We start from the raw sequence: 57,254 nt of genomic DNA, 5'->3' as shown, positions 1-57,254 counted from the left end.
TTGCGCCCCGACAGAGCGGCTTTCACCGTCAGATCCATGCGGCGAGCAGCAAAAGCATCGGTCACTTGCGACAGACGCTTGGTCTGCTGCTCGATGGCGTAACCATCCGTACCTTTCATCAGTTCGGCCAGTTCCTGCAGCTGCAGATCGATGACCATGCGCTCTTCGGCGTCGAGCAAACGCTCGCCATCGGCCTCCAGAGCGCCCTGCACCGCTTCGATCAGGCGCTGGGCATCGACTTGCTGCTCACGCAGAACGCGGGCGACTTTGTCGTCATTGGCATGCTGGAACGAATCCTTGAGCATTTTGGCGATTTCGCCGTCGGTCAGACCGTAGGACGGTTTGACCTGAATGCTTGCCTCAACGCCTGAACCCAACTCACGAGCGGAAACGCTGAGCAGACCGTCGGCATCGACCTGGAAGGTCACGCGAATCTTCGCAGCGCCGGCGACCATCGCTGGAATGCCGCGCAATTCGAAGCGCGCCAGCGAGCGGCAGTCACTGATCAGCTCACGCTCGCCCTGCAATACGTGGATCGCCATGGCCGACTGGCCATCTTTATAAGTCGTGAAATCTTGTGCGCGAGCGACGGGGATGGTGGTGTTACGCGGAATCACCTTCTCCATCAGACCGCCCATGGTTTCCAGACCCAGGGACAGCGGAATCACGTCGAGCAGCAGCAGTTCGCCACCATCGCGCTTGTTGCCTGCCAATGTATCGGCCTGGATCGCGGCACCGATGGCCACCACTTGATCCGGGTCAATTTCAGTCAGAGGCTGACGACCGAAGGCTTCGGCAACGGCTTCGCGAACGCGCGGCACGCGAGTCGAACCGCCGACCATGACCACAGCGTGCACGTCTTCCAGCTCGATACCGGAATCGCGAACGGCGCGACGGCAGGCTTTCAGGCTGCGAGCGACCATCGGCTCGATCAGCGCATCGAAGGCTTCACGGGTCAGCTGTGCTTTCCAGTCGCCATAGGCCACTTCAACGCTGGCCGCATCGGTCAGGGCTTCTTTGGCCGCGCAAGCGGTTTGCAGCAGATTGCGTTGTGCGCCCGGATCGAGATCGGCAGACAGGCCCGCGCTCTCGATGATCCAGCCGGCAATCGCGTGATCGAAGTCATCGCCACCCAGCGCGCTGTCGCCGCCAGTGGCCAGAACTTCAAAAACACCGCCTGTCAGACGCAGAATCGAAATATCGAAAGTACCGCCGCCCAGGTCATAAATCGCGACCAGGCCTTCAGCGTGTTGATCCAGACCGTACGCCACAGCGGCAGCGGTCGGCTCATTGAGCAGGCGCAACACGTTCAGACCGGCAAGTTTCGCCGCATCCTTGGTGGCTTGGCGCTGAGCATCATCGAAGTAAGCAGGAACGGTGATCACCGCGCCAACCAGTTCGCCACCCAACGTCGCTTCAGCACGCTGACGCAGCACCTTGAGGATATCGGCGGAGACTTCGACCGGGCTTTTCGGGCCTTGCACGGTATCGATGAACGGCATGTGCGATTCGCCACCGACAAAGCGGTATGGCAGTTGCTCGCCCAATTGCTTGACGTCGGACAGACCACGACCCATCAAGCGCTTGACCGACAGCACGGTGTTCAAAGGATCGGACGCGGCGGCCAGTTTGGCCGACTCGCCGACTTCGACGTGATCGGCGTGGTAACGCACAGCGGACGGCAGGATGACCTGCCCGTTTGCGTCGGCCAACGGCTCGGAAAGACCACTGCGCAACGCAGCGACCAGCGAATTGGTAGTGCCCAAGTCGATCCCCACAGCCAGACGACGCTGGTGCGGTTGAGGACTTTGGCCGGGTTCGGCGATCTGCAGTAGGGCCATCGTGATCAGGACTTATCTGTATATCAGGCGTGCGACCGGAGCGGCACTGGGTTAATCGTCGAGGCGCTCTTCTAACTGGCGCACTTCGTAGGTGAGCTTGTCGAGGAACTGCATGCGCCGCATCAGGCGTTCGGCCTGTTCGCGTTGCGCTGCATCATCCCAACAGGCTGCGAAGCTTTCATTGAGTTCTTCCTGAGCCACTTTCAGGCGCCGCTTGAATACCGCGACACCGTCGAGGTCAGCACTGTCCTGGAGGTCTTCGAGCTCTTCGCGCCATTGCATCTGCTGCAGAAGAAACTCGGGATCATGGACCGTGACTTCCATCGGCACTTCATGCCCGCTGATGGTCAGCAGGTAGCGTGCGCGCTGGGCCGGACTCTTGAGCGTCTGATAGGCGTCGTTGAGCCGCGCAGACTGCTCCAGAGCCGACCGTTGCTCACGCTCGGAAGCGTCGGCAAAACGGTCAGGATGAACGCCGCGCGCCAACTCACGATAGCGCGTGGCCAACTGCTCGAGATCCAGACGGAAACCCGGTTGCAGCTCGAATAAAGCGAAATGACAAGGAATACCCACGACAAGCCTCAGATGTTGAAGCTTTCGCCGCAGCCACATTCACCGCGTACGTTGGGGTTGTTGAACTTGAAGCCTTCGTTCAACCCTTCCTTGACGAAATCGAGCTCGGTGCCGTCCAGGTAGGCCAGGCTTTTCGGGTCGATGATCACTTTTTCGCCGTGACTCTCGAACACCTGATCCTCTGCAACCACCTCGTCGACAAACTCCAGCACGTAGGCAAGGCCGGAACAGCCTGTGGTGCGAACACCCAGACGAATCCCTTCACCTTTGCCGCGCCCGTCGAGGGAGCGCCGCACGTGTCGAGCAGCCGCTTCTGTCATGCTGATAGCCATCGGTGACTCCTTACTCGTCGCCAAATCCAGAAAGTCAGATCAAGCCTTTCTTCTGCTTGTAATCGCGAACAGCCGCTTTGATAGCGTCTTCAGCCAGTACCGAGCAGTGAATTTTCACTGGCGGCAGGGCCAGTTCTTCGGCCAGCTGGGTGTTCTTGATGGTTTCGGCTTCGTCCAGGGTCTTGCCCTTCATCCACTCGGTGGCGAGGGAGCTGGAAGCGATGGCCGAACCGCAGCCGTAGGTCTTGAACTTGGCATCTTCGATGATGCCAGCGTCGTTGACCTTGATTTGCAGACGCATCACGTCGCCGCACGCCGGAGCGCCGACCATGCCGGTGCCGACATCAGGATCTTCCGCGTTCATCTTGCCGACGTTGCGCGGGTTTTCGTAGTGGTCGATGACCTTTTCGCTGTAAGCCATGATTCTCAATCCTCACTCATCAGGGCCGCTCTTGAGACCCTGCAACTGCGCTGCGTAAACCGCCGCGTCGCTACAGGATCTGTATCTGGCGGCTTCTATATTTAGTGTGCCGCCCACTCGATTTTCGAGATATCGACGCCGTCTTTGTACATGTCCCACAGCGGCGACAGAGCGCGCAGCTTGGTAACGGCCTCGCAGACTTTCTGCGCGGCGTAGTCGATTTCTTCTTCGGTGGTGAAACGGCCGAAGGTGAAGCGGATCGAGCTGTGTGCCAGTTCGTCGTTGCGGCCCAGGGCGCGCAGCACGTACGAAGGCTCCAGCGACGCCGAGGTGCAGGCCGAACCGGACGATACCGCCAGATCCTTGAGCGCCATGATCAGCGACTCGCCTTCAACGTAGTTGAAGCTCAGGTTCAGGTTGTGCGGAACGCGGGCGGTCAGGCTGCCGTTGACGTACAGCTCTTCCAGATGCTCGACCTGCTTGTAGAAGCGGTCGCTCAAGGCTTTGATACGGACGTTTTCAGCAGCCATGTCTTCTTTGGCTACGCGAAACGCTTCACCCATACCGACGATCTGGTGCGTCGCCAGGGTGCCGGAACGCATGCCGCGCTCGTGACCGCCGCCGTGCATGGTCGCTTCGATGCGCACACGCGGCTTGCGGCTGACGTACAGCGCGCCGATACCTTTAGGGCCGTAGGTTTTGTGGGCGGAGAACGACATCATGTCGACTTTCAGTTTCTGCAGGTCGATCTCGACTTTGCCAGTGGACTGAGCGGCGTCGACGTGGAACAGAACGCCCTTGGCGCGGAGCATTTCGCCGATCGCGGCGATGTCGTTAACGGTGCCGATTTCGTTATTCACGTGCATTACGGAGACCAAAATGGTGTCTTCGCGCAGTGCAGCTTCAATCATGGCCGGGGTGATCAGACCGTCTTCGGTCGGCTCGAGGTAAGTAACCTCGAAACCTTCACGCTCCAGTTGGCGCATGGTGTCCAGGACAGCCTTGTGCTCGATCTTGGAGGTGATCAGGTGCTTGCCCTTGGAGCCATAGAAATGTGCCGCGCCCTTGATTGCCAGGTTGTCGGACTCGGTAGCACCGGAAGTCCAGACGATTTCGCGCGGATCAGCGTTGACCAGATCGGCCACCTGACGACGGGCGTTTTCAACGGACTCTTCAGCCTTCCAGCCGAACACATGGGAACGGGACGCTGGGTTACCGAAGTTTCCGTCGACCAGCAGGCATTCACTCATTTTTTGCGCAACACGCGGATCAACCGGGGTGGTCGCAGAGTAATCAAGGTAAATCGGCAATTTCATGGACTATCTCCTAAATCAGGGCTGGCGTGCCGCTAGCTCTCTGGCTGTCATTCGACGGCGGACGCTTCAATCTTGTCCAGGCGTGGCGCCTTGCTGTTGCAACGGCGCTGGTCCTGACGCTGGGCTACTTCTTGCACCTCACGGCGAGTCACAAGATCAGCCAAGCTGATACCACTTAGAAATTCGTGAATCTGCAGGCTCAAATCGCACCACAGATGATGGGTCAGGCAGGTGTCGCCGGAATGGCAATCGCCCTGGCCCTGGCATTTGGTAGCATCGACCGATTCGTTTACTGCATCGATCACCTGGGCGACCTGGATGCCCTGCATCTCGCGGGACAACTGGTAGCCACCACCCGGGCCGCGCACACTGGAAACCAGGTTACTGCGGCGCAGCTTGGCGAACAGCTGTTCGAGGTAGGACAGGGAGATGCCTTGGCGCTCGGAGATATCGGCCAGGGACACGGGCCCGTGCTGCGCGTGCAACGCCAGGTCAAGCATGGCGGTCACGGCGTATCGGCCTTTTGTAGTCAGTCGCATGGACAGTTACCACGGAGTTCAGAATGGGGCGAGTATGCAATTCCCGAGTATTTAAGTCAACTTTAAGACCTAGTACTTTAGTCAGGTTTACCCGCAAAAGAGCGCGCGCATCATAGCAAAGGCTGGCGGCTTGCAGCCAGCAGTACCGCGTTATCGTTCTTCGCGAGCAGGCTCGCTCCCACACTGGAACGCTATTCCCTGTGGGAGCGAGCCTGCTCGCGAAGGAATCGGCGCGGTTTAGCTGGCCTGACTCTGATCCTTACCCTTCACACAGGCAAAGTCTTCTTCACGCAGCTCAGGCAGATCTTTCGCACAGTAATTGCTACCCAGATCCTTCAGCGCGCCGCACATCCCCTCCAGCCGCCCGTCCACCGCTTGCAGGTGATCGAGCAACTGACCAATGGCACGCGCCACCGGGTCGGGCATGTCTTCGCTGACGCCGTAGGCATCGAAACCGATCTTCTCGGCCATGGCCTTGCGCTTGGCATCCTGCTCTTCATCGGACTTGACGATGATGCGCCCAGGAATACCGACAACCGTGGCGCCCGGCGGTACTTCTTTGGTCACCACGGCGTTGGAACCAACCTTGGCACCAGCGCCGACGGTGAACGGGCCGAGTACCTTGGCGCCCGCGCCGACGACCACACCATCACCCAGCGTCGGGTGGCGCTTGCCCTTATTCCAGCTAGTGCCGCCGAGGGTCACGCCCTGATAAATAGTCACGTCATCGCCAATCTCGGCGGTTTCACCAATGACGATACCCATGCCATGGTCGATAAAGAAACGACGACCGACCTTGGCCCCCGGATGAATCTCGATCCCGGTCAGCCAGCGACCGAAGTTCGACACCAGCCGCGCCAGCCATTTCAGTTCGTTGCGCCAGAGCATGCCGGCCAATCGATGGATCCAGATCGCATGCATGCCGGGGTAGCAGGTCAGGACTTCAAAAGCGTTACGCGCCGCCGGGTCTCGATGGAATACGCTCTGGATATCTTCACGCAAACGCTCAAACATCATTTAGTCCTTCCGCTTAAGAAGCTCACCACGGGCCGCTTTTTGGGTTTCCGTGAGGATGCCACGCAAAATATTCATTTCCGCCCGGCTGACCGAGCTGCGTCCGTACAACCGACGCAGGCGCGCCATCAAGTGCCGTGGTTTCTCGGGATCGAGGAATTCGATGGCGACCAGTGTCTGCTCCAGATGCTCATAGAAGCGTTCCAGTTCATCCATGGTCGCCAGCTCGGCGCTTTTCACCGAAGCCACTTCTTCCTTCTCGATCTTGCTCGGCTGACCTTGGGCGGCCAGCCAGGCCATGCGCACCTCATAGCTCAACACCTGCACCGCCGCGCCGAGGTTCAGCGAGCTGAACTCAGGGTCGGACGGGATGTGCACGTGAAAGTGACATCGCTGCAGCTCTTCGTTGGTCAGACCGGAATCTTCACGACCGAATACCAGAGCGATTTCGGCGCCCTGCCCGGCTTCTTCAACCACTTTGGTGCCGCACTCGCGCGGATCCAGCAGTGGCCAAGGGATTCGACGGTCACGGGCGCTGGTGCCAAGCACCAGATTGCAGCCGACCAAGGCATCTTCCAAGGTGGCGACGACTTGCGCATTTTCAAGGATGTCACCGGCACCAGAAGCACGAGCATCGGCTTCGTGGTGCGGGAAGACCCGCGGTTCGACCAGCACCAATCGCGACAGACCCATGTTTTTCATGGCGCGCGCGGCCCCGCCGATGTTGCCGGGGTGGCTGGTATTGACCAGGACGACACGAATGTTCTGCAGCAAGGGAGGCGCTCTCGGACACAGGAAAGGGGTGCAAATCTTACAGAACAGCCTACCGTTAAGCTATGAAAGCGAACAGCGTCCTTCACCTGAAGAAAAGTTCTGATAGAATGCGCGGCTTTCTTTAACAACCTTAGGTGACACATCCATGCAGCCCATGCTGAATATCGCGCTGCGCGCCGCCCGCAGCGCCAGTGAACTGATCTTCCGCTCCATCGAGCGCCTGGATACCATCAAGGTCGACGAAAAAGACGCCAAGGATTATGTATCCGAGGTCGATCGCGCCGCTGAACAGAAAATCATCGACGCGCTGCGCAAGGCTTACCCGAATCACTCGATCCAGGGTGAAGAAACCGGCCTGCACGCCGGCACCGGCATCGAAGGCGAAGAGTACCTGTGGATCATCGATCCACTGGACGGCACCACCAACTTCCTGCGCGGCATTCCTCACTTCGCTGTCAGCATTGCCTGTAAGTACCGTGGTCGCCTGGAACACGCAGTGGTTCTGGACCCGGTTCGCCAGGAAGAATTCACCGCCAGCCGTGGTCGCGGCGCCCAACTGAACGGTCGTCGCCTGCGCGTCAGCGGTCGCACCAGCCTTGACGGCGCCCTGCTGGGTACCGGCTTCCCGTTCCGTGATGACCAGATGGATAATCTCGACAACTACCTGGGCATGTTCCGCGCTCTGGTTGGCCAGACTGCCGGCATCCGCCGCGCCGGCTCCGCCAGCCTGGACCTGGCCTATGTCGCCGCTGGTCGCTTCGACGCGTTCTGGGAGTCGGGCCTGTCCGAGTGGGACATGGCTGCAGGCGCCCTGCTGATTCAAGAAGCCGGCGGCTTGGTGAGCGACTTCACCGGCGGTCACGACTTCCTTGAAAAAGGCCACATCGTTGCCGGCAACACCAAATGCTTCAAGGCAGTACTGACGGCGATCCAGCCGCACCTGCCGGCTTCGCTGAAGCGCTAAGCTTCACGCGAAAGGAAAAAAGCACCCTTCGGGGTGCTTTTTTTATGCCTGGAATTCGATCTTCAGACCGCCAAAATCTTCATGTGGGAGCGAGCCTGCTCGCGAATGCATTCTGACAATCAACATTGATGTCGGCTGGCACACCGCATTCGCGAGCAGGCTCGCTCCCACAGGAGGGTACGGTGTGCCAGAAATGGCGGGCACAAAAAAGCACCCCGCAGGGTGCTTCTTGTTAAAACAGTCGGTCCTTACTGAGCCGGCTCATTCTGCGACAGAATCAACTTGCCTTCCTTGTCGACCGGAATCTGGTTGCCCGGATCGCGATCCATCCGCACTTTACCTTCCTTGCCATCGAGCGAATAACGTACGTCGTAACCGACGACCTTGTCGCTGATGTCGTTGACCGTGTTGCAGCGGGTTTGCGTGGTGGTGTAGGTATCACGCTCTTGCATGCCTTCCTGCACCTTGTTACCCGCATAACCGCCACCGACCGCACCGGCCACCGTGGCAATTTTCTTGCCGGTGCCGCCGCCAATCTGATTACCCAGCAAACCACCTGCCAGCGCACCCACAACGGTACCGGCAATCTGGTGCTGATCTTTTACCGGTGCCTGACGCGTCACTGTCACGTCCTTGCACACTTCACGTGGAGTCTTGATCTGTGTTTTAACCGGCTCGACGGCCAACACTTGCGCATACTCAGGGCCGCTTTTAACCAGGCTGTAGGTGGCAACAGCACCCCCGGCAGTTACACCGACAGCACCCAATACCGCACCAACCAGCAACGACTTGTTCACATGAACCTCCTGACCATCACATGCGGGACACGCCCGCGCTTCTCCCAGCCTTGGAGCATAAAAAAAGGCGCGAGTTCAACTCGCGCCTTTCTTGGGCTGACAGCCGGGAAAACGATGACCGTTATGGACGGTCGTCGATTTCCTTTTCAGTGTTGGCCGGAGGAATCAGATCCTCAGTGCTCAGGTTCAGCCAGATCAGCACCACGTTAGCGATGTAGATCGACGAGTAAGTACCCGCCAGAACACCGATGAACAGGGCAATCGAGAAACCGAACAGATTGTCGCCACCGAAGAACAGCAGTGCCGCGATCGCCAGCAAGGTGGAGATCGACGTCGCCATGGTCCGCAGCAGGGTCTGGGTGGTCGAGATATTGATGTTCTCGATCAGCGAAGCCTTGCGCAGGACACGGAAGTTCTCACGAACCCGGTCGAATACCACGATGGTGTCGTTCAACGAGTAACCGATGATCGCCAGTACCGCCGCCAGCACCGTCAGGTCGAAGGTGATCTGGAAGAACGACAGGATACCGATGGTCACGATCACGTCGTGGATCAGCGAAACGATGGCGCCGACCGCGAATTTCCACTGAAAGCGGAAAGCCAGGTAGATCAGGATGCCGCCGAGCGCCAGCAGCATGCCGAGGCCGCCCTGGTCACGCAGCTCTTCACCGACCTGCGGACCAACGAACTCGACCCGCTTGACCGTCGCCGGGTTGTCACCGCCGAGCTTCTGCAGCGCTTCCGCGACCTGATGGCCCAGTTGCGGATCTTCACCCGGCATACGCACCAGCAGATCGGTGGTTGCACCAAAGCTCTGCACGATGGCCTCGTGGTAACCCGAAGTCACCAGCTCTTCACGCACCTTGGTGACATCGGCCGGACGCTCGTAGGTCAGCTCGATGAGCGTACCGCCGGTGAAGTCCAGGCCCCAGTTCATACCCTTGGTAGCGACACTGAAAATAGCCAGCAACGTGAGAAACACTGTGACGCCGAACGCGAAGTTGCGAACGCCCATGAAGTTGATTGTACGTAACATGGCAGCCCCTTAAATCCACAACTTCTTGAAGTCACGTCCGCCAAAGATCAGGTTGACCATTGCGCGGGTCACCATGATGGCCGTGAACATCGAGGTAAAGATCCCGAGGGACATGGTCACTGCGAAACCTTTGACCGGGCCGGTGCCCATGGCAAAGAGAATCCCGCCGACCAGCAACGTGGTCAGGTTGGCGTCGAGAATCGCGGTGAATGCCCGGCCGAAGCCTTCGTTGATTGCACGCTGCACGGTCATGCCGGCGGCGATCTCTTCACGGATCCGCGAGAAGATCAGCACGTTGGCGTCGACCGCCATACCCATGGTCAGCACGATACCGGCGATACCCGGCAGGGTCAGCGTTGCACCCAGCAGCGACATCAAGGCCAGCAGCAGCACCATGTTCACCGCCAGTGCGACGGTGGCGATGATGCCGAAGAAGCGGTAGATGGCGATGATGAACAGCGACACGAACAGCATGCCCCACAGCGACGCATCGATACCTTTGGTGATGTTGTCCGCACCCAGGCTCGGGCCGATGGTGCGCTCTTCAGCGAAGTACATCGGTGCAGCCAGACCACCGGCACGCAGCAGCAGCGCCAGTTCGGACGATTCACCCTGACCGTTCAGGCCAGTGATGCGGAACTGAGCACCCAGCGGCGACTGAATGGTCGCCAGGCTGATGATCTTCTTCTCTTCCTTGAACGTTTGCACCGCAACGTCTTTCTCGACGCCATCGACCACTTGCTTGGTGTAAGTGGTGACCGGACGCTGTTCGATGAAGATCACCGCCATGCTGCGACCGACGTTCGAACGAGTAGCGCGACTCATCAGCTCACCACCATGACCATCCAGACGGATGTTCACTTCTGGTGTGCCGTGCTCGCCAAAACCAGCCTTGGCATCGGTAACCTGGTCACCGGTGATGATCAGGCCACGCTCGATCTGCGCTGGCGGACGATTGCCTTCACGGAACTCAAAGGATTCGGAGGTAGCTTTCGAAGCACCCGGCTCAGCAGCCAGACGGAACTCAAGGTTGGCCGTCTTGCCGAGAATACGCTTGGCTTCGGCAGTGTCCTGCACGCCCGGCAGCTCAACCACGATGCGGTTGGCGCCCTGGCGCTGAACGATTGGTTCGGCAACACCCAGCTCGTTGACGCGGTTACGTACCGTGGTCAAGTTCTGCTTGATGGAGTATTCACGGATTTCCGCCAGCTTGGCCGGGGTCATCGCCAGACGCAGCACCGGTTGACCATTGAGGTCGGCCGGAACAATGTCGAAATCGTTGAAGTTCTTGCGGATCAGTGCACGGGCCTGTTCGCGGGAGTCTTCATCGCTGAAGCCCAACTGAATGGCACCGCCGAGTTGCGGCAGGCTGCGATAGCGCAGCTTCTCTTTGCGCAGCAGGCTCTTGACGTCGCCTTCGTAAACTTTCAGGCGTGCATCGAGGGCTTTATCCATGTCCACTTCCAGCAGGAAGTGCACACCACCGGACAAATCCAGACCCAGTTTCATCGGGTGCGCGCCCAGGTTGCGCAGCCATTGCGGGGTGGTCTGTGCCAGGTTCAGCGCGACAACGTAGTCGTCACCCAATGCCTTGCGCACAACGTCTTTGGCCGGCAGCTGATCTTCAGCCTTGCTCAGACGGATCAGACCGCCCTTGCCGTTTGCCGCCAGCGTGGCTGCCTTGACGTTGATCCCGGATTCCTTGAGCGCAGTGCTCACACGGTCCAGATCAGCCTGATTGACTTGCAGCGCAGTGCTTGCACCGCTGACCTGAATGGCCGGGTCATCAGGATAAAGATTGGGAGCGGAATAAATCAGACCGACCGCCAGCACCGCCAGGATCAGAATGTATTTCCACAGAGGATATTTGTTCAGCATCACGCCGCCCGTTATGAACGCGGGGCGCCTTGCGCGCCCCGTCGATTGAGTAGAAGTTGTTGCTTCAGATCGCTTTCAGCGTGCCTTTTGGCAGCGTGGCGGCGATGGCGCCTTTCTGGAACTTCATTTCCACGGTGTCGGAAACTTCCAGAACCACGAAGTCATCGGCAACTTTAGTGATCTTGCCGGCGATGCCGCCAGTGGTCACAACTTCGTCACCTTTCTGCAGGCTGCTCAGCAGGTTCTTCTGCTCTTTGGCGCGCTTGGCCTGTGGACGCCAGATCATCAGGTAGAAGATGACCAGGAAGCCGACCAGGAAAATCCACTCGAAACCGCCGCCCATTGGGCCGGCAGCAGCCGGTGCAGCCGCGTCAGCCATGGCGTTAGAGATAAAAAAGCTCATTTAGCACTCCAGTTGCAAATGTTGAATCTTGGGGTCAGAAAACTCAGTCCAAAGGCGGAACGGGGAGCCCGCGTTTGGCGTAGAAGGCATCGACAAAGGCGGCCAATGTACCCTGTTGAATAGCCTCGCGCAAACCAGCCATCAGCACCTGATAATGGCGCAAGTTGTGGATGGTATTGAGCATGCTTCCCAGCATTTCGCCGCACTTGTCCAGGTGATGCAGATAAGCGCGGGAGAAGTTCTGGCAGGTATAGCAATCGCAGGTCGGATCCAGCGGCGATTCATCATGGCGATGGAACGCGTTACGGATCTTCAGCACGCCTGTATCAATGAACAGATGCCCATTGCGGGCATTACGGGTTGGCATCACGCAATCGAACATGTCCACACCGCGGCGCACACCCTCAACCAGATCTTCCGGTTTGCCAACGCCCATAAGGTAACGAGGTTTGTCAGCCGGCATCATGCCCGGCAGATAATCCAGGACTTTGATCATCTCGTGCTTCGGCTCACCGACCGACAGACCGCCGATGGCCAGACCATCGAAGCCGATCTTGTCGAGGCCTTCGAGCGAGCGCATGCGCAGATCCTGGTGCATGCCACCCTGCACGATACCGAACAGCGCCGCGGTGTTTTCACCGTGGGCATTTTTCGAGCGCTGAGCCCAGCGCAGCGACAATTCCATCGACACGCGAGCGACGTCTTCGTCAGCCGGATATGGCGTGCATTCGTCGAAGATCATCACGATGTCGGAGCCGAGATCGCGCTGCACCTGCATCGACTCTTCCGGGCCCATGAACACTTTGGCGCCGTCGACCGGGGAAGCGAAGGTCACGCCCTCCTCCTTGATCTTGCGCATCGCGCCAAGGCTGAACACCTGAAAACCGCCGGAGTCAGTGAGGATCGGGCCTTTCCACTGCATGAAATCGTGCAGGTCGCCGTGTTCCTTGATCACTTGGGTGCCAGGGCGCAGCCACAGGTGGAAGGTGTTGCCCAGAATGATTTCTGCGCCGGTGGCAACGATGTCACGCGGCAACATGCCCTTGACCGTGCCGTAGGTGCCCACCGGCATGAACGCTGGGGTCTCGACGGTGCCACGCGGGAAGGTCAGGCGACCACGCCGGGCCTTGCCATCGGTGGCCAGAAGTTCAAAGGACATGCGACATTCGCGACTCATTCTGTTTCCTCTGGGCCGGTTTCTTTAGGGGCAGTAGGTGCGGGATTACGGGTGATGAACATCGCATCACCGTAGCTGAAAAAGCGGTAACCGTTGTCGACGGCGGCCTTGTAGGCGGCCATGGTCTCGAGATAACCGGCAAATGCCGAAACCAGCATCAACAGCGTCGATTCCGGCAAATGGAAATTGGTCACCAAGGCGTCGACCACATGGAACGGCCGGCCCGGGAAGATAAAGATATCGGTGTCGCCACTGAACGGCTTGAGCACGCCATCGCGCGCGGCACTTTCCAACGAACGCACGCTGGTAGTGCCGACGGCAATCACTCGACCACCGCGCGCACGGCACGCAGCGACCGCATCGACCACGTCCTGGCCGACTTCCAGCCACTCGGTGTGCATGTGGTGATCTTCAAGCCTCTCGACGCGCACCGGCTGGAACGTCCCCGCGCCCACGTGCAGCGTGACGAAAGTGGTCTCGACGCCCTTGGCGGCAATCGCTTCCATCAGCGACTGATCGAAATGCAGCCCCGCCGTCGGCGCCGCCACCGCACCGAGTTTCTCGGCGTACACGGTCTGATAACGCTCGCGATCCGAGCCTTCGTCCGGGCGGTCTATATAAGGAGGCAACGGCATGTGCCCGACGCGATCGAGCAGCGGCAACACTTCTTCAGCGAAGCCCAGCTCGAACAACGCATCGTGACGTGCGAGCATTTCTGCCTCGCCACCGCCGTCGATAAGGATCTTCGAACCCGGCTTCGGCGACTTGCTGGAACGCACATGGGCCAGCACGCGATGCGTATCGAGCACCCGCTCAACGAGGATTTCCAGCTTGCCGCCGGACGCTTTCTGCCCGAACAGCCGCGCCGGAATCACCCGGGTATTGTTGAACACCATCAAATCGCCTGGACGCAAATGCTCAAGCAAATCAGTGAATTGACGGTGTGCGAGGGCGCCGCTCGGCCCGTCAAGGGTCAGCAGGCGACTACCGCGACGCTCGGCCAAAGGGTGGCGAGCGATCAGCGAATCAGGGAGCTCGAAAGTAAAGTCAGCAACGCGCATGATGGGGTTCGTCTAGCAGGGCCGGAAAGTCTAGCGGAAATATCGAAAATTCTCTATGTACCTGATTGACCGACGGTAATCTCATCTCTATACTTCGCCGCCATTGAGCCCTGATGGCGGAATTGGTAGACGCGGCGGATTCAAAATCCGTTTTCGAAAGGAGTGGGAGTTCGAGTCTCCCTCGGGGCACCACATAGCAGTATCTGAGAGTCTCTACCAGCCTCTCAGACCAAGAGAAACCGGCCATTTGGCCGGTTTTTTTGTGCCTGTCTGTCTACCCCTGTCCCCCCTTATCCGTTGTATCCCTGTATCCCTGCTTGTATCCTGAGAAAAATACCGAACTTTGGGATACAAGGATGAAGCGCGCAGACATCAAGCGCCGCCCTCTCGCTGACACTACACTTGCGGGATTGGAGCCGGAATCAAAGGAATACAGGGAGCTGGACGGAAACGGCCTCTACTTCAGGGTTAAACCTGATGGTGGTAAATCCTGGCAGCTCCGCTACAAACGTCCGGCGGGCAATTGGGCTTGGATGGGGCTCGGGGGTTACCCGGAAGTTAGTGGCGCGTTGGCAAGGGGCAAAGCTGCCGATCTACGCAAAGTAGTGAGTAGCGGTGCCGATCCCCTTGAACAAAAGCGATCCGCGAAAGCTGCTATCGATGCGGCCAAGACCCGAACCTTTCGAGCTGCCGCTGATGCCTGGCTGAAGGCAAAAGAGGAAAAGGGTCTCGCACCCTCCACTCTCAATAAAATCCGCACCTACCTCGACAAAGACATACTCCCGGCACTGGGAGATAAGCCTCTAGACGAAATCACCCGTACCGATTGCGCGGAACTCCAAGCATCCATCGAAGCTCGGGACGCACACAACGTGGCGGAAAAGTGTCGCACTTGGATCAATCAGATATTCGGGCGAGCCATCGGTTTGGGCCTCACGGAAAACGATCCGGGCAGTCGCCTACGAGATATTGCAGCCCAAGCCCCGAAGACTCAGCAGCATCCTCATTTGCTTGAGCCTGAGTTGGCAGAATTCCTTCAAGCACTCAAAAACACTCCCAGCAGGCTGACGGCCCGGACTGCAGCATGGCTCTGTATCTGGACCGCATCTAGACCGGGCATGGTTCGGTTAGCTGAATGGAAAGAGTTCGACCTTGATAAAGCGCTATGGACGACACCTGCCGCCAAGATGAAGATGCGAAGAGACTTTGTGTGTCCACTCCCTAAGCAAGCGCTTTCCGCTCTCAAAGAACTTCATAGCCTCACAGGTCGTAGTCGCTGGCTGTTCCCTGGTGTGGGCGCTAAGAATCCAACGATTAGCGAAAACACCATCAACAAAGTCTTCGCGACGGTTGGTTACAAAGGTCGCTTGGTTGGTCATGGTACTCGTCACACCGCCAGCACTCTGCTCAGGGAACACGGCTGGCCGAAAGAGCATGTCGAAGCGCAGCTTGCTCACAAAGAAGAGGGAATATCCGGGGTATACAACAAGGCTCAATACCTTGAGCACCGGGTGAAGATGATGCAGTGGTATGCAGATCACCTTGATGCGTTGGCAAGCGAAAAGGTGATCAAGGGACAATTTGGAAGAGCTGTATGAATGCACTTATCCATACCACCTTCAAAATCTGTGTAACAAGTGTTACTCGTGTAACGATGCCGGCCAACCCCCCGGATTCATTGGCTTTCAATCCCGTTACACTCCAGCACGCCATTCCGCACACTCGATGTAACGCACGCCGATTGTGTAACGCTACATCACGCCCCTTGCCTGCTGCGGGCAGACACTCCCTCACACTTGCCCATGGCGCAAAGCTCGCTGGCTACGCTTCCAACCCGCAGGGCGCGGGACAGCGCGTTGCACGTCGAGAGCCATTCGCATGATTGATACCCACCCGATCTTGCACTCGGCGCTAACCGCTGGCCTGATCAAATATCTCTCAGAGCAGCCACTCTACGAGTTCTGCAATGAACAGATCACTGACGTGTGCGAGCTGATCAATCAGTGCTGCATTCGCATCCAGACCGGCGACATTAGCAGCGACATGAGCAGCATGTGCATTCAGACAACGATGCATGAGGAGGCTATTTTTCAGTACGCCTCAACCGACAAAAAAAACCGTCTCGCTCATTGGGTTCGCCAATACAGCAAGTGTCATTCAGCCTCGGAACGCGAGGCATATGCAGCCTACGTCATGGCCTGCGCAGTAAAAGCGCTGAGCGCCTTAGCTGATTGGATGCGCTCCACCGAACAAGAGGCTTGGTCGCATGTTGCCGAGCCTCCGACGGATTGGCCGTGGGACCTTTATTGTCAGGTTGTGGAAAGACAGGTCGATCCTAGCGAACGTATTGAGGCATTGGACCAGTACGTGCTGTTTTTGGAGCCCATAACATCCCTACCCTGCTTGATCAGTGACGAGCTGACCCCAATCGCTTACAGGGCAATCGAGAACGCTATCCGCACTAAGGGGGGCATCATCAGCGGAATAGAGCGTAACGAAGAAATAGGCGCACGGGATACAGCAATCATTAGGCAAGGTCGACACTACGTGTCTAGCGGAATGTCACGGCGAAACGTGACCACGGCGGTTCACGCCTGGCTGGAACGGGAGGTGTCCAAACCACTCAAACAGCGCGCTGAGTGGGTGACAATGGAAACAGAAAAAGCGCTAACCCGCAAAAGCGTGGAAGGAATCCTCAAGCGCAATTTTGTGGTGTGACCGATATTTCAATTTCATTTCAAATGGAAGTGAACTGCTCACCGCCGACCAATTTCTAGACCATTGCTCTCGTTGTCCAAATCAATCGAGAGCAATACCTATGAACACCTCTGTCACCGATTTTCCCCGCAATACTCCCGCCAACGCCGCCTCACTTTTTGATGCCGCTTCAACCTTAATCCGCATGCGGGAAGTGGAAAGCATCGTGGGGATGAAGCGTTCGACCATCTACAAACTGATGCAGCGCACCGACTGCGGCTTTCCGCAGCCCGTCAAACTGAGCAACAGCAACGCACGCGGCGCCCCTGTCGCCTGGGTCCTTTCCGAAGTTCAAGCGTGGGCGCGCAGCCGCATCGAGGCACGTGATCAGGTGGCTGCATGAGCCACAAGACTGCAAACAACGCTTTGATGCACCCCTTTTCCGTGTTGCGTCGGATCGGTTTCTCGTCTCGCATCATGCAGCGTCTTGAACGCTACCGCAGCCAGCAGGACAGGCAAGGTCGCGTTGTCAGCGTGCTCAGCTGGGCCGACGGCACCTGGTGCGCCCTCTCCCTCCACTGCGAAAAGACCGGGGCCGTTGTCGTCGACGAAGGCCAGCAGGTTGACGCTTACGAAGACGCCCGCTCCATGCTCAGCGGCGGATTTCTGCCCCTTCTCTCCCTGCGCTGGGAAGCCCATGCCTGAAATGAAAACGCCTCCGGGGGCGATCCGGAGGCGTTGAGGTCAATCTACATGCACGAACAATTTATGCCGCACCTGAAAAAACCGCAAGCCATCAGCGCAGTTGCACTTTGGAAAAACGGACGTTACTCTCTGATCGTCGCTGCAAATTCAGCGACCGGGTTTGGCGACCCGAGATACTTGGCGCACAGGCGCCCCAACCGACAGCAGGCGCTTTTTTTGTGCCCGCCGTTTCGTGTTATGGCAGCTGTGCGTGGGAGACCTTCGGGTCTGCCGGGTTCCAAGTTCCCGGTTCGCCAACCTGCGCACAGCTGCCACCTTAAATCGTTTGGCGACGATCAGTGGCAGCTCCATCCTCAAACTTGGAGCGTCACCCATGCCTGCACTCAATCCGTCCAAAATTCGCGCCGCTGCACACCGTGCAATGGCTCTCGCCGCTTTACACGCCAACTCCAGCCTCGCTACACGTCTCTCCCGTTACAACGCTCACATGGCCAAAGCCCGCGCACTCGAAATCGCAGGTGGCGCCCAATGAACAACGCCCTGAGTTTCTCGCTGCCTGAAGACCTGCTTTGCGTGAATCCAAAAGCAGAAGCCGGCGTACCGATCGACGCTATCACCTGTGCCATCGACCGTGCCGACTCAGTGCTGACCCTGCTTGAAGATCACTTCGAAAACGAATCCTCGCGCCTTGCCAATCACATCATTGCCGCCGTCCTCTGGGATGTGCGCGGCACCCTCGGGCTGATCAAGACGCTCGCCATGCACGGTGACAACACCTCGACGCCTGCTGCGCAGAAAGGCGGTGCGCTATGAACCACCGCCTGAACAACTCCGTGAAGCGCCCGAGCTTTGCTGACGTAAAAGCCGCTGCTCTGAAAGACATTGATCGTGTCTTGTCGCACTGGCTGCCCAATGGCAAGCGCGTGGACGGCGGCAAGGAATATACCGCACCAAATCCAACCCGCAGCGACAAGCGCGCCGGATCGCTCAAGGTCAATTTGAGCAAGGGCACTTGGGCCGACTTCGCCACGAGCGACAAGGGCGGCGACCTGATCGATCTGGTGCGCTATCTAGAAGGCGGCACCGATGTCGAGGCTTGCAACAAGCTGGCGGACTGGCTGAACGTTGCGCCCGGCGCCGCCAAGACGAAGGCCGCACCGAGCAAGCCCAAGGCGCCGACATGGAATGCGATCCTGCCGATCCCGACAGAGGCTATGAACAAGTGTCCGGCTAAACACCGGGATCATGGTGTACCGTCCAATATATGGATCTATCGCGACGCGCAGGGTCAGCCCCTCATGGCGCTGTATCGCTTCGACCTCGGCGCCAATGAAGACGGCGAGCCGAAGAAGGTCTTTGCACCCCTGACGTGGTGTCAGCGCGCCGACAGCCAAACCAAACAATGGCGCTGGCAGGGTCTCGCGGATCCGCGCCCGCTGCTGCGCCTTGATGAACTGGCCCAGCGCGGTGATGCACCTGTAATTCTGTGCGAAGGCGAGAAAGCGGCCGATGCGGCCTGCGAGCTGTTGCCCGACTACGTGGCCACCTGCTGGCCGAACGGTTCCAACTCATGGCACAAAGCCGACCTGACGCCGCTCCAAGGCCGCGATGTTGTGTTGTGGCCGGACAACGACGATAGCGGCAAAACCTGCATGGCCACCGTTGCCGAGAAGCTACGCGATATCGGCGCCGGCTCGGTTCGGGTCGTCGCGCTGGACGTGTTCAAACGCAAGCCCACGCTGAAGAATGACCGCGCCGCGTTTGCCAAATGTGGTCAATGGGATGACGGTGATGATGCCGCCGATGCCCTCGCCAAAGGCTGGACAGCCGCCCACTTCGCCGAACTGGAAAGCAGCGGCGAGCTGTTCGGCGTGATCGAGCAGAAGGTGGTTGCTGCTCCAGTTGAATCCGAGCCAGAAGCGAAGCCTAAAGCAGCGGCAAAACGCCCTACCAAATCGAAAAACGATCTGATGCCGGGTGGCTTTCGCCTGACGTCCGAGGGCGTGTTTTATGCAGGTGATGATGGAGAGGCACGCCCGGTGTGTTCGCCTCTGGCCATTCTCGCCCGCACCCGTGACGAGAAGGGACACAACTGGGGCTTGCTGGTCGAGTTCGACGATCCCGATGGCACCAAAAAGCGCTGGAACATCCCGGCGCGCACCATGACCGGTGACTTCGGCAAGGACGTGCTCGGTCCATTGGTAGACATGGGTTTGCGCCTCGCCGGCAGTCGTTCGGGACGCAACGCACGCAACGACCTGCAGAGTTACCTCGGTGGTTTCGACAGTGCACAACGCGCGCGTCTGGTCACTCGTTTAGGCTGGCATGACAGCGCCTTTCTCCTGCCCGAGCACCAGGTTGGCACGCACAGCGAACATCTGCACTTCTATGACGCCGGTGCACAGCTTCCACCGATCAGCGAAGCGGGCACGCTCGAACAATGGCAACAGCAGATCGGCGCACTGTGCGTTGGCAATCATCGCCTAGCATTTGTCGTCGGGGTGGCGTTCGCGGGTCCGCTGCTACACATGCTCGGCCATGAGTCGGGCGGCTTCCACCTATACGGCGACAGCTCCGGCGGCAAGACCACTCACCTGCAAGTTGCCACCTCGATCTATGGCGGACCGCGCTTGGTGCGTTCGTGGCGCTCGACTGACAACGCGCTGGAGTCCATCGCTGCCGCGCATTCTGATGGACTCCTGGTACTGGATGAAATCGGCATGTGTGATCCACGCATCATTGGCGAAACGGTCTACATGCTCGGCAACGGCACCGGGAAGGCTCGCGCCAATGACCGAGGCCAAGCAGGCCGACAGGTACAAGAGTGGCGCCTGCTGTTCCTCTCCACAGGCGAGAAGACTTTGGCGCAGCACATGGCCGAAGCCAACAAGGAACTGAAAGCGGGCATGGAGGTGCGCATGCTCGCCGTTCCGGCCGATGCGAGCAAAGGCCTCGGTATGTTCGACACGCTCAACGGTTTCGAGGATGCGGCAGCGCTCTCCGATGCGCTCAAAGCCCGCGTAGCGAAATACTACGGCACCCCGCTCACTGCATTTCTGACGGCGCTGTGCGAACCCGGCAGACGCCACGGCTGGGCGGCGATCCTGCGCCGCACGCTGGAAAGCTTTATCGCTAAATCGCTTCCTGCATCCGCGAGTGGGCAGGCGCACCGTGCTGCCGCGCGTTTCGGTCTCGCGGCAGCCGCAGGCGAGCTGGCCACCGCCATGGGTATCACCGGCTGGCCGGACGGGACCGCCACCACGGCCGCTCGCGTGTGCCTGAGTGCTTGGCTAAACGAACGTGGCGGCGCCGGTAATTTCGAGGGCGATGCAATATCGGCGAGGCTGCGACAGTTCATTGAGCGCTTCGGCGAAAGCCGCTTCACCCGCTGGGAATCGACTGCAGCCAAGATCGACGAACACGGCCCGCGCACGATCGACCGCCTCGGCTTTCGCAAGACGCTGGAGCACGGCATGGGCGACACCCTGCACACCACAAATACCTACTACGTGCTGACCGAGGCTTGGCGCTCGGAGATCTTCCGGGGCATGAACCTTACCGCAGTAAACAAGGAACTCTTGCAACGCGGTGTGCTGGAGCCGAGCAGCGACGGCAAGGCATCAAGTCTGGTGCGATTGCCCGGCTTAGGCCAACAGCGCTGCTACATCGTGAAGGCTATTCCGGGAACGGATGACAGCGAGGCTCGGGCTGCCTGAGGGCATCTCAGCTGATCGAGGTAACGCCGGCTCACTCCCGGCCTCGCCAGCCAAATCAATGTAATCAAAACTCATCAAGGACCATGAACATGAAAATGAAAATGAAAATGAATGAATTGAAACAGCAACGAGCCGCTCTGGTCGCTGAGCGCGAAACTATCGAAAACAGTCTTCCTGTTCTGGAGGCCGAGTGGCGCAACGCCCCCAGCAACTACAGCCCGAACGGCAACATGATAGGAAGCCCTGAGGGGCGTGAAGCTATGGAGCGGCTATCATCTGCCAACAGCCGCTTGCGAGCTATCCCATACGAGCTTGAACGCATTGAAACAAAGATCGCGTATTTGGAACGCATGGAGCAGGTTGACGAGATCAAAACGAAGTCGATCCAAGCCATGTCCGAAACTGCTGCTGAGGTTGAAGCGTTGCAACGGACACAGTCGCACTTGAATGAGCGCCTTCTGACGATTCAGACGGATGCGGAGCAATCCCTGGAAAAAGCGCAGCAAGCAGAAAGAGACGCTGCGAGTCTGTATGCCAGAAGTCTCGCCAGTGGCGACAGCGAAGGCGAGAAAGCTGCCAACGGCGAAATTCAGAAGGCGGCCAAGCAACTCGCAACCACAGATGAGCACGTTAGAAGGCAGGAGCTCATCCTCGTGGCTTTACAGGCTGAACTTGACTCCCTTGAAACGCAAATCTCAAACACCAAGCAGCGAGCAGACGACGCCAAAAATGCGGCCCTGAGGGCTGTAGGGCTTACGTTAGACGAAGAGTGGAATGCCGTTACAGATCAACTCATAGCTATAGGCGCACGGATACTTGCCGTCAGCTATCAGAAAGGTGGGATCGGGGATGCTCTATCCAGACTCGACGTACCACGGTTCGGTCCGTTTCATTCAAGCCTTGCTCATTCCGATCTGGCATCTGCCGCACGTGAAATTTCTTTAGCCGATCTACTCGCAGCCTAACCCAAAACAGCCCGCATTCGCGGGCTGATTTATATTCGGTTGCAAGGTATCGCAACAGGCACTTAATCTTCGGGGGCCTTCCATGGATGGACAGCGATTGATGGAAGTTCCTGATGCTCCGTCAACGTTAAACTCACATCGATCCAGTCATAAAATGCAGGCGCGGCGAATAGCCCAAGAGAGCCTTTTGGTGCGTTCGGTTGCATATCCCCATTATTATGATGAGCCTTTGCGCGAGACAAAAGCGGACTCGCATCGGGAAACTTCCGCCACAGGTCACCAAGATTTGTCTCATCAAGCGTGTCTTTGGATCGCCCAACCGCCTTCCAGAATTCACCTTCGTCTTGCGGACGCTTTTTGCTTTTTTCTTTTGAAGCAAGAACGCTTTCGGGTAGGGAGATGGAAAGAGCTTTAAGTAAATTTGATTGCGTACGTTCCCAGTCAATAGACTCGACCAAAGGCAAATAAGCTACAAGCTGAAGTGGAGACGGCATCGTCTGAGCACGAGGTTTACCTTCGAGCATATTATGCGGATCCACGTCTGCAATCACCAATGCCTGATCATTCTTACTTAAAGCATCATCTCTATTGTTGTAATAAATCCCCTTAGACCATCCGTGATAAGGAGTTATCTTGGCAAGATAACCCATTGTAGTCTCTTCAGACTTCCAACTTCCCTGCCCGATAAAACAGCTCCCACCTACGAGCGTTTTACCATCTATACTATTGCAGAATACCGTTGTTGTACCCGCAGCCAAGAATCCGGACTGTCCTGCGAACCAATAGTCGGCAGAACGCGATGTGGCTGCAGGTACCGCGAGAATTGATCTTCGTGCCTCAGCCCCATTACCAGTGATTGAGAGTTTCTCGGACAATGCCTTAAGATCGCTAAAAACCTCATCAATTTCCGCTGGCCGGCCAAATCTACGCCACATTGCCTTAAGATCCTCCCCCATTTGAATGTAATTAGCCGGACTGGAGACCAAGAAAGCCTCAGAGCATATTAATTCCAAAAGATACTTGAGAGGGAGCTTTGCCTCTGTGAAAAGATGAGTAATAACATCGGCCGACGGCTCGAATCCGATAACACTTTCTAGTTTGCTTGCGAGTTCCCCTGGATTAAACAAGGGCTTCAACGGCAATGCAGAAGGTCGAAAAAACTCTTCTAATGCGATAGAGCGATATTTTTTATTTCTCGAGAACTCAAGAACATGCCCCCGTTGTAACGCATCATAGTCTTTATCGGAACCCAATTTTTTCTTCCGCAGGGAAGCAAGAAACACTTTCGACGCCGATTTAGGCAAAGGCCAGAGCAAAGTCAGTGGAGCAGACAAGTGATTTTCATCAGACTTATCACATATATTCATGTACGTCCCAGCCAAAACCGAAACACCTTTATTTATGATATACGTTTTCAACCACTCAACTGTTTCACGTCTTACGGAGTATTCAGGAAGAACAAGCAAGTCCACCCCGAAATTTTGACATGTATCCACGACACGTTTCAGAATCGAGCGACGGCGGTGTTCTGACCAACTAGGCAGAGATTCTAATTTTGTCCACATATGTGCGGTATCGTGCCTTTCTGCGGCATTCAGCAATCGCCCATATTTCGAGTCAGCATTAACCTTTAGATTCAAGGAGATACCCTCATTAACCTTTGAACCAAAAGGCCAATGCGTCGGGCAAGCCTCGACGAAAGGGTGCTGATACGTCAAATCAAAGTCAGCCTGAAGCAATGCAATACGAACCAGCCCTCTGGGCTTGCAAGCTTCACCGCGCCGAGTCCACTGCTCTGCCTGCTGTTTTCTAAATGCATTAGCGTCGCGGCCCAGACCGTGCTCAACCACGTTTCCCACTGGAATATCAGCATTGCTGGTAGGTGAATGTTGAAATTCTAATAAAGCATCCTCAACTAAACCACCTACTGCACCTTCCTCATCACCATGAACACTATTAGTTGACATGGAAGCTCGTGGCAAGGAAAAAACAGACGGCGAATTGATCCCGACAGACCCAGTTATGGAATCTGTGTGAAATTCATAATCCTCCTCTCTTATCGCTGGTACTGAGCCACTTCCATTTTCTTCCTCTACCACTTCAACCTGGAGAGAAGTATCAATACCTGGCTTAATAATAGCGATCGAAGCAAATGGCTCACCAAGCGCGGAGACAGATAAAAGCTTGCCACTCTCACGATCAAAAATTTCTGACCAAACTCGCAAAAATCGCCCATCATGAGTTACTTCTTCAATATGCTTAGAGAACCGGGGAAACTGGGAGATCATCCACGAAGTGACATCCCTGACTCCGTTTCTTGAATCGGTGAAGCGCTTTGTCTGAGGATTATAACCATAAGACTTCTCGATTACTGTTATTGACTCAAAACCAAGCTCTTCATCTATCCTTCTAACCAGCAACACAACAGACTCTAGCAACTCCAGACTGAGCAACCCCAAACAATTATCACTCAACATTTCAAATGGCCACTCGAGAAAAGAGTCGGCCTCATTATCATGATAGTCAATTGAAGCAAGTGCCTTGGCAATTATCCCTAATTGGTCACATAGGGAGTCAGATAGCCGTTCTAAATTATCTTGAACCAATCGATGTCCAAGATGCTGTACTAACCTACGACATTGTTCAATCAATAAGACCTTGCTGTTTGATTGGATAGCATTGTCAGAGGCTGATTTTTCCCCCAAGAGATGAGGCGGAGCTGAAGGAATACCCCAAGCCTCTGGAAAATCAAAATTCTCATATCGTTCAAATGCCCCATGGCTTCGTAGAGAAGCGATCAGCCCTTCAAAAGCCACGTTGATACCTGTGCTGATAACACCTGCACGCAATGCCTTCCATGATGGAATTTCAGAGACCGAGGACTCTATTGAAACAGAAAACAGCCGTTTAGAAAAACACAGTAAACCAAAGAGATCACGCCTTACACCGGTACACCCTTCATCACTTATTGCAAGCACCTGACTAACTGATAGAGGTAAGCGCCCTAGAACTTTGTTTGTTAACAGCACCAGAAATGACGCGGCATCACTGCTTTTCCAACTCTCGCGAAATGCCAGGTACATGCCTGCCGACTCAGCTTCCGAGGCGAGGACATAAAGAATCGGATCTAGAGAATCTTCTAGTTGCTCTGGAAATGTTTCTAACAAGCGAAGAGAGCGATTGACAGTGGCAGGCAATAAACCATCATCACTTCTTCTTTTGCTTATTTGGGAGTCAGCATACGCTCCTCGAAGTTTACGAAGTTGCGCTCGAAGAACGTATCGAGCAGGGTTTGTTAGTGCTACAGCGTCAAGTGTAACATCCGATTCAGCATCGCCAAATTTGGAGACATCGTCATAAAGGCCCAAATAATCTGAAATCGCAACGCCGACCCTCCAAAGACTTGCTTCATAGATAGGTACTTCAGCCGTCCGCAAAGCTCTTCCGCCATCACGTACAAAAGCTCTGTTACCGAGCTCATCTCGTGATACTCCCTCTGCGATTAGATAATACATCTGCTTATTGACATCAGTTGCAATGTAGGGCCACGCAGGAACCAGTTCTTTGCCCTCATTATTCTCAGAATAGGAAATGACCACTTGTGCAACTGATCTGAACAATTTCGCAGCAAGCTTCAAAGTCTCGGTGGACACGTTGATGTTTACTGGTAGGACCCGCTCGCGCAGATTAATATAATCTTCCGCTGGCAAATCGCTCCGAAGCCGAATCAGAGAGCCAGCTAGCGGTACAGACATCCACTCAGTATTCAGTAACCGGACTACGCTACCATTATCTGCACCGATAAAGGCCGGAGCGGCAGCCACAGCAGAAAAATCGAGAGCCTCGATTGCATCTACTAATACCGTTCCATCTTCGCTTGCACTGCTTCCTAGACATGACAAAAGACGGTACGTTTTAATACCTGGCAAAGGTGGAAGTATTAGCCGATTCACGACATTAGTTGTTGTGGTGTTCCATATGAGGTGATTACGTCGACTCAAGCACACTGGTAGCTGCTCTTTCGAAACAATGCTAACAATGGTTTGCAAAGCAATATTTATCGCCGCCGATTGACTTCCATCATTTAAAAACTTTGAACGAATATCGTCTCCCGGTAGTAATGCAATAAACACATCGGCGGCGAAACCTGAAATTGTGCCCTTCCGCACATGATCTTCAGTTGGGGCGACAAAAGGAGTTAGTGGATCTTCTGCTGATTGGTCTGCATCTGAAAGCAATGCTACTGCTTCATGCATCCACTCAAATGGTTGCCAGACTTGTACCAGTTTAGATCGTTCTACGTGTAGATGTGCTTCTGAGCTTTTATGCTGCCCCAGAAGCCGCGCTGCTTTCCAGCGCACAAGCTCCAAACGCACATCAAGTTGATGCTGAGGACCTGGTGTTGAATTAAACACATAGGCTTCGAATGCAGCGCTTAAGACTAGATCAGCAAGCCATGCAATACGACGTCGTCTTAGTGCGTTCTCTTCAGCGGAAAGTTCCGCAATATCGCGAGTCTGCTTGTCAATTAAATGCTCGAGGCCTTCGAGCGCGAACAAAACGGGTGATTCCCACTCATTTTCCTCAGGTCGAAGGCTCCAAGCTGCATCGTGCACGCAGTTATCCCAAGTTTCTATATATTGAGAAAAAACCTCAGCAGCCTCAATACTCCCAAGTTGCTCTACAGCAATTGAGTACCAAATTAATCTCGCAGCCTTGGGTAGCTCTGATGCACGAAGGTCTGGTGCCTGAAACGCAGTTTTAACAGTTTGCAAGAGTGTTGATTTAGATGCCTTGTATAGTTCTACGTTATGCAGCAACTGCAAAGCTGACTGACGATCAGTTGCTGGTGCCGCAGACCAAAAATCCCAACCTGACTCACCATCACCGACTAACGGTGGCTCCCATGCTGGTCCATAGGCAGCAAGAGCTCTTCCTTGATTAATATATGTAGCAAAATCCTCGGCGCTCATCGCCGGAATTTCGTCAGCCTTCGCAAGGAGCGTCAGTTCAAGCTTACGGGCACACCGATCAACAGCCTCCCTCAAGTGAGCCAAAGTCTCCGGATCATCTGCGAGTAGCACGATATCATCCACATATCGAGCATAACCAACGCGCTTGGAATCAACATTTAGCGCGGACATGAAGCGATAAGCTTCTTCATCGATTGGAAACAAAGCTACTGAACCAATCCAGGCAGATAATACTGGCCCCTGTGGAATCCCCATTAAAGGATTAGTCTCTTCACTAAGCCCCGTATCAGGCCTTGCGTAATTTACACCAAATAGATGCTCGTCAAGCCTATCAAGAACAAAAGCTGCTTTGGCAGGAGCATTTGGGTTTTGCGTATCAAATTTAAGTAGCTCTGCGAACTCTGGAGTATTATCAGAGACCGATGATATTGCAGATTGAAGCGGTGCTAGCAATCGATCGCGAACGACATGTCGCCGAAGACGATCATAATACCGTTTTACATCTAACCTTATCGAGTAAACATATCCAATATCTGTGGCCTGCTTGGTTAAGGAGGCCATAAAATCACGCCAACACTCAGCGTACGGACGATACATCCCTTGATCTGTTGCAGGCTGACGCCCTTCAAGTACATCCATGTCGATCTGATAGGCAAAACTGAGAGTCTGCGAAGTTAATGCCTCGCCATTTCCGTCACCTTTGATATCGAAGCCCGTAGTAACTGTTCTGCGACTCTCTCGATAGTAGCGTACCGCAGGTATTCTCCTGCTAAACGGGAAATCAGTAAAACCTTCATGATCCCAACGCTCAGTAAGAATCTCGTTTAGTAGATACTGTTGAACAATCAAGTCCTCAGGGAGAGGCATAATCTTCAACCTGAACTCTGAACCACCGAAAGAGCGAGGCACCCAGACTGCGTTATAAGGACCGATCGGCCCACTGGCTCGTATGCTTTTCAAGCGATCCGTCAACAATGTATTGAACGCTGTAGCGGCAATATCTAAACGTTCCCAACGCGGTTCGTCACACGGAAGTTCACCTCGTCTCGACCCCATGTATGCAAGTATGCGAGAGTGGTTAAGGCGTGCGCCTGCATTGTTTAGAAAATCCTCAGAATACGACTTATTAATTTCAGAGGCAGACTCACTAATGAAGCTCAGCCACTCTGCGAAAACAGGAATGTTATTTGATGAGCCAGTGTGTGAAAGCGACCGCAGAAGATACTCTTTGGAATCAGACCCTATCGATTTTTCGATCTGACTAAACGCTTGACTGAAGGCCCTAAACCTACGAGTCCGCGGCGCTGCACCCCATACATCTTCATCTAAAATATCTTCAGCAGTAGTACTAAAGGAATATGCGAGAATGGAAAGATGGGGGGGATATGTTGCGCTCTGTAATAAAATTTTCGCCGACTCACCGGAGCAAAGCTCAAGGTAGTCGTTTGGATCTTTTCTGCTTTCACTACTGACGCCAATATCTTTAAGCTGGAGATCCGTCGGCCATAGGAAGGCACACTCGACTGGAGCATTCATGAGCTTCAAGCACGCATCTGCCGCGCCCCGCAAGCCGGCCTCATCCCTATCGAAACTAACAACAACAGTTAAAGTCGTAGCCTTTGGCAGGGACTCACTTAAAGCTTGAAGAAGCCTGACCTGAGGCTCGCTAATTGAGCTTCCCATGATTGCAACAGCAGGAAACCCGAGACTTTCAAACCGAAGTGCATCAAGAAACCCCTCACACAAATAAACGACTATGTTCTTATTACCTTTCTTCGCCTCACTTCTCACAAGCTTGAAGGCGAAGTCTGCTCGATATAGCACGGTTGACTTAGGAAATTCACGCGTGAATTGGTACTTCGGCACTGTTGATCCAGCAGCACTTCTCGAAGCTCGGCCCGCCAATCCTAGCAACTGACCTTTTTCATCATGGATTGGAAATATTACTCGGTCCGCTATAAAAAAGTCACTATACCTATTTATTGACTCACTACCGGAATTCAACGGCAGGTGCATCTCTGCAGTTACTCCTGGAATCAACTTCCGGATGAGAAACGCATCCTCTAAGTCGCCAGTGTATTCGCGCCTGACAGATCGATTGGTTTCTGTCTCAAGCGCTCGGGATAAAAAATTACGTGGTGCGTACACAAAACCGGCGCGCTTTATAACAGTAGCATCAAGTCGACGCTCATTGATCCAAGCATCTAGTGCAGCTTGATCTGATCCCTTTTTGTATAAATTGTATCCAAACTGAAGCGCTGAAAGATCAACAGCAGGGGCAGTGCTATTTTTCTCAATTAGTTTATTTCGCCCCCCACTACGGGCAATCGACGTGCTAGGGGAAAGCCATTCGACTGCATCTTTGAAACCAAGATTCAGCTTTTCCTTAACTAGATCAATGGCGTCCCCATGCGCTCCGCAAGAAAAGCAATAGAAATGCTGCCTACCGCTATCTCGTCTAGCGTCTATTAATAGAGAGGGTGTTTTATCATCATGAAAAGGGCATAAAGCTTTGAATTGATTCACAGCCGTTTTCTTAAGCGTCATGCCTAGACGATTGGCTATATCTTCAATTGAGACATTCTGAAGCAGTTTTTCGTAGTCAATCCTAGGCAATTTTTCTTCCCTTCTTAAAATTATCCACAGCAAAGTACGTAATGAAGCTATCGAACTTTGACATACCTACACGGGAGAATCCTCCCGCTTCCAGCGTAGTATTCTTGACGTCTTATCTCATCGCTCTTCACCGCGTCGTTTCCGGCGTGTGTCGGCATAAATCGGAAGAAGATACCGCCTGCTCTCGGCGCCGCATCACAACGTAGCTCCCGAGCTTCGGCTTTGCAATCAAACATTAGCAGCATGGTTCATGCTTGAAATCACTTGAATCATCTCACCACGGTCGCTTCCACACTCGAAAAAGAGGATATGTAGTCGAAACCTGTGGTTCATCTAACCCTCAATTAACTCTAACGAGCAGCCTGCCAGGACTTTGCTTGAGGTAATTCAGTGTTACACAGTTAAGCTTTGTTACACGCGTAGTGAGAACACTCACAAAACCGTGTTACGCGTATTTTTCTCAATAAATACAAGACGTTAAGACTATACGTTACACCAGTTACACCTGTTACACCGTTTACTTAGAGAACGCAGCCCCCCCCACTCCCCTTTCTATAAAGCGCCTTCAGCGAACGACGCTTCTCCGTCAGCTCTGAAACGACATGGTATGTTCGAGCCCTAAAAAATAGGCTGGGGCCCCTGACTCATGCATACGGACACGGGGTCGGAAACCCGCCGGACTTTGTTAGCGGACAGGTGCCCAGCTTAGTGAACAGGTGAACCGGGTGAACACACCGTTCACCAGTGCAAATGCACAGTGTCTCGGAAAGCCGCCGGGGACCCTGAGCAAATCTGGAAGACACGGGGCATAAAACCCGCGTGATCTTGGTAGTGGCTGATTTTTGTACATTGGTTGACAGGTTGACTTGGTTGACGGCCCAAGGTGTCCATAATCATCAACACAAAAGGCCATCGTTACCGCTGCGGTAACGATGGCCTTTTTTCAGCAGAATTCTTTCGATTTCAATGCCTGAAATTTCAGTAACTTTGAAATCCTCCCACTAACACAGTCCTGCGGGTTTCCGACCCCGTGTCCTTCAGATAGTCCCAGGGTCCCCGGCGGCTTTCTGGCGACTGATTGCTTTCTGCCATGCTGCAGCTAACCTCCACCACGGCTAGCCATCGCGATTTCCGCCCGTACGGCACACATGGTTAGAACACTTGAGTCATTACCGATCCGACACACGGAAGCGAGGACTAGCATATGCCATCATTTATCGTGAATAGAAACGTTCAAGCAAATGGCGACTACGAAGTGCACAACACGTCGACTGGCTGTCAGTTCATGCCGTTGCCTGCCAATCAGGCATCGCTGGGAAGTCATACATCATGCTTTGGTGCTGTAAGCGCCGCTCGAGCGGCTAACCCCACCCTAAGGATTAATGGTTGTTACTATTGCTGCAATCCTTGCCACACCAGCTAGATTCTCGACTAACGATAGGGGATTTTTAGCCTACATCTGAGATTGTGCGATCATAGGGCCAAGCAAGCTGTATCCCTACGTGTATCCCGAACCGTGAAATCTGGCTGTAGGCCACGGATTACATGGAAGACTACAGTCTCCCTCGGGGCACCAAAATTAAGAAAGGTCTTGCTTAGCAAGGCCTTTTTTTTCGTCTGCCGGAAAGTGGCTGCTGTTGTAGGAGCTGCCCTAGGCTGCGATCTTTTGATCCACCGCTTCTTGGTCAACCGAAAACCCTAGGACCCACCCCATGGAAACGTCACTGGAAACAGTCGCCCTTTTCTCCCTCAAACTCGCTTACGAGGAAGAAGGCCTGAGCCCGATTTTGCGGGACGACATGGTCATGGGTGATTACCAGAAAGATGTTTTCGAACTATTGGTGCGGCGCGGGGATATCGAGACCATTCAGTTCAAGATGAACGAATGCCTGGGCTTAGCGATGGACGCGCTGGGCGGTGTCGAGAAACCACTGGGGCGGGAGTTGCACAAGTTGTCCGCTGACTTCAGCGAGGCGCGTTCGCTGGAGCAGCTGGATCAGCCGCTCCTCGCGCTAAAGGGTTACTTGAAAGACATCTTGTAATGGGCTTTGCCGTTACAGCAGATGCTTGGAAATGTACTTGGATATCTCCACCATCGAGGTCTTCCCGGTGAATTCGAACTTCACTTTCCCCAGTGACGAGAAGTAAATCTCCAGCTCCGAATCCAGATCGAAGGTGCCCGAGGTTTCCACGGAGTAGGCGACGATGTTCTTGTACGGCAAGGACGTGAAATCCTTCTTGCTGCCGGTAATCCCCTGAACGTTGACCGCGATGATGCGTTTGTTGGTAAACACCACGCCGTCACGCATGGCCTTGTAAGAGTCGATCACTTCTTCGCCATCCAGCAGCAGCGCGCTTACGCGTTCGGCGTACTCATCGTTCTGCTTGAGTTTGAAGAAGCCTTTGTTGTTGAAGTCGATCATCTGTCCATCCTCATCTTCAAGAAAACATCCCGGAATTTGTTTGGCTCAACGACGGGCTTTCAGCACGCGGATATCCGTCGGGAAGCCATCGGCGCCGACAAGTTTTTTCCAGCCCAGATACTGAAATTCGCCCTTCTCATCAATGTAATCGCCCTTCTCCACTGATCGGCCGCCAACCACCGCCACGCGTTTCACCTCACCACAACCGCCGTCAGAAGGCCGAACCGTATAGATCACATACGGCTTCACGTATTGCGTGGCGCGGAAGTATTGGCCGCAGATTTCGTCGACGGTGATCAACATGGTTTTCAGGCGTGCTTCGCCGTCGGTGTCTTCGTGCAGTTTCAGGAAGGAGATGTCGCCGACGTCGCTGTAGCCGAGGGCGCGGGCGCGTTGGTATTCGGGGGAGTTCTGGTGGGCGATGCGACCTTGCTCCGCAGCACCTTGCATTTTCGCGGCGAACTCGGCTTTGCCTTGGGCAATGATTGCTTCAGCCTGGCCCGCAAAGTTTTCGCATTCGGCGAATTCTCGCGAGCCCAAGTGATTGGGCGTCAGGTTGGAGCGGTGTTCATTCATGATCTGCAGGTTGCTTTCCAGGGCAAACATCACGTCGTAGGCCGTGGTCCGACCGCTTTGTACGTCGGCCATTTTTTCCAGCACGCGCTGGCAGTTGCCGGCGTAATACTTCCAGCTGTTTTCCGGGTGTTCTTGCACGGCGGCGAATGCGGGGGTTATTGCGACGGTAATTGTGATTGCGCAGAACAGGCGCAAAAAATGAGTTCTGACAGGCATAGGTAGTCCATTACAGAGAAGAGCGATGGCGCGACGCTACTATTTTGCTATCTTGCCGTCCACTGCCAGTAACGAGGTCGCCAGCGCCTCGATGGAGTCAATTTTCAGAGGGAGAAACACCTTGATGGCCGTGTTGTACTTTTTCGTCTGGGCAGCCGTTTGGGCTTGGGTCGTGCAGACCCGTGGTGCCTGGAACCTGATCCTTGCCAACCTGGCGGGTGCCGCCAGCGGCTTCATCGTCGCAATGATTTTTTCGGTGATCTGTTCGGGCCTTTTCCCGTCGCACGTTTCTCCTTCACCGGAAAATCTTGCCAGTAGCGTGTTGCAAATGATCACCACGTTCGGCGTGTTGGCGGGCGTCTGGATGTGGCTGGTCAGGCGCCCTCGGCCAGAGCATCCGTTGGCCCGGCAACTTTTCGCTGGTATCTGTGGATTGGCTGCGGGTGTGACGACGCTGGCGTTTTTCGCGCTCAATTTTCACTGAGCAGCGCTATCGCCACTGGCATTACACGTCTGTTTTGTTATCTTGCCGCCCATCGTCAGCGTTCACCTTGGGCGTGCGTTGATTTCAGGTTTTGAAGGTTTAAGGAAAGGATCAAATGGAGTTTCTGCGTTTTCTGGCGATTGTCGCGGTGTGGGGGTTCATGTGGCGCTGGGTGGTCAAGAACCGCGGTAGCTGGAATATTTTCTACGGCAACATCGTCGGCGCAGCGGGCGGCTTCATTGTGGCGATGGTGGTACTGTCGATCACGTTGTCGTTGTTCCCTTCGTCGCATGACTACGCAGCGCCGCAGGCCGAAAACACGCAGGTCACCGAGCCGACCTCTCTATTGCCTGAAGCCGAGGCAGTCACACCCGCCGCCGAACTGAAAGATGCGCCGGCTTTTGCTGCCATCGAGCCGGACGACACGCCCTCTCCCGCCGACTCCGCATTGCTGCCGAACTACGCCAGCCGGGCGCCGAAATCGATCGGGTTACAGACCGTGCTGGATCAAAGCGACTATCAGGGGCGCATGGCCCTGGCAGCGCTGAACAAGAAATTGCGCGGTGACGCACAGGCCGACAAGTCGATGATTGCGTATGTCATGTGCAGCCCGTTTGTGACCAGCACGTTGCGCTTTCCCGCTTCGGCGCGTTTCGCTGACAGCAAAGCGCTGGTCAGCCACCGCTTCAAGGATCAGGTCTACACCTTCAACAACACCGTCACCGCGCGCAACATGAACGGCGACGATGTCACCTACCGTTTCGATTGCTCGGTGCAAGAGCAGCCGCGAGTTGACGCGCTGCCTGCTCAATGGCGTTTGTTGGCGCTGAAAGTGCAAAAAGCCGACTCTTAAGGCTTATTTAAGGGATCAAGGCGCCGCCTGCGCTATCATCGCCGGCCTGTGCGCCTTGAGCTTTGCCCTCGATGTCCTCGACACCCGCTGACCTGATCCCGCTGCCTCCTGTCCTGGCCGGCCCGCTGTTGCGACGGCTGGAGCCAACGCGCGTGGTCATGTGGCTGGTCGGCACGCGGCCACTGGCGCTGACCTTGCACCTGCAAGGTGTAGGAGACATTCCTCTCGACGCCGGGAAATGCGCCGTCATTCCCGTAGGTCGTCAGGCGTTTGTTCATCTCATCGATGTTTCTCTCGACAGCGCCCTGCCCTGCGATACACGTATCGACTATGACCTGCTGATCGACAATGCAGAGGGCATCGCCGACTGGGCACCGCATCTGCTGTACGGCGATGCAACCAGTCCGAGCTTCGTCCTGCGCTCACGGATCGATCAACTGCTACACGGCTCCTGCCGCAAACCGCATCACCCGGCGGCGGATGGTTTGCTTTGCGTCGACCAATTATTGGCAACGGAAACCGATCCACAACAACGCCCCGCCCTGTTGATGATGAGCGGCGATCAGGTCTACGCCGACGACGTGGCCGGCCCGATGTTGCGGGCGATTCATGCCTTGATCGAACGCCTTGGCCTGTTCGACGAACACCTCGAAGGCGCGGTAGTCAGCGACAGCGCCAAGCTCTACGAACACCCGGCCAGTTACTACCACCGTGCGGATTTGTTACCGGCGCTGGAGAGCAACGAGACATTGCGCGAGCGATTTTTCGGCGGTGCGCGTAAGCCGATTTTCACCAGCAGCAGCGCTGACAATCACCTGGTGACCTTCGCCGAAGTCATGGCGATGTACTTGCTGGTGTGGTCGCCGACGGCCTGGTCGCTGATCAATCCGCAAGCGCCTGAACTGACGCCCGAACGCCTCAAGCGCTACACCCTCGAACAGACCCGCATCGACGCGTTCAAGGCTGGATTGGACAAGGTCGCCCGCGCGCTCGCGCATCTGCCGAGCCTGATGATTTTCGACGATCACGACATCACCGATGACTGGAACCTGTCCGCGCAATGGGAGGAAACGGCCTACGGCCATCCGTTCTCCAAACGCATCATCGGCAACGCGCTGATCGCCTATATGTTGTGTCAGGGCTGGGGCAACAATCCCGATGCCTTCAAGGATGTCTTGGAGAAAACACTGGGACTGAGCGCCAGCGGTGATGACCAGTATCTCGACAGCCCGGTGCAAGATGCTCTGATCGATGATTTGCTGCGCTTTCAGCAATGGCATTTCGTCCTGCCGAGCAGTCCGGCGCTGGTAGTCATCGACACCCGTACCCGCCGCTGGCGCAGTGAGATGGCGCTCAAGCAACCCTCGGGCCTGCTCGATTGGGAGGCGCTGAGCGAATTGCAACAGGAACTGCTCGATCACCCGTCAGCGATCATCGTTTCCCCCGCGCCGATCTTCGGCGTGAAGCTGATTGAAACCGTGCAGAAGGTTTTCAGTTGGTGCGGTTATCCGCTGCTGGTCGACGCGGAAAACTGGATGGCCCATCGCGGTGCCGCGCAGGTAATACTGAACATTTTCCGCCACTCGCGCACACCGGGTAACTACGTGGTGCTGTCGGGCGATGTGCATTATTCCTTCGTCTACGAAGTGCTTATCCGACACCGCAAGGCCGGGCCGCGAATCTGGCAGATCACCAGCAGCGGGATCAAAAACGAGTTTCCGAAAACCCTGCTGGAATGGTTCGACCGCCTCAACCGCTGGCTCTACTCGCCACGCTCCCCGCTGAACTGGCTCACCAAACGCCGACGCATGCGCATCGTGCCGTATACGCCGGAACATGCTGAGGCAGGTGAACGCTTATGGAATTCGGCGGGGATCGGTCAGGTGTTTTTCAATGAACAGGGGCAGCCGCGCGAGATCATTCAGCACAATTCGAATGGCAAGGCGAAGACGCGGATGTTGGCGCCGGATCTGGCGGATTATCCGGACTAGCCATAGTTTTTTCCCACACCGAGAATGCCGAATGCCGACAGCGCGGCGGTTTCTCACTGCCCGAGACAGTGGACAAGGATTACAACCTTCTCAGAAACGTCTCCAGAGTTCTTAAGTGATACTGAGCGTGCTCGCAGCAAGCCTTCTGCGAAACAACCACTAGTAGGTGTCGCCTTGTCATCCTGTACTCACCTCCATACGTTCTTGGCATCCAGCGAGGATCGAGAGCTAACTTCGCAATCTCGGCAAGAATCCAAGCCTGTCGTGATGATGCCTCTTGGCGAGAACAGCACACTCGAAGAAACAGCCTACTTAATGCGCTCAACCGCAAACGCCGACCGGTTGATCAGATCGATCGGCGAAATGCGCGCAGGAAAAGCCAAAGTCAGACATTTGATCGAAGAGTGAAAATCGTCACGACTGAACGACGCATCCCACACCTCTGACAATCATCTCCACCTCCCGCTCATCAATCGTCAACGGTGGCAGCAGCCGTATCGTCTTGCCACGCGTGACGTTGATCAACAGTCCATGATCCCGCGCCGCGATCAGGGTCAGATCACGCACCGGTTGTTTCAGCTCGATACCAATCATCAAACCCTGACCGCGAATTGCCAGGACGTTGGGATTGTCCGCCAGCTCTGCGCGCAGGCGAGTTAATAGCCGTTCCCCCTGAGTCCTGGCGTTTTCCAGCAGGCCCTGTTCTTCGATGATGTCCAGCACCGTGCAACCGACCCGGCACGCCAGCGGATTGCCGCCGAAAGTGCTTCCATGGCTCCCGGGCGTAAACAGATCCGCCGCCCTGCCCCGGGCCAGGCACGCGCCGATCGGCACACCGTTGCCCAGTCCTTTGGCCAATGTCATGACATCCGGGACGATGCCTTCATGTTGGAACGCAAACCAGCGGCCGGTGCGGCCGATACCGGTCTGGATCTCGTCGAGCATCAGTAGCCACGCGTGACGATTGCACAGTTCGCGCAGGGCTTTCAGGTAGCCGGGCGGCGCCAGTTGTACTCCGCTTTCGCCCTGAATCGGCTCAACCAGAATCGCCACGATGCGCTCACCGTGTTTTTGCTGCACCTGTTCCAGCGCTGCGAGATCACCGAACGGCACTTTGAGGAAATCACCCGGCAATTCGTTGAAACCCAGGCGCACCGCCGGGCCATCGCTGGCCGATAAGGTGCCAAGTGTGCGGCCGTGGAACGCGTTGGCCATGACCACCACCAGCGGCTGTTCGATGCCTTTGCGCCAGCCGTACAAACGCGCCAGTTTCAGCGCCGTTTCATTGGCCTCGGCACCGGAGTTATTGAAGAACGCCCGCTCCATCCCCGACAGCTCGGTCAGCCGTTTGGCCAGTTGCTGCTGCCAGTCAATGCTGTACAGATTCGACGTGTGCAGCAGCAACCCGGCCTGCTCGCTGATCGCCGAAACGATCCGCGGGTGCGAGTGGCCGACATTGGTCACCGCCACACCGGCAACCGCATCCAGATACTCGCGACCGGCCTGATCCCACAGGCGAGTGCCCAGGCCTTTAGTGAAACTCAGGGCCAGCGGTTGGTAGGTGTTCATCAGGGCGGCGGTCATGACTTCAAACTCCAGTGAAGGTCGGTGTGCTGGCAGTATGGTTAGCCACCGAAACTGGATAAACTCGGTAAAACTTCATTCATTTAAAAGCAGAGCTTGATAATGGACCTGTTCCAGTCGATGAGCGTGTACGTCAAAGTCGTCGAAGCCGGGAGCATGACGGCGGCCGCGTTGCAGTGCGACATGTCGACGACCATGGTGGGTAATCATTTGCGCGCGCTGGAACACCGACTGGGCGTGCAACTGCTGCAACGCACGACCCGCCGTCAGCGGCTCACCGAGTTTGGCAGCGTTTATTACCAGCGATGCCTGGAAGTGTTGGGATTGGTCGCCGATTCCGAACGCCTCGCCGAACAGACCCTCGATCAACCCCGGGGCATGCTGCGCCTCACCGCGCCGCTGACGTTCGGCGTTGAACGGCTGGCGCCGGCGCTGAGTGAATTTTCACTGCTTTATCCACAGGTCAAACTCGATGTGGTGTTGACCAACACCCGTCCCGATCTACTGGAAAGCGGCCTCGATGTCGCGTTTCGGCTGGGCAATTTCGAGCAGTCCAACCTGATCGCCCGGCCCTTGATCGACTACACCCTGACCGCGTGCGCGTCGCCGCAATACGTCGCCCGGCGCGGCATGCCGAAAACGCCGGAAGACTTGCAACAACACGACTGCCTGTCGTTCGCCTATCCCGCCGGTGACGACTGGCAATCGGTGGAAAAGCGCTGGCGCCTCAGCGGCCCCGACGGGGAGATCATGGTCGACGTCAGCGGGCCTATGCTGATCAACAGCTCCGCCGGGCTGCATCAGGCTGCCCGCACCGGCATGGGCATCGTGATGCTGCCGGATGCGCTGGTGGAGCAAGACCTGCGCGAAGGCCGACTGGTGAAAGTGATCGCCGATTTCCAGCCACCCAGCAGACCGATGCATCTGCTGTATGCGCCGGATCGCTATCGCTTGCCGAAACTGCGTCGTTTCGTAGAGTTTGTCATGCAGCGCTGGGGCAAATCCTGACGTCACCTGCACCAGCCTCCCAGGAAGAATCACTGACAAGGACCCGAACAGCAGATGAACAAGACACTCGTCGTACGTGATTTGCTGCCCGTCGAAACGCAATCGGTGTGGCAGTTTCTCGGGCAGCATGGCTGGGGCCATCGCACCGGCTCAGCTGAACACTTCGCCCGGTTGATCGAGCACTCTCAGCGCACGGCCGTCGCCGTCCAGGGTGAGCGCATCATCGGTTTCGCTCGCGGGATCACCGATGGCTTGTCCAACGGCTACCTGTCGATGGTGGTGGTCGATGACCAGCATCGGCGTGCAGGGATTGGCCGCGCACTGGTCGAGCACATCATGGGCGACAACCCGGATATCACGTGGGTGCTGCGTGCCGGGCGCGAGGGCGCTGAGGCTTTTTTCGCCAGCCTGGGTTTCGAGACCTCGGTGATCGCCATGGAACGGCCGCGCCTGAAATAGCGCACGCCGGGAAAAAACTCGACCGGCAGACCGTTGCTCCGTGACAACGCCGCCGCGCTCCCCTAAATTAGTCGGCCTGAAAAAGCCCTCGGTTTTCTCATCTCCACTCAAGTTAAAAAGTAGTGAAATTTCAATGTCCGATTTCAACACCGCTGAATCCGTAGTCACCGAATCGTCCAAAGCGGAATACGAAAACTCCATCAATCTTTCACAACACCTGCCACAAGCCAAAATCATCAGCGAGATGGTCCTGGACGCGTTCCAGTCGACCCGCGAAAGCGACCAGATCCGCGAACTGCGCGCGGCGATCCGTCAGGCTCACGACAGCTTCGATGACGACAAGGCCTACGAGCTGATGGGCGAACTCAAGGCGCTGAAAGACGCTGAAGCGGCGGACCTTGCCGCCCTTGAAGACCTCAGCAGCAAGTTCTCGATCGGCCGCATTCTGTCCAGCTTCAAGGACGATCCGGCGTTCCAGGAAATCGTTTATGGCCTGGCCCTCAAGGTGCTGAACCAGACCCACCAGGCAATCAGCAACCCGAGCGGCGGCAAGAGCAAAGCGGCGAAGAAGAAAGAAGTCGAAATCTTCACCATCAGCAAGGACGGCATCAGCGTGACCTTGCCACTGCGCACACCACGCTCGCGCCTGAACGTTGACCGTGCAGCGCTGGAGTTCCTCGGTTTCACCTTCGTCGGTGAAGGTGAGGAAGCGGAACTGGAAAGCGAAGTCTTCGTTGATAATGCGGGTACAGAGCAGGCAGTGAACCGCAAGAACATCATCACCGCATTGCAACAGCAGACTGCGTTTGATGGCTATAGCATCGCCGCGCAGTAATCCGCAGCGGTGTACGAAAAAGCCCTGCACTGAGATTCAGTGCAGGGCTTTTTGGTTTTCGGCTGGGGATTAGTGGAATGGCGTAAATCCCATCCCCTCATCGGAACGCCGCCCGCCCAGCCCTCTCCCGAGGGAGAGGGAGCCGATCGTGAGATATTCAAGAGATGCACCGAAATGAAAGTGCTGTGCCGAATCCACAATCGCCTCAATCTCTCAGGTCGATGTATAGCGCAAGACACCTCGGTCAGTCCCTTATCCCGAGGGAGAGGGAGCCGATTTGCGGATATTGTGGAAGTTCGCCGAAATGAAAGTGCTGTGCCGAATCCACTATCGCCCCGGTCTCTCAGGTCGACGTATAGCGGAAGACACCTCGGTCAGTCCCCTCTCCCTCTGGGAGAGGGCTAGGGTGAGGGCAAGCCGTCAAACCACCCTCAAGCCGAAGGATGCAACGCTACAATCATGTCCACTTCAATCGCTGCGTTCTTCGGCAACTGATACACACCGACCGTGGTGCGCGTGTGCCGGCCGGCATCACCGAGCACATGACTGAACACGTCCGACGCACCGTTGGCGACTTCGCTCAGATCAACGAAGTCCGGCGTCGACTTCACGTAAACAGTGACCCGCAACAACGCCTTGATCTTGTCCAGCGAACCGACGGCATCGACGATCAGCGCCAGGCAACGCATCGCACTGATGCTCGCGGCGGCTTGCGCATCCTTGAGGGTCAACTCCAGTCCGACGCGACCCGGATACTGAATCTTGCCGTTAGTGCGCGGCACCATGCCGCTGATGTACAGCTCATCATGATGACGGATCAGCGGCGCGTAATTGCCGCCGGCGGTGTTCTCACCATAGATGTCGTAGTTCAGCTCTTGGGCCAGGGCAATAAAACGCTCGTCGCAGGTCATCCTCTCAGTCATTTCGCCCAGCCTTTTGATCAGTGCATGAAGAAGCTCGAATCACGGCAGTAAAACACCGAAAAATGGCTTGGTGCTATCACTGTCGGGGTTGGATCCAAATCTAGGGGTTTTGAACTCCACTCGCAACCCTCACCCTAGCCCTCTCCCAGAGGGAGAGGGAACTAATTGCGGGATATTGACGAGATACACCGACCTGAAAGCGCTCTACCGAATCCAGAATCGCCAAGATTCTTCAGGTCGACGGCGGATTCAAGACAACTCGGTCGGCCCCCTCTCCCTCTGGGAGAGGGCTGGGCGGGCGGCGTTCCGATGAGGGGCTTTACGCTAGGCAACAAAAAAACCCGCACATCTCTCAATGTGCGGGGTTTTTCGTCCAGCCTTTAAACCTTACGGCGCGTACGTCAGCAGCAGTTCTGCGGGCACCTTGAAGTCCAGGGACATCATGACGCTCAACGCAGTGATGGTGAAGATCGAGAACACGAACAGCTTGCGTGCCCAGACCGTGTCATCCACTGCCTTGTAGCCGGTCCAGGCCATGTACAACCAGTACATGCCCATGGCCGCAGCCACCGCGAGATAGCTCATGCCAGCGTAACCGCTGAAGGTCAGCATCAAGGTCGCTACGAGGAACGCCAGGATGTAGAGCAGGATGTGCTTCTTGGCCACTTGGATCCCGCGCTTCACTGGCAACACCGGAATCGATGCGGCCAGGTAATCGTTGAAGCGGAAGATCGCGATGGCGTAGGAATGCGGCATCTGCCACAGGCTGAACATCACCAGCAACGTCAGCGCGGCCATGTCGAAGCTGTTGGTTACGGCAACGTAACCGATCACTGGCGGCATGGCGCCCGACAGACTGCCCACCAGCGTGCCGTGAACCGACTTGCGCTTGAGGTACAGGCTGTAGAAGCCGACGTAGATGATGAAGCCGATCACCGCGAACAAAGCGGCCAACGGGTTGGCCACCTTGTACAACAACGCAACGCCGAGAACACCAAGGATGGTCGCGTAGACCAGGGCCAGTTTCAGGGAGATCAAGCCCTGCACCAGCACCCGGTTTTTAGTGCGTTCCATCTTCAGGTCGATGTCGCGGTCGATGCAGTTGTTGAACACGCAACCGGAGGCAACAACCAGGGATGTACCGATCATGGCAGCCAGAAACACCGCCAGATCCACATGCCCTTTCGAGGCCAGGAAAAACCCGCCTGCCACAGAAAGCACGTTACCGAAAATGATCCCCGGTTTGGTGATTTGGATAAAGTGCTTGAGCGACATCGGGTCTTACCTCACTTCGCCATCATGTAGGTGTGGATGCTGAACATGATCCACAACGACAGGCCAACCAGCAGCACGATCACGATCGCCGTAAAGACGAATGCAATCACGTTGTTACGCTGAGCAATGGAACGGTCCAGGTGCAGGAAGTAATACAGGTGAACAATCACCTGGATTACTGCGAACAGCAGAACGATTGCCAGCGTGGTGGCCTTCGGCAGGCTCGGGTACATCACCAGACCGAATGGAATCACGGTCAGGATCACCGACAGGATGAAGCCAATGGCGTACGACTTTACGCTGCCGTGGCCAGCATCATGGCTGTCATGGGAGTGTGCATTAGCCATTACAGAGTCCCCATCAGGTAAACAACGGTGAATACGCAGATCCACACCACGTCCAGGAAGTGCCAGAACAGGCTCAGGCAGCTCAGACGGGTCTTGTTGGTCGCCGTCAGGCCGTGCTTGTTGACCTGGTACATCATGATGCCCATCCAGATCAGACCCGCAGATACGTGCAGACCGTGGGTACCAACCAGGGTGAAGAACGCGGACAGGAAGCCCGAACGGCTAGGACCGAAGCCCTCGGAGATCAGCAGGTGGAACTCGTTGATCTCCATGGCGATAAAGCCTGCGCCCAGCAGGAAGGTCATGAACAACCAACCCAGAACCTGCTGCTTCTTGCCTTTGAACAACGCCAGCATGGCGAAGCCGTAGGTGATCGAACTGAACAACAGCAGAGCGGTTTCGCCCAGCACGTATGGCAGTTCGAAGATGTCGTGGCCCGACGGGCCACCGGCAACGTTGTTTACCAGTACTGCGTACACCGCGAAGATCGACGCAAACAGAATGCAGTCGGTCATCAGGTAGAGCCAGAAACCGTAAACGGTCATCTCGCCCGAGTCGTGGTGATGGTCATCGTGCCCATGGTCACCATGGGCGTGTCCAACATTGGTCACTAAGTTCGACATGGTTTAAGCCTGTTCCAACGAGGTTTCAACACGGGTGGCACCGGCCGGGATTTTCCCTGCCGCAACCAGACGCTTGTGCTGCTCGGCTTCGATACGCTCGATCGTTTCAACCGGAACCATATAGCCCTGGTCGTCACGTGCAGCGTGGATCACGAAGTAGATGACGGTGCCGGCCAGGCTGGCGATTGCCAACCACCAGATGTGCCAGATCATCGCGAAACCGAAGACGGTCAACAGTGCGCCCATCACCACGCCAGTGGCGGTGTTGTTCGGCATGTGGATCGGCTCGTACTTGGCCGGACGCTGGTACGCAGTACCGTTTTCCTTGGCTTCGGTGAACGGGTCGATGCAGTCAGCCTTAGGCAGCACGGCAAAGTTGTAGAACGGCGGTGGCGACGAGGTCGACCATTCCAGGGTGTGAGCATTCCACGGGTCACCGTGATCGCAAACGTTCTCTGGCTTGTTACGGTCACGCACGCTCACATAGAGCTGGATCAGCTGGCAGGCGATACCGACAGCGATCATCACCGCACCGAACATGGCAACGTACAGGTACGGTACCCACTCAGGGTTGGTGGTGGCGTTCAGACGACGGGTCATGCCCATGAAGCCCAGTGCATAGAGCGGCATGAACGCGACAAAGAAGCCCGAGATCCAGAACCAGAACGCTGCTTTACCCCAGCCTTCGTGCAGCTTGAAGCCGAACGCTTTCGGGAAGTAGAACGCGAAACCAGCGATGTAACCGAATACCGCACCGCCGATGATCACGTTATGGAAGTGCGCGATCACGAACAGGCTGTTGTGCAGAACGAAGTCAGCACCCGGGATGGCCAGCAGTACGCCGGTCATGCCGCCGATGGCGAAGGTCACCATGAAGCCCAGAGTCCACAGAACCTGGCTGGTGAAGCGCAGACGGCCCTGGTAGATGGTGAACAGCCAGTTGAATAGCTTCACACCCGTCGGGATGGAAATCAGCATCGTCGCCAGACCGAAGAAGGCGTTGACGCTGGCACCCGAACCCATGGTGAAGAAGTGGTGCAGCCAAACCATGAAGCCCAGTACCGAGATCGCGCCCGAGGCGTAGATCATCGAGTGGTGGCCGAACAGTTTCTTGCCGGTGAACGCCGAGATCACTTCCGAGAAGATGCCGAATGCCGGCAGGATCAGGATGTAAACCTCAGGGTGGCCCCACGCCCAGAACAGGTTGACGTACATCATTGGATTGCCACCAAGTTCATTGGTGAAAATGTGGAAATCCATGTAACGGTCAAGGGTCAGCAGTGCCAGGGTAGCGGTCAGGATCGGGAACGAAGCCACGATCAGAACGTTTGCCCAGGTGCAGGTCCAGGTGAAGATCGGCATGTCCATCAGTTTCATGCCAGGGGTACGCATTTTCAGTACGGTCGCGAGGAAGTTGACCCCCGTTAGCGTCGTACCTAACCCGGATAGCTGTAGCGCCCAGATGTAGTAGTCCATGCCCACGCCAGGGCTGTATTGCAGACCCGACAATGGTGGATAGGCAACCCAACCGGTCTTGGCGAACTCGCCGACGCCCAGGGACAGGTTGATCAGCACTACGCCGGATACCAGCAGCCAGAAGCTCAGGGAGTTCAGGAACGGGAACGCAACGTCACGCGCGCCGATCTGCAGCGGCACTGCAAGGTTCATCAGGCCGGTGAAGAATGGCATCGCCATGAAGATGATCATGATCACACCGTGAGCGGTGAAGATCTGGTCATAGTGTTCAGGTGGCAGGTAGCCAGGCGAACCCTCGGTGGCCATGGCCAACTGGGTACGCATCATGATGGCGTCGGCAAAACCGCGCAGCAGCATGACCATGGCGACGATGATGTACATCACGCCGATTTTCTTGTGGTCGACCGAGGTCAACCACTCGGTCCACAAGTAGGTCCACTTCTTGAAGTAGGTGATTGCAGCGAACAGCGCCAGACCACCGAGGGCGATCATGGCGATGGTCACCATCACGATCGGCTCGTGGAATGGGACTGCTTCCCAACTTAATTTACCAAACATCGTTTACTCCTCTGCCCCGGCAGCTGAATGCGAACTCGAGTCAATTTCCGTGGCCGCCACTTCTTTCTCTTTCTTCTCGTGCTTCAGCGGCTTGCCCGGCTTCATACCTTCGTACTTGTCGACGATGATCTGGAACTGGTTCGGCGTGACCGAGGAGTAGAGCTCGACTGGGTTGTTCTGGCTCGGTTTGGCAAGGGCCGCGTATTCAGCTTGATCAAGCTGTTTAGGTGACTTCTTGACTTCACTTACCCAGGCGTCGAAATCTTCCTGAGTGGTGGAGATAGCCTTGAATTTCATACCGGTGAAACCCGCGCCGCTGTAGTTGGCGGAGATACCGTCCATTTCAGCGTTGCGGTCAGCGATCAGGTGCAGCTTGGTCTGCATGCCCGCCATCGCGTAGATCTGGCCGCCCAGACCCGGGATGAAGAACGAGTTCATCACAGCGTCAGAGGTGATCTTGAAGTTGATTGGCGTGTGCGCCGGGAACACGATCTTGTTGACCGTGGCGATGCCTTGTTCCGGGTAGATGAACAGCCACTTCCAGTCCAGCGCAACGACTTCGATGGTCACTGGCTTGACGTCGGATTGAATCGGACGATACGGGTCCAGTTCGTGGGTCGAAATGTAGGTGATGTAACCCAGGGCAATAATGATCAGGACCGGGATGGTCCAGACTGCCACTTCGATTTTGGTCGAGTGCGACCATTTCGGGGTGTAGACGGCGTTCTTGTTCGACGCGCGGTACTTCCAGGCGAACAGGAAGGTCATGACGATAACCGGCACAACGACCAACAGCATCAGCAGGGTCGCGGTGATGATCAGGTTTCGCTGTTCCAGGCCAACCTGGCCCGTTGGATTGAGCAAGGTCATGTTGCAGCCTCCCAGCAACAACGTGCCGAGCAGCGGCACTAGGCCTAGTAATCTGGGGTACCTGTTTTTACTCATCTCACGACCTCTAAAGCAGCTTGCGCAATGCAGTTGGGTTTTGATCGCCAACACTTCACCCTGCCAAGGGTTGGCATTTTCTTTGGATTGAATAAGGGCCGCCCGTCGCGCGTCAGACGCTCGACAAAACCTGGGACAGCGGTCAGTTCTTATTCGAATTCGTGGTCAAAGGCCTTGTTACAGACCAATTCCATTTGGTGCGGAAAGTTGGAAGGCACCGACACCTGGGTGTCTTGAAAGCCTTTCGACTCACTCGACACCCGACTTCCTGCTCGCCTCCTTAATAAAGGCTGAACAGTGCCGGGAATTCAGTGCGGGCGATTGTAGATAGGTAGCGCCCTATACACCATGTCTTATCCCGAAATAATTTTTATCCGTTCGAGCAACAATGCATCGCCATTTTTGCAAAAGTTCCACATGTTATCGAAATAGATTCTCAACAAAAACACCAAAAAATGTAGGTGTACCCGCGTCAGTTCAGACAGCTCCGAAGGCTATTTCCGAACGCTGGAACAGCGCAAAGCCCGATAACCCAAGGCTTTTGGCCATATACCCGCGCTTGTTAAAACTGCCTGCTCTGGCACTCGCGTGCTAAAGCCGAAAAACCCCGAAACTGACCAATCCTTTTTTGTAACAACGGCCGAATCCGCGTCACTCAAGAGCCCTGCGACACGGCGCGTGTGACAACATGTCGCACACTTGCCACACCCTTCCTTGCCACCCGTCACGGTGTCTTCACAAACACCGTGAAAAGCAAAACGCCCCGATTGGCTGATCCGCAAATCGAGGCGTTTTCTGTATCGGCCAGACAGCCGATTAGTTGACTCAGCGCAGTGCTTTTCGGTTACGCGAGGTCAGCAACGGCACCAGGATCACCACCAGCACAAACGCCACCAGTGCCCATTGTGCCAACGACAAGCCAAGGATCGGCGGGTACGGCGTCGAGCAGAAACCGTCAACCTGGAAGCCCAGCGGGAAGATCTTCGCCAGCGGCAGATCATCGACAATCGGCTGCAGCACATCGATGCCGCAACTCACCGCCGGATAGAACTGGGTGTACACGTGATGTCCGGCCACACCGGCCCCGGCAATCGCACAAATCACCACCAGCACCTCGAACACGGTGATGCTGCGACGGCTGCGCATGGCCGCGCCGATGAACGCGAACAGCGCGATCAGCAGCAACGCATAGCGCTGCAAGATGCACAGCGGGCACGGCGCTTCGCCGAGCACGATCTGCATATATAGAGCGCCACCGATCAGCGCCAGGCAGATGATCCCCAACAGCACCAGAAAGCGCCGCTCACGGCCCAACCGAATCGTTTCCTCGCTCATCGCGTTTCCCTTTTATGTCCATGGTTCAACCGGCTCGCGGCTGAAGGTTGTCGCAAGTCTACACCGGGGGAATAAACGATAAAGCGGTTAAGCAACCATTAACCTTGGATCATGTTTCACAAATTCAGACCGCATAACGGCCTTCGCGAGCAAGCTCGCTCCCACATTGGATCTGCGTCAAATAAAGATCCTGTGGGAGCGAGCTTGCTCGCGAAGGGGGCGACTCGGTCTTAAATCATTCCAAAGCCGAAGCCGGCCCGAAGAACTCATAACGGCTTTGTTTCTCCGGCACACCCAGCGCTTTCAAATGCCGCTTGATCGCCCCCATGAAACCCCTCGGCCCAAGGAAGTAGGCGTCGACATCACGCTGCTGCGGCAACCACTCGCCAAGCTGTGCCTGATCCAGGATCCCGACCTTGTCCGCTGCCGGACTCACACCGTCATCCTCGGCATAGCAGTAAAAACGCTTGAGTTGCGGATGACGTTCAGCCAGCTCATCAATCCAGCCGCGGAACGCATGCACGCTGCCATTGCGCGCGCAGTGGATAAAGTGCACCGGACGCTCGGTTTCCAGCGCGGCTTCAAGCATCGCCAGAGTTGGCGTGATGCCGACGCCGCCGCTGATCAACACCAACGGCTTGTCGCTCGCGGTCAAAGTGAACTCACCCGATGGCGGGAACAACTGGATGCTCGCGCCGACCTGCAGTTGATCGTGCAAGTGATTGGAGGCACGACCACCCGGTTCGCGTTTGACGCTGATGCGGTACTGACCGTTGTTCGCCAGTGCCGACAGCGAGTAGTTGCGGCGGATTTCTTCGCCATCGAGGATCAGCTTCATGCCGATGTATTGACCCGGTTCGGCCGCGAGAATCGGGCCTTTGTCTGCCGGCTCAAAGTAGAACGAAATGATTTCCGCGCTCTCCTCGACCCTGGCCGCGACGATGAACTCACGCGCCCCGCGCCAGCCGCCGACGGCTTGTTCTTTCTGGTCATAGATCGCGGTTTCGGCGCCGATCAGAATGTCCGCCAGTTGACCGTACGCCGCGCCCCACGCGCTCATCACTTCTGGCGTGGCAATCTCTTCGCCGAGCACTTCGGAAATAGCGCGGAGCAGACAGGCACCGACAATCGGGTAGTGTTCCGGGAGGATCTGCAGGGCCACGTGCTTGTTGATGATCTTCGCCACCAGATCACCCAACTGGTCGAGCTGATCGATGTGCCGCGCGTACATCAACACGCCGTTGGCCAAGGCGCGCGGCTGGTCACCGCTGGCCTGGTGGGCCTGGTTGAACAGCGGCCGGACCTCAGGGTATTCAGAGAGCATCATGCGGTAGAAGTGAGTGATCAGCGCTTCACCGCCGCTTTCCAGCAGAGGCACGGTGGATTTAACGATGGCACGATCCTGAACGCTAAGCATAAGGTTGACTCCTGAGCTTTTTTGAAAAGTTGCCTTGGGGTTATCAGGTTTCGTGCCAACTTATTTATCCATATAAATCAACAGCTTGAGAATAACGTAGTCATAAAGACTCAAAGACCCTTATAGTCATCCCGACTACATCTTGTCTCTTTGACTACAAGACCATGACCGCCAAATCCCTGCTCACCGCCCTATTGCCACTCGTCTCCGACCTGTCCCGCGAATTGCCCGAGGGCGAGCGTTATCGACGCCTGCTCGAAGCCATGCGCGCCCTGCTGCCCTGCGATGCAGCGGCATTGTTGCGTCTCGACGGTGAATCGCTGGTGCCGCTGGCCGTGGACGGTTTAAGTACGGACACCCTCGGTCGGCGCTTCAAGGTCAGCGAGCACCCGCGTTTCGAAATTCTCCTCAGCGGTGCCGGACCCACGCGATTCGCCGCCGATAGCGACTTGCCCGATCCTTATGACGGTTTGGTCGACGGCCTCGACGAGCATCTGGAGGTTCACGATTGCCTCGGCTGTCCTTTATTTGTCGATGAAAAACTCTGGGGCCTGATCACCCTCGACGCCCTCGACCCCGAGCGTTTCGAACCGATCGAACTCGACGCCCTGCAAGCCTTCGCCAGCCTCGCCTCGGCCACGGTCAACGCCGCCGAACGTATAGAACGTCTGGCCAATCGCGCAGAAGACGAGCACCAGCGCGCCGAAGTTTATCGTCAGGCCAGCGGCCAGCAGAACCGCGAAATGATCGGCCAGAGCAAGGCGCTGAAAAAACTGGTGGAGGAAATCAATCTGGTCGGCGGCAGCGATCTGACGGTGTTGATCACCGGGGAAACCGGCGTCGGCAAAGAACTGGTCGCCCAAGCGATTCACGCCGCCTCGCCCCGTGCCGAAAAACCAATCATCAGCCTCAACTGCGCCGCGCTGCCCGACACGCTGGTAGAAAGCGAACTGTTCGGCCACGTGCGCGGTGCCTTCACCGGCGCCACCAGCGACCGACGCGGCAAGTTCGAACTGGCTAATGGCGGTACGTTGTTTCTCGATGAAGTCGGTGAATTATCGCTGACCGTGCAGGCGAAATTGCTCCGCGTTTTACAGAGCGGCCAGTTGCAACGTTTGGGCTCGGACAAGGAGCATCAGGTCGATGTGCGCCTGATTGCCGCGACCAACCGCGACCTGGCCGAAGAGGTGCGCAGCGGTCGCTATCGTGCCGACTTCTACCATCGCCTCAGCGTCTACCCGTTGCGCGTGCCGGCGCTGCGTGATCGTGGCCGCGATGTGTTGCTGCTCAGTGGTTTCTTCCTCGAACAGAACCGTTCACGCATGGGCCTCAACAGCCTGCGCCTGAGCAGCGACGCCCAGGAGGCGTTGCTCGCCTACACGTGGCCGGGCAATGTGCGTGAACTGGAACACTTGATCGGGCGCAGTGCGTTGAAGGCGCTGGGCAACTGCAAGGTGCGGCCGAAGATTCTCAGTTTGAGCGCGGCGGATCTGGATTTGCCGCGCGAGGTTGTGGATAACTCGGTTGAGGCTGGTGTCGGTGTCGTGGCTGAGATGCCGTTGATCACTGGAGATTTGCGCAGTGCGACCGAGCAGTATCAGCGGCGTTTGATCAGTGCGGCGCTGGAGCGTAATCAGGATAACTGGGCGAGTGCGGCGCGGGAGTTGGGGCTGGACCGAGCCAACCTCGGCCGCATGGCCAAACGACTAGGAATGAAGAGCTAAAAGCACACCCTCACCCTAGCCCTCTCCCGGAGGGAGAGGGGACTGATTGGGAGATATTCAAGAATTCCGCCGACGTGCCCCTGCTTTGCCGAATCCATAATCGACTCGGTAGTTCAGGTCGATGTACAACGCCAGACACCGCGGTAGGCTCCCTCTCCCTCGGGGAGAGGGCTGGGGTGAGGGGCTTTGGCTTTTGATCTGCACGCCACCCGACAACTAACCTAAAGCCCACCCCTTTAACGCCGATAACCCGGCATCAATAGTTTCTGGCGATTTGCACCCTCGCCCACCACCTTTCCACAGAAGGTTCATATGTCCTCCACCAAAGCCCGCGCAGACTCACTTTCGCTTCTGCTATTTACCTTGCGCAGCGGCAAGCTGATGGCGATCAACCTGCTGAAAGTCAGTGAAATCATCCCCTGCCCGCCGCTGACCAAGCTGCCGGAGTCGCACCCGCACGTGAAAGGCATCGCCACCCTGCGCGGTGCTTCGCTGTCGGTGATCGACCTCAGCCGCGCCATCGGCGAACGCCCGCTGGAAGACCCGAACGGTGGCTGCCTGATCGTCACCGACGTCAGCCGCTCCAAGCAGGGCCTGCATGTACAAGCGGTGAGCAAAATCGTCCACTGTCTGACCACCGACATCAAACCGCCGCCGTTCGGTTCCGGCGGTTCGCGCGCCTACATCACTGGCGTGACCTCGGTGGACGGCACACTGGTGCAGGTGCTGGACATCGAAAAGGTTATCCACAGCATCGCCCCGGCGCAGATCGAAATGGCCCCGACCGACCTGACCATGGAAGACGCCGAGGTGCTCGGCAACGCACGCATCCTGGTGGTCGACGACAGCCAGGTGGCGCTGCAGCAATCGGTACACACCCTGCGCAACCTCGGCCTGCAATGCCACACCGCACGCAGTGCCAAGGAGGCCATCGACTGCCTGCTCGACCTGCAAGGCACGGCGCAGCAGATCAACCTGATCGTCTCCGACATCGAAATGTCCGAAATGGACGGTTACGCCTTCACCCGCACCCTGCGCGAGACCCCGGACTTCGCCCATTTGTACGTGCTGCTGCACACCTCGCTGGACAGCGCGATGAACAGCGAAAAAGCGCGGCTGGCCGGGGCGAACGGTGTGCTGACCAAGTTCTCCTCGCCGGAACTGACCCACTGCCTGATCGAAGCGGCCAAACACGTCGCCGCCCACGGGCACTGAGTCTTGGCCCAGAGGCATTGTTTTTTGATGCGGCGCGACCTGGGCAAGGACGCGCCGGATGCGCTTTGGCCTCAAGGCATTGAACTGTGTACGTACTCCGTCGAACTGGCGGCGGACGTGCATGACTTGATGCAACTCGGCTACCGCGAAGGTGGCGGCCGAGTGCCGGCGCTGGACGTTTGGCAGCAGCAGTTCGAGACCGATCCCGAATACGATCCATCGCTGTGCTTTATTGCCCACGATGGCGAAGGCGTGGTCGGCGTGGCGCAATGCTGGACCAGCTCGTATATCAAGAATCTGGTGGTGCATCCGCGCATGCAGGGCCGAGGATTAGGCCGGGCGTTGCTGTTCAATGCATTCAAGGTGTTTCAGCAGCGCCGGGAAGGGTTTGTTGATCTGAAAGTGCTGGAGGACAACCAGCGGGCGCAGCGCTTGTATGAAAGTGCCGGGATGTATGTGGTCCGCCGCGAGCTGGTGCCGGACTGCTCGCGAAGAGGCCAGCACAGGCAACTTCCCTTCTCAGACAGACTCAAACCTTGGCCACCCACGACCAAGGATTCCCCATGAAAACTTTCACCGCAAGCCTGCTCTGCCTCACCGCCCTCGCCTCCCAGGCGCACGCCTCCAGCCCCGACGCCTGGGCCGCCTACGACAAAACCGTACTCGCCAGTTGCAGCAAAGCCAGCGGCCTGAAAAACGCCAAACCGGTCGGCACCCCCGCACAATTCGATGACCGCGTCGGCTACACCGCCGTTCTGCTGCAAGGCCAATACCCGCAAAAACACATGAAAGGCCAGCAAGGCACCGAGCTATGCCTGTACAACAAAAAATCGAAAACCGCCTTCGTCACCGAGTGGGACTCGATCCGTCCGACCGCCAAATCCCAGTGAGTGGCGCATAACTTGCTTCGATCCAGTTCTGTGCGGTGGTTTTCCGCCACCGTTTCACACCCTGATTGAAGACAGATCGCTCAATGAATACGACGTTTTCCTGCGTAGGCTGCGGCAAATGCTGCACCGATCACCATGTCCCGCTGACCCTGACCGAAGCCCGCATGTGGGCGGCGGATGGCGGTCAGGTGATCGTGCTGGTCGAGGCATTTCTCGGTAATGGCCTGGGTTTGCCGGCGCAGCAGCGTGAACATGCCGAACGTCGCTCAGCGCTCGTTCGCAGCGGCGCGACAGACGCCCATGTGGCAATCACCTTCGCCGCTTACAACGTCGGCCCCTGCCGGAATCTTGACGAAGACAAGTTGTGCCGGATCTACGAGCGACGGCCGTTGGTGTGCCGCATTTATCCGGCAGAAATCAATCCGCATATCCCGCTCAACCCTGCCGCCAAGGATTGTCCGCCGGAGTCCTGGCAACAGGGGCCGGTGTTGATTGCCGGCGGTGAGTTGGTGGATCGGGAACTGGTGGAGTTGATTCAGCGCTCGCGCCAGGCCGATCGGGATGACATCGGCATCAAGGACGCGATCTGCGCGATGCTCGGGATTCGCACCACAGCGCTGAAGGGAGACGGGTTTACTGCGTACTTGCCGAATATGGATGCGTTTGCGGCGGTGATTGATCAGGTGACCGCGCAGCCGTTGACGACTGCACCCAGTGAGTGGGTGTTTCATCTATCGGGCGATGATGTTGCCGCGCAGATTTTGGCGGCCGGGGCGCAGGTGGTGACGGAGCCGGCGCAGACGTATGCGTTTATCTCGCTACGGGCGGCTTGATCGGGATTTTGCAAAAACCGAACTGGCCTCATCGCTGGCAAGCCAGCTCCCACAGGTATCTCGGGCGTTCACGTAATTTGTGTACGACACAGAACCCTGTGGGAGCTGGCTTGCCAGCGAAAGGTCCGGCACAGGCAGTATCAATCGCCGCGTTGAACGCAGGCGGGAATAAAACTCAGCGCTTGCCCATCGAACGACGGGTGCCCGGCGGCGCCATGCCCGGGGTCTTGGTGTGGCCGTTCTTGGCGCCGTTCTTGTACCACGGCTGGTTCGAGCCTTTGGCAGAAGCCAGCTCGCCCGGCTTGAACGGAAATTTGAACGCCGGGATATCGGCTTTGGTTTCGCTGGTATCGGCCAGTTCAGCCGAGACATCGCTCACAGCGTCGTCAACCGGCGGCAGGGTCGGGGAAGTCATAAAAGCTCCGGAAAGCAAAAAGTCGGGCCCGATCAGTGAGCCGCGAAGGCGCGCAGTATACCTGTGCGCCATGGCTCGGCACCTGAAGATTTGCAGCGCACGCCGAACGGTTTACAGGTAGGTGATGGTGACGATGCCTTTGTCGGTCGAGGTCTTCAGCGCTTCATAGCGCATGGAAATCGGCATCGACTGATGGCTACAGGCGTTGCGCTCAGTGTCGACATCGACTTTCACGCCGGGCTTGATTTCAATCTGGCGAGACTCACGAGCAGCAAACGCCCCGACCGGCCCGATCTGACAGCCCGAATCAACTATTTGCCCGGTGAAGCGGATCTCGCCGGATTGACTGGCCGGCGCGGCGAGTGCTGCGAGTGGAAGCAAGAGAAGCACATACGGCAGAGCGGTTTTCAGCTTCATTTCAAGACACTCCCGGGGTGAGCGGCCCAGAGAGATATGCGCCGCGCGCAGCCTGAGCCATACAAGCTGTATCCGCTCATAGAGGCGGATCTTTAAGAGACTAGTCAGGATCGCAAGCCGTGCAGGATGTCAGTTCATTCGTTGCTGGACGTTACTCAACAATTGCGAGGCGCTTTCCAACAACTGCGCCAGAAGCGCGTCATCCTCATCCATATACCCTTCGTATTCGCGAGATTGCGCCGCTCATGACACAACGCGAACAATCGCACCTGAACCTTGCTGATATGCGCCGTATGCACCAGACACTGAAAGACCAGATAGCGTTTATCCGATCGATAGCCACTCAATCGGAGCGCCGTCAGCGCCAACGCGTGCGCTGCGTTATAAGCCAAGTCGAAACGGCTGGAAAAAGACAAAGTAGAAGTTTGCGCATCCTTGAGCCGATCCACGGCCGAGCGCATCAAGCCCTCGCACTCCTTGCGATCCGGCGGCTCCGCTTTCAGCCCACCGCTACGTAGAAGATTCTCCAGACTCTCGTTGCTGCCCATCCTTGGACTCCAAAGGGTTTGCCCCTAACAGATCGATTTTTTCCTGCTGCACCACCCGCACGACAAAGCTGTTTCGCGCAGCCAGTTTCGCCGCCCAGTCTTGCGGGGTGTAAAGCGTCGGGTTGATGGGACGACCCAATTGCTCCTCCATGGGCATGAGCCGTTCCATGACGTCACTGTAGTGCAGGCCTTCGCCGATCAGCATGAGATCAATGTCACTGAGTGTGTTTGCTGTGTCCTTGGCGATGGAGCCATAGACAAACGCCCAAGTAATCTGCTCGGTAAAGGGCTGCAATGCCTGACGCAGAGGCTCGGCGATGCCAAACGTCTTGCGGGCGATGCCCAGTAGTTCGGCATAGATGGGACAGGCGGAATTGGCCTGGTAATGGTTCTGATTGCCCACCCTTGTCATGCGCAACACACCGGCTCGCTGCAGACGGTCGAGTTCACGCATGAGACTGCCTTTGCCAACACGCGCCCAGCGCACGATCTCATTGGCATAGAAAGTCTGGTCAGGCTTGCCGAACAGCAGACCCAACACTTTTTGTTGAGTGGTGGTAAATAGCGCTTCGCTTAGAGAGATAGTTTCCACTGTGAAGGCCAAAGAGTCCCAAAAAGGGAACGATAGGTCCCTTTTTGGGACTTATCAACCTTACGAATATTTCCAGAGACAGCGGCCACAAAACAATCGCCATCGCAAACAGGCTCACACCTACATTTGGATTGCGGTCCCCTTGTAGGAGCGAGCCTGCTTGCGAAGAACGATAACGCGGTGCTCAGACGGATTACGTTTGCGGATCAACCCGATCCAGCGCCCGGTTTACCGCCAGCTCGGCGAGCATGACGATCTGCTGGATCGCCAGCGCCGTACTGCGCTGCGGGCGACTGAGCTGATCAGCCAGATCACCGGCCATGACATTGGCTGAAGCCAGCGATTCGCAGGCGTGGGCGAGCAGGCTTTCGGTGTCGATGTTCGGGTGGATGAGGAACATCGTACTGGGCTGACGCGGCTGGACCGGTTCGGGGCAGAGGTAGAAATCGAGGGCGCGCTTGATGGCTTCGCGGGTTTTGATCTGGTCGTCGGCGCGGATGGCGTCTTCGAGTGGGGTTGTTTCGATGGGGGGATCGGGTACGGGCTTAGTCATGGAATCGGTTCTCACTGATCGGAGCCGACCAATTGCCGTTTCTCACGCGACGAATTGGGTGGCAGCTATGTGCAGGGTGAGAAACCGGGCAAGAACCACCACCTCCGGCCGGACCGAAGTCCGCCCGCACACAGCCGCCATAGAAATGCAGGCAGCAATGAACTGGCGGCAATTATGACGATACTGCTGGTGGAATAATACTTAACCCGGGTTCTCACACCCGATCGCCGAGTTTTCGGCGACAACCAAAGACTAGAGAGCGCACGTCCGACGGACAACCTGAAAAGTTTGTGGGAAGGTTCTGGTTATTTGACACAAATTTAAACAGCCAAAAGCCAACCCTCACCCTAGCCCTCCCGAAACGTCGGACCGCCCGGAGGGAGAGGGGACTGACCGTGGTGTTTGGCAGAGCTACGCCGACGTGCGATACCGTGTTGAACTCAGGTTTTGAAACAGATCAAAAGCCCCTCACCCTAGCCCTCTCCCGGAGAGAGAGTGGACTGACCGAGTTGTTTGGGAGAGCTACGCCGACGTGCAATATCGAGTCGAACTCAGATTCTGAAACAGATCAAAAGCCCCTCACCCTAACCCTCTCCCGGAGGGAGAGGGGACTGACCGAGTTGTTTGGTAGAACTACGCCGACGTGCAATTCCGCGTTGAACTCAGATTCTGAAAGGCCCACAAATCGGCTCCCTCTCCTCGGGGAGAGGGCTGGGGTGAGGGGCGAGTCCACCACAAACCCAAAGCCGAACACCCGCTTTTCACCACTCAATAGGCCGAGTGTCAGCTCGCCTGCTCTTGATCTTGATCCACGGGCGACGTCGGAAGGCTGAGCGGAGGGATTGATCCGGGCGTGGGAGCGCAGCGACCGTTTGGCGCAGCCAAACACAGCGAGAGGAGGTGCAGCGAAGCAAACCGTAGGCGCTGCGCCCGGATCGATC

The 57,254-nt window shown here is 56.5% G+C and carries 51 protein-coding genes, 1 tRNA gene and 2 pseudogenes (1 of these 54 running past the window's edge); 23 read left to right on the top strand and 31 right to left on the bottom strand.

All coding sequences use genetic code 11. The annotated features are described in order from the left end of the window. The 8 genes from hscA to trmJ all read right to left on the bottom strand — a co-directional run. Positions 1 to 1,841, bottom strand: partial view of a Fe-S protein assembly chaperone HscA gene (gene hscA / locus AC0ZWN_RS17575; RefSeq protein ID WP_093430652.1) — the 5' portion only. 25 nt of this gene lie to the left of the window's left edge; 1,841 of the gene's 1,866 nt are visible here — the first part of the coding sequence; it begins with the start codon at positions 1,839 to 1,841; its stop codon lies off the left edge, out of view. A gap of 51 nt (positions 1,842 to 1,892) precedes the next feature. Next, positions 1,893 to 2,414, bottom strand: a complete 522-nt coding sequence (gene hscB / locus AC0ZWN_RS17570; protein WP_007916889.1) for a co-chaperone HscB — start codon at positions 2,412 to 2,414, stop codon at positions 1,893 to 1,895. An 8-nt stretch (positions 2,415 to 2,422) separates the two neighbouring features. After that, positions 2,423 to 2,746, bottom strand: coding sequence for an iron-sulfur cluster assembly protein IscA (iscA, locus tag AC0ZWN_RS17565; RefSeq protein WP_003227904.1), 324 nt, complete (start codon positions 2,744 to 2,746; stop codon positions 2,423 to 2,425). A 34-nt stretch (positions 2,747 to 2,780) separates the two neighbouring features. After that, positions 2,781 to 3,167, bottom strand: a complete 387-nt coding sequence (gene iscU / locus AC0ZWN_RS17560; protein ID WP_007916892.1) for a Fe-S cluster assembly scaffold IscU — start codon at positions 3,165 to 3,167, stop codon at positions 2,781 to 2,783. A gap of 101 nt (positions 3,168 to 3,268) precedes the next feature. Then, positions 3,269 to 4,483 (bottom strand): IscS subfamily cysteine desulfurase, encoded by a 1,215-nt coding sequence (locus AC0ZWN_RS17555; RefSeq protein WP_007916899.1) that lies wholly within the window; start codon positions 4,481 to 4,483, stop codon positions 3,269 to 3,271. A gap of 47 nt (positions 4,484 to 4,530) precedes the next feature. Beyond that, positions 4,531 to 5,022, bottom strand: a complete 492-nt coding sequence (iscR, locus tag AC0ZWN_RS17550) for a Fe-S cluster assembly transcriptional regulator IscR (RefSeq protein WP_038362955.1) — start codon at positions 5,020 to 5,022, stop codon at positions 4,531 to 4,533. A 237-nt stretch (positions 5,023 to 5,259) separates the two neighbouring features. Beyond that, the gene (cysE, locus tag AC0ZWN_RS17545; protein ID WP_025109222.1) at positions 5,260 to 6,036 is read right to left on the bottom strand and encodes a serine O-acetyltransferase; all 777 of its coding nucleotides are present in this window, start codon (positions 6,034 to 6,036) and stop codon (positions 5,260 to 5,262) included. Positions 6,037 to 6,039: 3 nt separating this feature from the next. Beyond that, positions 6,040 to 6,810, bottom strand: a complete 771-nt coding sequence (gene trmJ / locus AC0ZWN_RS17540; RefSeq protein ID WP_007916903.1) for a tRNA (cytosine(32)/uridine(32)-2'-O)-methyltransferase TrmJ — start codon at positions 6,808 to 6,810, stop codon at positions 6,040 to 6,042. 145 nt (positions 6,811 to 6,955) lie between these two features. Here trmJ and suhB point away from each other — a divergent pair, with 145 nt between their 5' ends. Beyond that, positions 6,956 to 7,774, top strand: a complete 819-nt coding sequence (suhB, locus tag AC0ZWN_RS17535; RefSeq protein ID WP_016773320.1) for a type III secretion system regulator SuhB — start codon at positions 6,956 to 6,958, stop codon at positions 7,772 to 7,774. Positions 7,775 to 8,022: 248 nt separating this feature from the next. On the opposite strand, the gene AC0ZWN_RS17530 is transcribed toward suhB, so the two are convergent. From AC0ZWN_RS17530 to queA, 6 genes are all read right to left on the bottom strand, one after another. Further along, on the bottom strand, positions 8,023 to 8,571 hold the full coding sequence (locus tag AC0ZWN_RS17530; protein WP_007916907.1) for a glycine zipper 2TM domain-containing protein: 549 nt from the start codon (positions 8,569 to 8,571) through the stop codon (positions 8,023 to 8,025). 121 nt (positions 8,572 to 8,692) lie between these two features. Further along, positions 8,693 to 9,607 (bottom strand): protein translocase subunit SecF, encoded by a 915-nt coding sequence (gene secF, locus AC0ZWN_RS17525; protein ID WP_093430655.1) that lies wholly within the window; start codon positions 9,605 to 9,607, stop codon positions 8,693 to 8,695. 9 nt (positions 9,608 to 9,616) lie between these two features. Continuing rightward, on the bottom strand, positions 9,617 to 11,485 hold the full coding sequence (gene secD / locus AC0ZWN_RS17520; RefSeq protein ID WP_095048355.1) for a protein translocase subunit SecD: 1,869 nt from the start codon (positions 11,483 to 11,485) through the stop codon (positions 9,617 to 9,619). Between the two features lie 64 nt (positions 11,486 to 11,549). Further along, positions 11,550 to 11,888, bottom strand: coding sequence for a preprotein translocase subunit YajC (gene yajC / locus AC0ZWN_RS17515; RefSeq protein ID WP_007916913.1), 339 nt, complete (start codon positions 11,886 to 11,888; stop codon positions 11,550 to 11,552). Positions 11,889 to 11,931: 43 nt separating this feature from the next. Next, positions 11,932 to 13,047 carry a tRNA guanosine(34) transglycosylase Tgt gene (gene tgt / locus AC0ZWN_RS17510; protein ID WP_163004798.1) on the bottom strand — a complete coding sequence of 372 codons (1,116 nt, stop codon included), beginning with the start codon at positions 13,045 to 13,047 and terminating at the stop codon, positions 11,932 to 11,934. A gap of 14 nt (positions 13,048 to 13,061) precedes the next feature. After that, the gene (gene queA / locus AC0ZWN_RS17505; protein WP_476335899.1) at positions 13,062 to 14,126 is read right to left on the bottom strand and encodes a tRNA preQ1(34) S-adenosylmethionine ribosyltransferase-isomerase QueA; all 1,065 of its coding nucleotides are present in this window, start codon (positions 14,124 to 14,126) and stop codon (positions 13,062 to 13,064) included. A 107-nt stretch (positions 14,127 to 14,233) separates the two neighbouring features. Here queA and AC0ZWN_RS17500 point away from each other — a divergent pair. The 9 genes from AC0ZWN_RS17500 to AC0ZWN_RS17460 all read left to right on the top strand — a co-directional run bounded on the left by AC0ZWN_RS17500 (position 14,234) and on the right by AC0ZWN_RS17460 (position 22,209). Then, a tRNA-Leu gene (locus AC0ZWN_RS17500) sits at positions 14,234 to 14,318 on the top strand. 164 nt (positions 14,319 to 14,482) lie between these two features. Continuing rightward, the gene (locus AC0ZWN_RS17495) at positions 14,483 to 15,724 is read left to right on the top strand and encodes a tyrosine-type recombinase/integrase (RefSeq protein WP_476335898.1); all 1,242 of its coding nucleotides are present in this window, start codon (positions 14,483 to 14,485) and stop codon (positions 15,722 to 15,724) included. A gap of 280 nt (positions 15,725 to 16,004) precedes the next feature. Beyond that, the gene (locus tag AC0ZWN_RS17490; RefSeq protein ID WP_476335897.1) at positions 16,005 to 16,844 is read left to right on the top strand and encodes a hypothetical protein; all 840 of its coding nucleotides are present in this window, start codon (positions 16,005 to 16,007) and stop codon (positions 16,842 to 16,844) included. 100 nt (positions 16,845 to 16,944) lie between these two features. Next, complete coding sequence (locus AC0ZWN_RS17485; RefSeq protein WP_460154396.1) at positions 16,945 to 17,226, top strand: helix-turn-helix transcriptional regulator; 282 nt, start codon at positions 16,945 to 16,947, stop codon at positions 17,224 to 17,226. After that, positions 17,223 to 17,528, top strand: coding sequence for a hypothetical protein (locus AC0ZWN_RS17480; RefSeq protein ID WP_201136657.1), 306 nt, complete (start codon positions 17,223 to 17,225; stop codon positions 17,526 to 17,528). The genes AC0ZWN_RS17485 and AC0ZWN_RS17480 overlap by 4 nt, the downstream gene beginning before the upstream one ends. A 373-nt stretch (positions 17,529 to 17,901) precedes the next feature. After that, on the top strand, positions 17,902 to 18,060 hold the full coding sequence (locus AC0ZWN_RS17475; protein WP_285410686.1) for a hypothetical protein: 159 nt from the start codon (positions 17,902 to 17,904) through the stop codon (positions 18,058 to 18,060). Continuing rightward, positions 18,057 to 18,341, top strand: a complete 285-nt coding sequence (locus AC0ZWN_RS17470) for a hypothetical protein (protein ID WP_460154395.1) — start codon at positions 18,057 to 18,059, stop codon at positions 18,339 to 18,341. The genes AC0ZWN_RS17475 and AC0ZWN_RS17470 overlap by 4 nt, the downstream gene beginning before the upstream one ends. After that, the gene (locus AC0ZWN_RS17465) at positions 18,338 to 21,244 is read left to right on the top strand and encodes a DUF927 domain-containing protein (protein ID WP_476335894.1); all 2,907 of its coding nucleotides are present in this window, start codon (positions 18,338 to 18,340) and stop codon (positions 21,242 to 21,244) included. Before AC0ZWN_RS17470 ends, AC0ZWN_RS17465 begins: the two co-directional genes overlap by 4 nt. An 89-nt stretch (positions 21,245 to 21,333) precedes the next feature. Next, positions 21,334 to 22,209 (top strand): hypothetical protein, encoded by an 876-nt coding sequence (locus tag AC0ZWN_RS17460; RefSeq protein ID WP_476335893.1) that lies wholly within the window; start codon positions 21,334 to 21,336, stop codon positions 22,207 to 22,209. Positions 22,210 to 22,271: 62 nt separating this feature from the next. Here AC0ZWN_RS17460 and AC0ZWN_RS17455 read toward each other — a convergent pair whose 3' ends face one another. Continuing rightward, a complete protein-coding gene (locus AC0ZWN_RS17455) occupies positions 22,272 to 29,798 on the bottom strand; it encodes a CHC2 zinc finger domain-containing protein (protein WP_476335891.1) in 7,527 nt (2,508 codons plus the stop codon). A 1,712-nt stretch (positions 29,799 to 31,510) separates the two neighbouring features. Between AC0ZWN_RS17455 and AC0ZWN_RS17450 the strand changes: the two genes are divergently transcribed. Next, complete coding sequence (locus tag AC0ZWN_RS17450; protein WP_476335889.1) at positions 31,511 to 31,840, top strand: hypothetical protein; 330 nt, start codon at positions 31,511 to 31,513, stop codon at positions 31,838 to 31,840. Positions 31,841 to 31,852: 12 nt separating this feature from the next. Here the strand turns inward: AC0ZWN_RS17450 and AC0ZWN_RS17445 are convergent, their stop codons facing one another. Both AC0ZWN_RS17445 and AC0ZWN_RS17440 read right to left on the bottom strand, forming a co-directional pair. After that, complete coding sequence (locus tag AC0ZWN_RS17445; RefSeq protein ID WP_034156100.1) at positions 31,853 to 32,221, bottom strand: PH domain-containing protein; 369 nt, start codon at positions 32,219 to 32,221, stop codon at positions 31,853 to 31,855. Positions 32,222 to 32,266: 45 nt separating this feature from the next. Further along, positions 32,267 to 33,013, bottom strand: coding sequence for a hypothetical protein (locus AC0ZWN_RS17440; protein ID WP_476335887.1), 747 nt, complete (start codon positions 33,011 to 33,013; stop codon positions 32,267 to 32,269). A gap of 25 nt (positions 33,014 to 33,038) precedes the next feature. On the opposite strand from AC0ZWN_RS17440, the gene AC0ZWN_RS17435 reads away from it, so the two are divergent. From AC0ZWN_RS17435 to AC0ZWN_RS17420, 4 genes are all read left to right on the top strand, one after another. Continuing rightward, positions 33,039 to 33,497, top strand: a complete 459-nt coding sequence (locus tag AC0ZWN_RS17435) for a hypothetical protein (RefSeq protein ID WP_476335885.1) — start codon at positions 33,039 to 33,041, stop codon at positions 33,495 to 33,497. Positions 33,498 to 33,612: 115 nt separating this feature from the next. Then, positions 33,613 to 34,350 carry a hypothetical protein gene (locus AC0ZWN_RS17430; RefSeq protein WP_476335884.1) on the top strand — a complete coding sequence of 246 codons (738 nt, stop codon included), beginning with the start codon at positions 33,613 to 33,615 and terminating at the stop codon, positions 34,348 to 34,350. Between the two features lie 71 nt (positions 34,351 to 34,421). Continuing rightward, complete coding sequence (locus AC0ZWN_RS17425; protein WP_476335882.1) at positions 34,422 to 36,341, top strand: alkaline phosphatase D family protein; 1,920 nt, start codon at positions 34,422 to 34,424, stop codon at positions 36,339 to 36,341. A gap of 204 nt (positions 36,342 to 36,545) precedes the next feature. Further along, positions 36,546 to 36,749 carry a type II toxin-antitoxin system Phd/YefM family antitoxin gene (locus tag AC0ZWN_RS17420; RefSeq protein WP_476335934.1) on the top strand — a complete coding sequence of 68 codons (204 nt, stop codon included), beginning with the start codon at positions 36,546 to 36,548 and terminating at the stop codon, positions 36,747 to 36,749. A 6-nt stretch (positions 36,750 to 36,755) separates the two neighbouring features. Here the strand turns inward: AC0ZWN_RS17420 and AC0ZWN_RS17415 are convergent, their stop codons facing one another. Further along, positions 36,756 to 37,925 (bottom strand): acetylornithine/succinylornithine family transaminase, encoded by a 1,170-nt coding sequence (locus AC0ZWN_RS17415; protein WP_476335880.1) that lies wholly within the window; start codon positions 37,923 to 37,925, stop codon positions 36,756 to 36,758. 102 nt (positions 37,926 to 38,027) lie between these two features. On the opposite strand from AC0ZWN_RS17415, the gene AC0ZWN_RS17410 reads away from it, so the two are divergent. The 3 genes from AC0ZWN_RS17410 (at position 38,028) to AC0ZWN_RS17400 (ending at position 40,227) form a co-directional block, all read left to right on the top strand. Continuing rightward, on the top strand, positions 38,028 to 38,933 hold the full coding sequence (locus AC0ZWN_RS17410; protein ID WP_476335878.1) for a LysR family transcriptional regulator: 906 nt from the start codon (positions 38,028 to 38,030) through the stop codon (positions 38,931 to 38,933). A 54-nt stretch (positions 38,934 to 38,987) separates the two neighbouring features. Next, entirely contained in the window at positions 38,988 to 39,392 is a 405-nt protein-coding gene (locus tag AC0ZWN_RS17405; protein WP_476335876.1) for a GNAT family N-acetyltransferase, read from the top strand. A 133-nt stretch (positions 39,393 to 39,525) separates the two neighbouring features. Beyond that, positions 39,526 to 40,227: a hypothetical protein gene (locus AC0ZWN_RS17400; RefSeq protein ID WP_007949995.1), complete on the top strand. Its 702-nt coding sequence runs from the start codon at positions 39,526 to 39,528 to the stop codon at positions 40,225 to 40,227. 431 nt (positions 40,228 to 40,658) lie between these two features. On the opposite strand, the gene AC0ZWN_RS17395 is transcribed toward AC0ZWN_RS17400, so the two are convergent. The 8 genes from AC0ZWN_RS17395 to hmpA all read right to left on the bottom strand — a co-directional run bounded on the left by AC0ZWN_RS17395 (position 40,659) and on the right by hmpA (position 49,126). Next, a complete protein-coding gene (locus AC0ZWN_RS17395; RefSeq protein ID WP_007916938.1) occupies positions 40,659 to 41,150 on the bottom strand; it encodes a RidA family protein in 492 nt (163 codons plus the stop codon). Between the two features lie 387 nt (positions 41,151 to 41,537). Beyond that, entirely contained in the window at positions 41,538 to 42,425 is an 888-nt protein-coding gene (gene cyoE, locus AC0ZWN_RS17390; RefSeq protein ID WP_007916939.1) for a heme o synthase, read from the bottom strand. An 11-nt stretch (positions 42,426 to 42,436) separates the two neighbouring features. After that, the gene (gene cyoD / locus AC0ZWN_RS17385; protein WP_007916940.1) at positions 42,437 to 42,772 is read right to left on the bottom strand and encodes a cytochrome o ubiquinol oxidase subunit IV; all 336 of its coding nucleotides are present in this window, start codon (positions 42,770 to 42,772) and stop codon (positions 42,437 to 42,439) included. Further along, complete coding sequence (gene cyoC, locus AC0ZWN_RS17380; RefSeq protein ID WP_034156084.1) at positions 42,772 to 43,395, bottom strand: cytochrome o ubiquinol oxidase subunit III; 624 nt, start codon at positions 43,393 to 43,395, stop codon at positions 42,772 to 42,774. Before cyoC ends, cyoD begins: the two co-directional genes overlap by 1 nt. A 3-nt stretch (positions 43,396 to 43,398) precedes the next feature. Beyond that, on the bottom strand, positions 43,399 to 45,429 hold the full coding sequence (gene cyoB / locus AC0ZWN_RS17375; RefSeq protein WP_007916945.1) for a cytochrome o ubiquinol oxidase subunit I: 2,031 nt from the start codon (positions 45,427 to 45,429) through the stop codon (positions 43,399 to 43,401). A gap of 3 nt (positions 45,430 to 45,432) precedes the next feature. Then, entirely contained in the window at positions 45,433 to 46,374 is a 942-nt protein-coding gene (gene cyoA / locus AC0ZWN_RS17370) for a ubiquinol oxidase subunit II (RefSeq protein WP_007916947.1), read from the bottom strand. 825 nt (positions 46,375 to 47,199) lie between these two features. After that, entirely contained in the window at positions 47,200 to 47,709 is a 510-nt protein-coding gene (locus AC0ZWN_RS17365; protein ID WP_034156083.1) for a disulfide bond formation protein B, read from the bottom strand. 235 nt (positions 47,710 to 47,944) lie between these two features. Then, positions 47,945 to 49,126 (bottom strand): NO-inducible flavohemoprotein, encoded by a 1,182-nt coding sequence (gene hmpA / locus AC0ZWN_RS17360; protein ID WP_476335873.1) that lies wholly within the window; start codon positions 49,124 to 49,126, stop codon positions 47,945 to 47,947. Between the two features lie 164 nt (positions 49,127 to 49,290). Between hmpA and norR the strand changes: the two genes are divergently transcribed. The 5 genes and pseudogenes from norR to AC0ZWN_RS17335 all read left to right on the top strand — a co-directional run bounded on the left by norR (position 49,291) and on the right by AC0ZWN_RS17335 (position 53,788). Next, a complete protein-coding gene (gene norR / locus AC0ZWN_RS17355) occupies positions 49,291 to 50,850 on the top strand; it encodes a nitric oxide reductase transcriptional regulator NorR (protein ID WP_476335872.1) in 1,560 nt (519 codons plus the stop codon). A 312-nt stretch (positions 50,851 to 51,162) separates the two neighbouring features. After that, on the top strand, positions 51,163 to 52,065 hold the full coding sequence (locus AC0ZWN_RS17350) for a chemotaxis protein CheV (protein WP_008084803.1): 903 nt from the start codon (positions 51,163 to 51,165) through the stop codon (positions 52,063 to 52,065). A 27-nt stretch (positions 52,066 to 52,092) separates the two neighbouring features. After that, positions 52,093 to 52,548, top strand: a pseudogene (locus tag AC0ZWN_RS17345) (GNAT family N-acetyltransferase); the annotation flags it as partial. Between the two features lie 80 nt (positions 52,549 to 52,628). Continuing rightward, on the top strand, positions 52,629 to 52,955 hold the full coding sequence (locus tag AC0ZWN_RS17340; protein WP_476335871.1) for a hypothetical protein: 327 nt from the start codon (positions 52,629 to 52,631) through the stop codon (positions 52,953 to 52,955). A gap of 83 nt (positions 52,956 to 53,038) precedes the next feature. Further along, on the top strand, positions 53,039 to 53,788 hold the full coding sequence (locus tag AC0ZWN_RS17335; protein ID WP_476335870.1) for a YkgJ family cysteine cluster protein: 750 nt from the start codon (positions 53,039 to 53,041) through the stop codon (positions 53,786 to 53,788). 175 nt (positions 53,789 to 53,963) lie between these two features. Here AC0ZWN_RS17335 and AC0ZWN_RS17330 read toward each other — a convergent pair whose 3' ends face one another. The 5 genes and pseudogenes from AC0ZWN_RS17330 to AC0ZWN_RS17310 form a co-directional block, all read right to left on the bottom strand. Next, positions 53,964 to 54,203, bottom strand: a complete 240-nt coding sequence (locus AC0ZWN_RS17330; protein WP_038362870.1) for a hypothetical protein — start codon at positions 54,201 to 54,203, stop codon at positions 53,964 to 53,966. A gap of 111 nt (positions 54,204 to 54,314) precedes the next feature. Next, positions 54,315 to 54,620, bottom strand: a complete 306-nt coding sequence (locus AC0ZWN_RS17325; RefSeq protein ID WP_476335869.1) for a type 1 fimbrial protein — start codon at positions 54,618 to 54,620, stop codon at positions 54,315 to 54,317. 129 nt (positions 54,621 to 54,749) lie between these two features. Next, positions 54,750 to 55,168, bottom strand: a pseudogene (locus AC0ZWN_RS17320) (hypothetical protein). Then, positions 55,131 to 55,760, bottom strand: a complete 630-nt coding sequence (locus AC0ZWN_RS17315; RefSeq protein WP_476335867.1) for a nucleotidyltransferase domain-containing protein — start codon at positions 55,758 to 55,760, stop codon at positions 55,131 to 55,133. Before AC0ZWN_RS17315 ends, AC0ZWN_RS17320 begins: the two are co-directional and overlap by 38 nt. Positions 55,761 to 55,953: 193 nt before the next feature. Then, positions 55,954 to 56,313 carry a DUF6124 family protein gene (locus AC0ZWN_RS17310; RefSeq protein ID WP_476335865.1) on the bottom strand — a complete coding sequence of 120 codons (360 nt, stop codon included), beginning with the start codon at positions 56,311 to 56,313 and terminating at the stop codon, positions 55,954 to 55,956. Between the last annotated feature and the right edge of the window lie 941 nt (positions 56,314 to 57,254).

The organism is Pseudomonas sp. 3B-A001-10F, from assembly GCF_056313565.1.
The sequence above is the reverse complement of the archived record's forward strand: the minus strand, read 5'-3'. Positions and strand labels throughout refer to the sequence as shown.

What these genes read in the sequence shown, in the direction of transcription:
- iscA (WP_003227904.1), bottom strand. Translation starts at nt 2,746, where the DNA reads ATGGCTATCAGCATGACAGAAGCGGCTGCTCGACACGTGCGGCGCTCC.
- iscU (WP_007916892.1), bottom strand. Translation starts at nt 3,167, where the DNA reads ATGGCTTACAGCGAAAAGGTCATCGACCACTACGAAAACCCGCGCAAC.
- AC0ZWN_RS17555 (WP_007916899.1), bottom strand. Translation starts at nt 4,483, where the DNA reads ATGAAATTGCCGATTTACCTTGATTACTCTGCGACCACCCCGGTTGAT.
- iscR (WP_038362955.1), bottom strand. Translation starts at nt 5,022, where the DNA reads ATGCGACTGACTACAAAAGGCCGATACGCCGTGACCGCCATGCTTGAC.
- cysE (WP_025109222.1), bottom strand. Translation starts at nt 6,036, where the DNA reads ATGTTTGAGCGTTTGCGTGAAGATATCCAGAGCGTATTCCATCGAGAC.
- suhB (WP_016773320.1), top strand. Translation starts at nt 6,956, where the DNA reads ATGCAGCCCATGCTGAATATCGCGCTGCGCGCCGCCCGCAGCGCCAGT.
- secF (WP_093430655.1), bottom strand. Translation starts at nt 9,607, where the DNA reads ATGTTACGTACAATCAACTTCATGGGCGTTCGCAACTTCGCGTTCGGC.
- secD (WP_095048355.1), bottom strand. Translation starts at nt 11,485, where the DNA reads ATGCTGAACAAATATCCTCTGTGGAAATACATTCTGATCCTGGCGGTG.
- yajC (WP_007916913.1), bottom strand. Translation starts at nt 11,888, where the DNA reads ATGAGCTTTTTTATCTCTAACGCCATGGCTGACGCGGCTGCACCGGCT.
- tgt (WP_163004798.1), bottom strand. Translation starts at nt 13,047, where the DNA reads ATGTCCTTTGAACTTCTGGCCACCGATGGCAAGGCCCGGCGTGGTCGC.
- queA (WP_476335899.1), bottom strand. Translation starts at nt 14,126, where the DNA reads ATGCGCGTTGCTGACTTTACTTTCGAGCTCCCTGATTCGCTGATCGCT.
- AC0ZWN_RS17495 (WP_476335898.1), top strand. Translation starts at nt 14,483, where the DNA reads ATGAAGCGCGCAGACATCAAGCGCCGCCCTCTCGCTGACACTACACTT.
- AC0ZWN_RS17490 (WP_476335897.1), top strand. Translation starts at nt 16,005, where the DNA reads ATGATTGATACCCACCCGATCTTGCACTCGGCGCTAACCGCTGGCCTG.
- AC0ZWN_RS17485 (WP_460154396.1), top strand. Translation starts at nt 16,945, where the DNA reads ATGAACACCTCTGTCACCGATTTTCCCCGCAATACTCCCGCCAACGCC.
- AC0ZWN_RS17480 (WP_201136657.1), top strand. Translation starts at nt 17,223, where the DNA reads ATGAGCCACAAGACTGCAAACAACGCTTTGATGCACCCCTTTTCCGTG.
- AC0ZWN_RS17475 (WP_285410686.1), top strand. Translation starts at nt 17,902, where the DNA reads ATGCCTGCACTCAATCCGTCCAAAATTCGCGCCGCTGCACACCGTGCA.
- AC0ZWN_RS17470 (WP_460154395.1), top strand. Translation starts at nt 18,057, where the DNA reads ATGAACAACGCCCTGAGTTTCTCGCTGCCTGAAGACCTGCTTTGCGTG.
- AC0ZWN_RS17465 (WP_476335894.1), top strand. Translation starts at nt 18,338, where the DNA reads ATGAACCACCGCCTGAACAACTCCGTGAAGCGCCCGAGCTTTGCTGAC.
- AC0ZWN_RS17460 (WP_476335893.1), top strand. Translation starts at nt 21,334, where the DNA reads ATGAAAATGAAAATGAAAATGAATGAATTGAAACAGCAACGAGCCGCT.
- AC0ZWN_RS17450 (WP_476335889.1), top strand. Translation starts at nt 31,511, where the DNA reads ATGGAAACGTCACTGGAAACAGTCGCCCTTTTCTCCCTCAAACTCGCT.
- AC0ZWN_RS17445 (WP_034156100.1), bottom strand. Translation starts at nt 32,221, where the DNA reads ATGATCGACTTCAACAACAAAGGCTTCTTCAAACTCAAGCAGAACGAT.
- AC0ZWN_RS17440 (WP_476335887.1), bottom strand. Translation starts at nt 33,013, where the DNA reads ATGCCTGTCAGAACTCATTTTTTGCGCCTGTTCTGCGCAATCACAATT.
- AC0ZWN_RS17435 (WP_476335885.1), top strand. Translation starts at nt 33,039, where the DNA reads ATGGCGCGACGCTACTATTTTGCTATCTTGCCGTCCACTGCCAGTAAC.
- AC0ZWN_RS17430 (WP_476335884.1), top strand. Translation starts at nt 33,613, where the DNA reads ATGGAGTTTCTGCGTTTTCTGGCGATTGTCGCGGTGTGGGGGTTCATG.
- AC0ZWN_RS17425 (WP_476335882.1), top strand. Translation starts at nt 34,422, where the DNA reads ATGTCCTCGACACCCGCTGACCTGATCCCGCTGCCTCCTGTCCTGGCC.
- AC0ZWN_RS17415 (WP_476335880.1), bottom strand. Translation starts at nt 37,925, where the DNA reads ATGACCGCCGCCCTGATGAACACCTACCAACCGCTGGCCCTGAGTTTC.
- AC0ZWN_RS17410 (WP_476335878.1), top strand. Translation starts at nt 38,028, where the DNA reads ATGGACCTGTTCCAGTCGATGAGCGTGTACGTCAAAGTCGTCGAAGCC.
- AC0ZWN_RS17405 (WP_476335876.1), top strand. Translation starts at nt 38,988, where the DNA reads ATGAACAAGACACTCGTCGTACGTGATTTGCTGCCCGTCGAAACGCAA.
- AC0ZWN_RS17400 (WP_007949995.1), top strand. Translation starts at nt 39,526, where the DNA reads ATGTCCGATTTCAACACCGCTGAATCCGTAGTCACCGAATCGTCCAAA.
- AC0ZWN_RS17395 (WP_007916938.1), bottom strand. Translation starts at nt 41,150, where the DNA reads ATGACTGAGAGGATGACCTGCGACGAGCGTTTTATTGCCCTGGCCCAA.
- cyoE (WP_007916939.1), bottom strand. Translation starts at nt 42,425, where the DNA reads ATGTCGCTCAAGCACTTTATCCAAATCACCAAACCGGGGATCATTTTC.
- cyoD (WP_007916940.1), bottom strand. Translation starts at nt 42,772, where the DNA reads ATGGCTAATGCACACTCCCATGACAGCCATGATGCTGGCCACGGCAGC.
- cyoC (WP_034156084.1), bottom strand. Translation starts at nt 43,395, where the DNA reads ATGTCGAACTTAGTGACCAATGTTGGACACGCCCATGGTGACCATGGG.
- cyoB (WP_007916945.1), bottom strand. Translation starts at nt 45,429, where the DNA reads ATGTTTGGTAAATTAAGTTGGGAAGCAGTCCCATTCCACGAGCCGATC.
- cyoA (WP_007916947.1), bottom strand. Translation starts at nt 46,374, where the DNA reads ATGAGTAAAAACAGGTACCCCAGATTACTAGGCCTAGTGCCGCTGCTC.
- AC0ZWN_RS17365 (WP_034156083.1), bottom strand. Translation starts at nt 47,709, where the DNA reads ATGAGCGAGGAAACGATTCGGTTGGGCCGTGAGCGGCGCTTTCTGGTG.
- hmpA (WP_476335873.1), bottom strand. Translation starts at nt 49,126, where the DNA reads ATGCTTAGCGTTCAGGATCGTGCCATCGTTAAATCCACCGTGCCTCTG.
- norR (WP_476335872.1), top strand. Translation starts at nt 49,291, where the DNA reads ATGACCGCCAAATCCCTGCTCACCGCCCTATTGCCACTCGTCTCCGAC.
- AC0ZWN_RS17350 (WP_008084803.1), top strand. Translation starts at nt 51,163, where the DNA reads ATGTCCTCCACCAAAGCCCGCGCAGACTCACTTTCGCTTCTGCTATTT.
- AC0ZWN_RS17340 (WP_476335871.1), top strand. Translation starts at nt 52,629, where the DNA reads ATGAAAACTTTCACCGCAAGCCTGCTCTGCCTCACCGCCCTCGCCTCC.
- AC0ZWN_RS17335 (WP_476335870.1), top strand. Translation starts at nt 53,039, where the DNA reads ATGAATACGACGTTTTCCTGCGTAGGCTGCGGCAAATGCTGCACCGAT.
- AC0ZWN_RS17330 (WP_038362870.1), bottom strand. Translation starts at nt 54,203, where the DNA reads ATGACTTCCCCGACCCTGCCGCCGGTTGACGACGCTGTGAGCGATGTC.
- AC0ZWN_RS17325 (WP_476335869.1), bottom strand. Translation starts at nt 54,620, where the DNA reads ATGAAGCTGAAAACCGCTCTGCCGTATGTGCTTCTCTTGCTTCCACTC.
- AC0ZWN_RS17310 (WP_476335865.1), bottom strand. Translation starts at nt 56,313, where the DNA reads ATGACTAAGCCCGTACCCGATCCCCCCATCGAAACAACCCCACTCGAA.